52 protein-coding genes and 1 pseudogene (1 of these 53 cut by a window edge) are annotated in these 55,857 nt (G+C 28.2%); 14 read left to right on the forward strand and 39 right to left on the reverse strand.

The genetic code is table 11. The features are described from left to right. Positions 1-1,416: the 3' portion of a ribosomal protection-like ABC-F family protein gene (abc-f, locus tag Q0V24_RS02260; RefSeq protein ID WP_297518344.1), read on the forward strand. It extends 510 nt beyond the left edge of the window; the window shows 1,416 of its 1,926 coding nt (coding positions 511-1,926); its start codon lies beyond the left edge, outside the window; its stop codon occupies positions 1,414-1,416. Positions 1,417-1,482: 66 nt separating this feature from the next. On the opposite strand, the gene Q0V24_RS02265 is transcribed toward abc-f, so the two are convergent. Then, the gene (locus tag Q0V24_RS02265; RefSeq protein ID WP_297518347.1) at positions 1,483-2,022 is read right to left on the reverse strand and encodes a prealbumin-like fold domain-containing protein; all 540 of its coding nucleotides are present in this window, start codon (positions 2,020-2,022) and stop codon (positions 1,483-1,485) included. Positions 2,023-2,109: 87 nt separating this feature from the next. Then, positions 2,110-2,667 (reverse strand): DUF1836 domain-containing protein, encoded by a 558-nt coding sequence (locus Q0V24_RS02270; protein ID WP_297518350.1) that lies wholly within the window; start codon positions 2,665-2,667, stop codon positions 2,110-2,112. 201 nt (positions 2,668-2,868) lie between these two features. On the opposite strand from Q0V24_RS02270, the gene Q0V24_RS02275 reads away from it, so the two are divergent. Continuing rightward, a complete protein-coding gene (locus tag Q0V24_RS02275) occupies positions 2,869-3,525 on the forward strand; it encodes a hemolysin III family protein (RefSeq protein WP_297518352.1) in 657 nt (218 codons plus the stop codon). Positions 3,526-3,556: 31 nt separating this feature from the next. Here Q0V24_RS02275 and Q0V24_RS02280 read toward each other — a convergent pair whose 3' ends face one another. Beyond that, on the reverse strand, positions 3,557-4,417 hold the full coding sequence (locus Q0V24_RS02280) for a LysR substrate-binding domain-containing protein (RefSeq protein ID WP_297518354.1): 861 nt from the start codon (positions 4,415-4,417) through the stop codon (positions 3,557-3,559). A 12-nt stretch (positions 4,418-4,429) separates the two neighbouring features. Beyond that, positions 4,430-4,720 carry a hypothetical protein gene (locus Q0V24_RS02285; protein ID WP_297518356.1) on the reverse strand — a complete coding sequence of 97 codons (291 nt, stop codon included), beginning with the start codon at positions 4,718-4,720 and terminating at the stop codon, positions 4,430-4,432. A gap of 137 nt (positions 4,721-4,857) precedes the next feature. Here Q0V24_RS02285 and Q0V24_RS02290 point away from each other — a divergent pair, with 137 nt between their 5' ends. After that, entirely contained in the window at positions 4,858-5,565 is a 708-nt protein-coding gene (locus Q0V24_RS02290; RefSeq protein WP_297518358.1) for a polysaccharide deacetylase family protein, read from the forward strand. Positions 5,566-5,593: 28 nt separating this feature from the next. Here the strand turns inward: Q0V24_RS02290 and Q0V24_RS02295 are convergent, their stop codons facing one another. From Q0V24_RS02295 to Q0V24_RS02325, 7 genes are all read right to left on the reverse strand, one after another. Next, positions 5,594-6,136 carry a hemerythrin domain-containing protein gene (locus tag Q0V24_RS02295; RefSeq protein WP_297518361.1) on the reverse strand — a complete coding sequence of 181 codons (543 nt, stop codon included), beginning with the start codon at positions 6,134-6,136 and terminating at the stop codon, positions 5,594-5,596. Between the two features lie 60 nt (positions 6,137-6,196). Next, positions 6,197-6,352 carry a hypothetical protein gene (locus Q0V24_RS02300; protein ID WP_297518363.1) on the reverse strand — a complete coding sequence of 52 codons (156 nt, stop codon included), beginning with the start codon at positions 6,350-6,352 and terminating at the stop codon, positions 6,197-6,199. A gap of 33 nt (positions 6,353-6,385) precedes the next feature. Beyond that, positions 6,386-7,342, reverse strand: coding sequence for a carbohydrate kinase family protein (locus Q0V24_RS02305; RefSeq protein ID WP_297518365.1), 957 nt, complete (start codon positions 7,340-7,342; stop codon positions 6,386-6,388). A 30-nt stretch (positions 7,343-7,372) separates the two neighbouring features. Next, a complete protein-coding gene (locus Q0V24_RS02310; RefSeq protein ID WP_297518367.1) occupies positions 7,373-7,561 on the reverse strand; it encodes a DUF4250 domain-containing protein in 189 nt (62 codons plus the stop codon). Between the two features lie 102 nt (positions 7,562-7,663). Beyond that, the gene (locus Q0V24_RS02315) at positions 7,664-8,989 is read right to left on the reverse strand and encodes an MATE family efflux transporter (protein ID WP_297518369.1); all 1,326 of its coding nucleotides are present in this window, start codon (positions 8,987-8,989) and stop codon (positions 7,664-7,666) included. 18 nt (positions 8,990-9,007) lie between these two features. Beyond that, entirely contained in the window at positions 9,008-9,190 is a 183-nt protein-coding gene (locus Q0V24_RS02320; RefSeq protein WP_297518371.1) for a hypothetical protein, read from the reverse strand. Position 9,191: 1 nt separating this feature from the next. Next, the gene (locus Q0V24_RS02325) at positions 9,192-9,392 is read right to left on the reverse strand and encodes a hypothetical protein (protein WP_297518373.1); all 201 of its coding nucleotides are present in this window, start codon (positions 9,390-9,392) and stop codon (positions 9,192-9,194) included. A 98-nt stretch (positions 9,393-9,490) separates the two neighbouring features. Between Q0V24_RS02325 and Q0V24_RS02330 the strand changes: the two genes are divergently transcribed. Next, positions 9,491-10,210, forward strand: a complete 720-nt coding sequence (locus Q0V24_RS02330) for a glycerophosphodiester phosphodiesterase family protein (RefSeq protein WP_297518375.1) — start codon at positions 9,491-9,493, stop codon at positions 10,208-10,210. 36 nt (positions 10,211-10,246) lie between these two features. On the opposite strand, the gene Q0V24_RS02335 is transcribed toward Q0V24_RS02330, so the two are convergent. The 3 genes and pseudogenes from Q0V24_RS02335 to Q0V24_RS02345 form a co-directional block, all read right to left on the reverse strand. Then, positions 10,247-10,747: an NUDIX hydrolase gene (locus Q0V24_RS02335; protein WP_297518377.1), complete on the reverse strand. Its 501-nt coding sequence runs from the start codon at positions 10,745-10,747 to the stop codon at positions 10,247-10,249. A 142-nt stretch (positions 10,748-10,889) separates the two neighbouring features. Further along, the gene (locus tag Q0V24_RS02340) at positions 10,890-11,162 is read right to left on the reverse strand and encodes a hypothetical protein (protein ID WP_297518379.1); all 273 of its coding nucleotides are present in this window, start codon (positions 11,160-11,162) and stop codon (positions 10,890-10,892) included. Positions 11,163-11,444: 282 nt separating this feature from the next. Beyond that, positions 11,445-12,308, reverse strand: a pseudogene (locus tag Q0V24_RS02345) (ATP-binding protein); the annotation flags it as partial. Between the two features lie 175 nt (positions 12,309-12,483). On the opposite strand from Q0V24_RS02345, the gene Q0V24_RS02350 reads away from it, so the two are divergent. Further along, the gene (locus tag Q0V24_RS02350) at positions 12,484-12,753 is read left to right on the forward strand and encodes an ACT domain-containing protein (RefSeq protein WP_297518381.1); all 270 of its coding nucleotides are present in this window, start codon (positions 12,484-12,486) and stop codon (positions 12,751-12,753) included. 9 nt (positions 12,754-12,762) lie between these two features. Further along, positions 12,763-14,115 (forward strand): PFL family protein, encoded by a 1,353-nt coding sequence (locus Q0V24_RS02355; protein ID WP_297518383.1) that lies wholly within the window; start codon positions 12,763-12,765, stop codon positions 14,113-14,115. A gap of 70 nt (positions 14,116-14,185) precedes the next feature. Here the strand turns inward: Q0V24_RS02355 and uraA are convergent, their stop codons facing one another. Continuing rightward, complete coding sequence (uraA, locus tag Q0V24_RS02360) at positions 14,186-15,526, reverse strand: uracil permease (protein ID WP_297518385.1); 1,341 nt, start codon at positions 15,524-15,526, stop codon at positions 14,186-14,188. A gap of 202 nt (positions 15,527-15,728) precedes the next feature. Here uraA and Q0V24_RS02365 point away from each other — a divergent pair, with 202 nt between their 5' ends. Beyond that, on the forward strand, positions 15,729-17,312 hold the full coding sequence (locus tag Q0V24_RS02365) for an ABC-F family ATP-binding cassette domain-containing protein (protein ID WP_297518387.1): 1,584 nt from the start codon (positions 15,729-15,731) through the stop codon (positions 17,310-17,312). Between the two features lie 54 nt (positions 17,313-17,366). Here the strand turns inward: Q0V24_RS02365 and Q0V24_RS02370 are convergent, their stop codons facing one another. Further along, on the reverse strand, positions 17,367-17,507 hold the full coding sequence (locus tag Q0V24_RS02370) for a hypothetical protein (protein ID WP_297518389.1): 141 nt from the start codon (positions 17,505-17,507) through the stop codon (positions 17,367-17,369). 126 nt (positions 17,508-17,633) lie between these two features. Beyond that, on the reverse strand, positions 17,634-19,016 hold the full coding sequence (locus Q0V24_RS02375; RefSeq protein ID WP_297518391.1) for a glycoside hydrolase family 1 protein: 1,383 nt from the start codon (positions 19,014-19,016) through the stop codon (positions 17,634-17,636). Positions 19,017-19,142: 126 nt separating this feature from the next. On the opposite strand from Q0V24_RS02375, the gene Q0V24_RS02380 reads away from it, so the two are divergent. Further along, a complete protein-coding gene (locus tag Q0V24_RS02380) occupies positions 19,143-19,826 on the forward strand; it encodes a GntR family transcriptional regulator (RefSeq protein ID WP_297518394.1) in 684 nt (227 codons plus the stop codon). A 32-nt stretch (positions 19,827-19,858) separates the two neighbouring features. Here Q0V24_RS02380 and Q0V24_RS02385 read toward each other — a convergent pair whose 3' ends face one another. Next, positions 19,859-21,184: an MATE family efflux transporter gene (locus Q0V24_RS02385; RefSeq protein WP_297518396.1), complete on the reverse strand. Its 1,326-nt coding sequence runs from the start codon at positions 21,182-21,184 to the stop codon at positions 19,859-19,861. Positions 21,185-21,470: 286 nt separating this feature from the next. Here Q0V24_RS02385 and Q0V24_RS02390 point away from each other — a divergent pair, with 286 nt between their 5' ends. Further along, positions 21,471-21,878: an Rrf2 family transcriptional regulator gene (locus tag Q0V24_RS02390; RefSeq protein WP_297518398.1), complete on the forward strand. Its 408-nt coding sequence runs from the start codon at positions 21,471-21,473 to the stop codon at positions 21,876-21,878. A 50-nt stretch (positions 21,879-21,928) separates the two neighbouring features. Here the strand turns inward: Q0V24_RS02390 and Q0V24_RS02395 are convergent, their stop codons facing one another. The 5 genes from Q0V24_RS02395 to Q0V24_RS02415 form a co-directional block, all read right to left on the reverse strand. Beyond that, complete coding sequence (locus Q0V24_RS02395; protein ID WP_297518400.1) at positions 21,929-24,100, reverse strand: DNA topoisomerase III; 2,172 nt, start codon at positions 24,098-24,100, stop codon at positions 21,929-21,931. An 11-nt stretch (positions 24,101-24,111) separates the two neighbouring features. Beyond that, on the reverse strand, positions 24,112-25,539 hold the full coding sequence (locus Q0V24_RS02400; protein ID WP_297518402.1) for a PH domain-containing protein: 1,428 nt from the start codon (positions 25,537-25,539) through the stop codon (positions 24,112-24,114). Positions 25,540-25,541: 2 nt separating this feature from the next. Further along, on the reverse strand, positions 25,542-25,991 hold the full coding sequence (locus Q0V24_RS02405) for a PH domain-containing protein (RefSeq protein ID WP_297518405.1): 450 nt from the start codon (positions 25,989-25,991) through the stop codon (positions 25,542-25,544). A 147-nt stretch (positions 25,992-26,138) separates the two neighbouring features. Further along, positions 26,139-26,888, reverse strand: a complete 750-nt coding sequence (locus Q0V24_RS02410; RefSeq protein ID WP_297518407.1) for an FAD-binding oxidoreductase — start codon at positions 26,886-26,888, stop codon at positions 26,139-26,141. A 111-nt stretch (positions 26,889-26,999) separates the two neighbouring features. Beyond that, positions 27,000-28,001, reverse strand: a complete 1,002-nt coding sequence (locus tag Q0V24_RS02415) for a glycosyltransferase family 2 protein (protein WP_297518409.1) — start codon at positions 27,999-28,001, stop codon at positions 27,000-27,002. 151 nt (positions 28,002-28,152) lie between these two features. Here Q0V24_RS02415 and Q0V24_RS02420 point away from each other — a divergent pair, with 151 nt between their 5' ends. Next, positions 28,153-28,716, forward strand: coding sequence for a carbonic anhydrase (locus tag Q0V24_RS02420; protein ID WP_297518411.1), 564 nt, complete (start codon positions 28,153-28,155; stop codon positions 28,714-28,716). Positions 28,717-28,779: 63 nt separating this feature from the next. Here Q0V24_RS02420 and Q0V24_RS02425 read toward each other — a convergent pair whose 3' ends face one another. After that, positions 28,780-29,244, reverse strand: a complete 465-nt coding sequence (locus Q0V24_RS02425; protein WP_297518413.1) for a hypothetical protein — start codon at positions 29,242-29,244, stop codon at positions 28,780-28,782. A gap of 202 nt (positions 29,245-29,446) precedes the next feature. Here Q0V24_RS02425 and Q0V24_RS02430 point away from each other — a divergent pair, with 202 nt between their 5' ends. Both Q0V24_RS02430 and Q0V24_RS02435 read left to right on the forward strand, forming a co-directional pair. After that, complete coding sequence (locus Q0V24_RS02430; protein ID WP_297518415.1) at positions 29,447-31,102, forward strand: FUSC family protein; 1,656 nt, start codon at positions 29,447-29,449, stop codon at positions 31,100-31,102. Between the two features lie 186 nt (positions 31,103-31,288). Then, positions 31,289-32,005: a hypothetical protein gene (locus Q0V24_RS02435; RefSeq protein ID WP_297518417.1), complete on the forward strand. Its 717-nt coding sequence runs from the start codon at positions 31,289-31,291 to the stop codon at positions 32,003-32,005. Positions 32,006-32,043: 38 nt separating this feature from the next. Here the strand turns inward: Q0V24_RS02435 and Q0V24_RS02440 are convergent, their stop codons facing one another. The 10 genes from Q0V24_RS02440 to Q0V24_RS02485 all read right to left on the reverse strand — a co-directional run bounded on the left by Q0V24_RS02440 (position 32,044) and on the right by Q0V24_RS02485 (position 47,018). Further along, positions 32,044-35,307 (reverse strand): two-component regulator propeller domain-containing protein, encoded by a 3,264-nt coding sequence (locus tag Q0V24_RS02440; protein WP_297518419.1) that lies wholly within the window; start codon positions 35,305-35,307, stop codon positions 32,044-32,046. 147 nt (positions 35,308-35,454) lie between these two features. After that, positions 35,455-37,398, reverse strand: a complete 1,944-nt coding sequence (locus tag Q0V24_RS02445) for an LTA synthase family protein (RefSeq protein ID WP_297518421.1) — start codon at positions 37,396-37,398, stop codon at positions 35,455-35,457. A 96-nt stretch (positions 37,399-37,494) separates the two neighbouring features. Then, positions 37,495-38,598, reverse strand: a complete 1,104-nt coding sequence (locus tag Q0V24_RS02450; protein WP_297518423.1) for a DHHW family protein — start codon at positions 38,596-38,598, stop codon at positions 37,495-37,497. A 9-nt stretch (positions 38,599-38,607) separates the two neighbouring features. Continuing rightward, positions 38,608-39,987 (reverse strand): MBOAT family O-acyltransferase, encoded by a 1,380-nt coding sequence (locus Q0V24_RS02455; protein WP_297518425.1) that lies wholly within the window; start codon positions 39,985-39,987, stop codon positions 38,608-38,610. A 71-nt stretch (positions 39,988-40,058) separates the two neighbouring features. Next, positions 40,059-40,568 (reverse strand): DUF4358 domain-containing protein, encoded by a 510-nt coding sequence (locus tag Q0V24_RS02460; RefSeq protein ID WP_297518427.1) that lies wholly within the window; start codon positions 40,566-40,568, stop codon positions 40,059-40,061. Positions 40,569-40,744: 176 nt separating this feature from the next. Beyond that, entirely contained in the window at positions 40,745-42,007 is a 1,263-nt protein-coding gene (locus Q0V24_RS02465) for a DEAD/DEAH box helicase (RefSeq protein WP_297518428.1), read from the reverse strand. Between the two features lie 110 nt (positions 42,008-42,117). Further along, a complete protein-coding gene (locus Q0V24_RS02470) occupies positions 42,118-43,353 on the reverse strand; it encodes an NAD(P)H-dependent oxidoreductase (protein ID WP_297518430.1) in 1,236 nt (411 codons plus the stop codon). A 64-nt stretch (positions 43,354-43,417) separates the two neighbouring features. Then, positions 43,418-43,732: a hypothetical protein gene (locus tag Q0V24_RS02475; protein WP_297518432.1), complete on the reverse strand. Its 315-nt coding sequence runs from the start codon at positions 43,730-43,732 to the stop codon at positions 43,418-43,420. Between the two features lie 121 nt (positions 43,733-43,853). Further along, positions 43,854-45,200 carry an NADP-specific glutamate dehydrogenase gene (gene gdhA, locus Q0V24_RS02480; RefSeq protein WP_297518434.1) on the reverse strand — a complete coding sequence of 449 codons (1,347 nt, stop codon included), beginning with the start codon at positions 45,198-45,200 and terminating at the stop codon, positions 43,854-43,856. 177 nt (positions 45,201-45,377) lie between these two features. Further along, positions 45,378-47,018, reverse strand: a complete 1,641-nt coding sequence (locus tag Q0V24_RS02485; RefSeq protein ID WP_297518436.1) for a SulP family inorganic anion transporter — start codon at positions 47,016-47,018, stop codon at positions 45,378-45,380. A 185-nt stretch (positions 47,019-47,203) separates the two neighbouring features. On the opposite strand from Q0V24_RS02485, the gene Q0V24_RS02490 reads away from it, so the two are divergent. Beyond that, positions 47,204-48,229 carry a branched-chain amino acid aminotransferase gene (locus Q0V24_RS02490; protein WP_297518438.1) on the forward strand — a complete coding sequence of 342 codons (1,026 nt, stop codon included), beginning with the start codon at positions 47,204-47,206 and terminating at the stop codon, positions 48,227-48,229. A gap of 47 nt (positions 48,230-48,276) precedes the next feature. On the opposite strand, the gene Q0V24_RS02495 is transcribed toward Q0V24_RS02490, so the two are convergent. The 5 genes from Q0V24_RS02495 to Q0V24_RS02515 all read right to left on the reverse strand — a co-directional run bounded on the left by Q0V24_RS02495 (position 48,277) and on the right by Q0V24_RS02515 (position 54,213). Beyond that, positions 48,277-48,825: a hypothetical protein gene (locus Q0V24_RS02495; RefSeq protein WP_297518440.1), complete on the reverse strand. Its 549-nt coding sequence runs from the start codon at positions 48,823-48,825 to the stop codon at positions 48,277-48,279. Between the two features lie 98 nt (positions 48,826-48,923). Continuing rightward, positions 48,924-49,988, reverse strand: coding sequence for a hypothetical protein (locus Q0V24_RS02500; protein ID WP_297518442.1), 1,065 nt, complete (start codon positions 49,986-49,988; stop codon positions 48,924-48,926). 130 nt (positions 49,989-50,118) lie between these two features. Further along, entirely contained in the window at positions 50,119-52,083 is a 1,965-nt protein-coding gene (pulA, locus tag Q0V24_RS02505) for a type I pullulanase (protein ID WP_297518444.1), read from the reverse strand. 130 nt (positions 52,084-52,213) lie between these two features. Then, positions 52,214-52,933 carry a Bax inhibitor-1/YccA family protein gene (locus Q0V24_RS02510; protein ID WP_297518446.1) on the reverse strand — a complete coding sequence of 240 codons (720 nt, stop codon included), beginning with the start codon at positions 52,931-52,933 and terminating at the stop codon, positions 52,214-52,216. A 101-nt stretch (positions 52,934-53,034) separates the two neighbouring features. Beyond that, positions 53,035-54,213 (reverse strand): hypothetical protein, encoded by a 1,179-nt coding sequence (locus tag Q0V24_RS02515; protein ID WP_297518448.1) that lies wholly within the window; start codon positions 54,211-54,213, stop codon positions 53,035-53,037. Between the two features lie 204 nt (positions 54,214-54,417). Here Q0V24_RS02515 and Q0V24_RS02520 point away from each other — a divergent pair, with 204 nt between their 5' ends. Further along, the gene (locus Q0V24_RS02520; RefSeq protein WP_297518450.1) at positions 54,418-55,779 is read left to right on the forward strand and encodes a methyl-accepting chemotaxis protein; all 1,362 of its coding nucleotides are present in this window, start codon (positions 54,418-54,420) and stop codon (positions 55,777-55,779) included. Positions 55,780-55,857 lie beyond the last annotated feature (78 nt).

Below are 55,857 nucleotides of genomic sequence, written 5' to 3' on the forward strand. Positions count from 1 at the left end.
CAAAAAACTAGAGTTGCTTTATGTAAACTTCTTTTATCTAAACCAGATATACTTCTACTTGATGAACCTACTAACCATCTTGATTTAAATGCTATAGAATGGCTTGAGGAATACTTAACAAATTATAAAGGAACTATTTTTGTTATATCTCATGATAGATTCTTCCTTGATGCTATTACAAATGCAACATATGAACTTATGAATGGAAAAATAAGTACATATAATGCTAGTTATACTAAATTTTTAGCACTTAGAGAAAAAGATTTAGAAGCTAAAGTAAAAGCTTATAAACTGCAACAAGTAGAAATCAAACGTCAAGAGGATATAATTGAAAAGTTCCGTTCATTTAATAGAGAAAAAAGTATTAAAGCTGCTGAAAGTCGTGAAAAAGTTCTTGATAAAATGGATAGGCTTGACGCTCCAGAGCTTGCAAGACGTGCTACAAGAATAAAATTTGAAACTGAAGTAACAAGTGGAAATGATGTTCTTGCGATAAATGATTTAAAAAAGAGTTTTGGTACTAAACAATTATTTGAAAATATTTCATTTGAAGTTAAGCGTGGCGAACAAGTTGCTCTAATTGGTGAAAATGGTAGAGGTAAAACTACTTTACTTAAAATCTTACTTGGAAAAATCGAACCCGATTCTGGAGTATGTGCTATTGGTAGAAATGTTACTCTTGGTTACTATGATCAAGAACAGTCAGACCTTAACCTTGAAAAAACTATAATTGATGAAATTTGGGATGCCTTCCCCAAAATGACCACAACTGAACTTAGAAATGCACTTGCATCTTTCCTATTTACAGGTGATGATGTCTTTAAAGAAATTTCTCTTTTAAGTGGTGGAGAAAAGTGTAGAATTAATCTTTTAAAGCTAATGTTATCTAAGCCTAATTTTCTGCTTTTAGATGAGCCTACTAACCATCTAGATATAATGTCTAGAGAAGCCCTAGAAGATGCTATTTTAAGCTATAACGGAACTTTAGTAGTTATTTCTCACGATAGATACTTTTTAAACAAAGTTATCACTAAAATTTTAGAGCTTGAGGAAAATTCTATAAATACTTATCTTGGAAATTATAGTTACTATGCTGAGAAGAAAGAAAATCCTAATAGATTTGAAACTTTTGACACATCTGATGGTAATAAAACTAAAACTCAAGTTAAAGATGAAAGAAAAAAGAAAAAAGAACAAGAAAAATTAACAAAAGCTAGTAAAAATAAAATTAAAAATATAGAAAAAGAAATTTCTGATCTTGAGGAAAAGCTTGAACTTTTGCAAGAAGATTTATGTAAAGAAGAAGTTTATTCAAATCCTACTGAAAGTGAAAGAGTTAATAAAGATATCTCTTCTAATGAAGATTTACTTGCATCACTTTATCAGACTTGGGAAGAATTACAAATAGAAGAATAACCAAAAGAAGGTGGGATAATCCCACCTTCTTTTAAAATAAAAAAATTATTATTAATAAATGTTATTTTATCTTCTACAACAATATTTACAAAGAACTTTCTTAACTGCATCTTCTGCTGCCTTATCAATCATTTTCTTTAAACATCTATCCATTTGTCTTAATTTATTTATAACATATACTCTTTGGCATTTTGTGCTATCTGTTATACAAAACTCTCTACCTGGATAATATTCAGGACATTCAAATACACACTCATCTACAACCTGTTGTATTCTGTATAATCCATTTTCTAAACAATTAAATTCAACTTTTCCCTTACAATCAGTTTTTTTGCTTGATACTAACTTCTCACAACCATCCTCAATTAAATATAAGTTAAACGGAACTCCACTTATTGGATCTCCATCAGAACAGTTTAACAAAGAAAAAACCTCAACTCTTCCCATTGATGGTAGTGGTTTATAAGTTGGTCTACAACAGCTCATACAACTTGTATCTATTGTATCTTCTAAACAACAATCTTCCTCTGGTTCGTTATTTGCACATTCACAATTATCAATCCATTCACTAGGATTTTGACAATTCATATATTCTTCAAAGTTCATAACTTTACCTCCTTAGTAAATTTTAAATATTACGACCTTTACTTAATATATATATATGAATGTGACTTACTTAGGGTGATAGTTTTTTTATTTTTCCTTATTATTATCTATAATTTTTTCTGCAAGCCTTCTATACATATTAGCTTTATTAATAAGTGTTGTAACCATTATCACATCTTGCTCTTTTTCATCACTCACAAAATCATTTTTCATCTTATTCTCTATACTTTCGACTTCTTTTTGAAAGTCATATGCATTTTTAGTGTTCATTGCTAAATAGCTATTATAAATTCCATCTAAATTTATCTCTTTATTATCTGCAAAACTCGTAACTACACATTCTACTACGTCTTTAATATCAGAAATCGAAAGCCCTCCTTTTAATTGATAAATTATGCTCATTAAAATTATATGCTCTTTAGTATACTTTTTTTTAGTTACAGGCATCAATAATTTACCCTTCACATAATTATTAATCATTGTTTTTGTTAGTATTTTATCTTCTTGAGTTCTTTTATAATTATCTAATTTAGATTCAAATAATTGTATGACTTGGTCCATATATAAATCTATTTCTGGTATTTCTTTAAGCTCTATATTATCTAGTAAATTTAACTCTTCTATATTTTTTTCTAACATTCTCATTTCAACACCTCTTGATGTAGTTTTTAAAACTATCTTTAGGCTTAATTATATCAGAAAAAATAAATTTTACTTTATCTTTTATAAACTTTTTTAAAATAATATTGACAACAAAGCTTTTTTATCAGATAATCATATTATAACGACATGTAGTTTTGAAAACTACATGTCGAAATCTAGGTATTTATAAAAGGGGATGTTTTTGTGAATAATAATCATTTTAGAGAACCAATAAATGGATTTACTCATTTAATTGGTGCCATTTTTTCTTTAATAGCTCTTATAGCTATGCTTATAAAAGTTACTACTTTAAATTTAAATATAGGTCTAGCACTTACTTCTGCTGCTATTTTTGGAATAAGTCTTATTTTACTTTATAGCGCATCTGCTACCTATCATTTAGTAATGGCAAAAGATTCTACTATAGCCTTCCTTAGACGACTAGACCATTCAATGATATTTATCTTGATAGGTGGAACTTATATTCCTTTTTGCCTTTTAGTCTTACAAGGTACTACTAGAATTGTTTTTACAACCATAATCATAGTTTTAACAGTAGCTGGTATCTTATTTAAAATGGTTTGGTTTAGTTGCCCTAGATGGTTATCAACAGGTATCTATATTGGAATGGGATGGTTTGCTGTTTTCTTAATATCTCCTTTATATCATGAAATTTCATTAGCAGGTGTATTATGGCTTGTATCTGGTGGTATAGCTTATACTATTGGTGGGGTTATCTATGCTGTTAAACCTAAATTTCTTGAATTTAAATACCTTGGATTCCATGAGATTTTCCACTTGTTTATAATGGCTGGAAGTTTATTTCACTTTATATGTGTTTACTTCTACGTTTTTAGATAAAAAAAGATGCATTCAATTTGAATGCATCTTTTTATTTATAAGCTTTTACTTCATCAATAAAAGCTTTCATAGTATTAGATAAAAATTTATCTTGATGATATACAAACTTAAAATCTCTTTTAATTTTATCCATCCCCTCTATTACTACTTCTTCTAATACTCCACTCTCTATTTTCTTTTGTGCACATATGTATGGAACACAAGCTATTCCAAGACCAACTTCTACTACTTTTAAAATAGCTTCAGTACTACCAAGTTCCATCAATATATTATAATCAACTTGATTTGTTCTAAGATTGCTTTCAACAACGGTTCTTGTCCCACTACCTTCTTCTCTCATAATCAATGATAATTTTTTATCTCTATCTGCAATATGCTCTTTAGACTTTATAAAAATCAATTTATCTTTAATTATATTCTCTTCTATGAGCTCTAAGCATTTAACATCACCTTCTACAAAGGCTATATCAACTTCATTATCTATTATCATTTTTTCTATTGATGTAGTATTTTCAATTACAATTGAAATTTCCACATTAGCATTCTTAGTTAAAAAATGTTTAACTATCTTTGGAAGGATATATACTCCGATAGTAGTACTAGCCCCCACTCTAACTCTTCCGCTAATATTATTTTTTGTATTTTCTAAAGTAACTTTTACTTCATCATATAAGTTTAAAATTCTTTTAACATATTTCAAGTAAACTTCCCCCTCATAAGTTAAATGAATTCTTTTACCAATCCTATCAAATAAACTTACTCCGAGTTCTCTTTCCATTTCTTTTATAGCTTGACTAACTGATGGCTGACTTATATATAATTTTTTTCCAACCACTGTCATATTCAATGAATTTGCGGTTTCATAAAATATATTTAATTTTCTAAAATTCATAAAATTTACCCTCTAATCTTTTTTTATATCCTCAAAATCAACATCTATAACAGTTCCATTAAAGTTGTCCTCTTCATTGATTTCTTCTTCTTTTGTTTTTGTTTCTTCTTTCTCACCTGTACTAAACTTCGTACCTGCATCATTATCTTCTTTATACTGCTTTATTATCTTTTTCATTTTATATCTTGAATAAAACCAAATCCCTGCGATTAATATAATTATCACTGGCAATATTTTGAAAAATAATTTAGCCGCAACAACAATGACTATTATTGATATTATTATTTTTAATATACTCTTCATAACATCCCTTCACTTTCAGATATTTTTATTAATTATATCATAGTAAAAAGATTTTTAAAAATCTTAAAATTTTATTTATAATATTTAGACTTTATGTAAAAAATAATTATATAACTTTCAAGAAAAGAGGAATTAAAATGTTAAAAAAATTTATTTTTTGTTTTATATCACTAATAGTATTTTTAGGTTTTTCCAATAGTTTAGTATTCGCAGAGGAAACTACTAATGAAAAACTTATATATCTAACCTTTGATGATGGGTTATCCCCTCATATGACAGATACCTTTATAGAAATTTTAAATGAAGAAGGTGTTAAAGCTACCTTTTTTGTTATAGGAAATACTTTAGAGGACAATCAGCTTACCTTAAAAAAGTTAGTTGATTCTGGTCACGCACTAGGGCTTCATACATATTCGCATAAAGGTGATTTAATTTATAAATCTCGTAGTGCCTTTTTAGATGAGATGCTCAAAACTCAATCTATCATAAAAGATTTAACGGGTCTTACTGTAAATATAATTCGTTTTCCTTTTGGTAGTATAAATCATTATTTTAAGTTAAACCAAGAATGGATTGATATGTTACATGATAATAATATGAAAATTTATGATTGGAATGTTGACACTCATGATGGCGACCATTATGGAAATTCACCTTATAATATTTTCAAAGCCACAGTTGATACAAAAGATACTATAATCCTCCTTATGCACTGTACAGAACTTAATAAGAACTCTGCTAGTGCTTTAAAAGAAACCATTAAATATTATAAAGAACATGGCTATACATTTAAAGTAATAGATGATTCTACACCTGAAATGTATTCCTTTAAAAACAAAAAATAAGCTTTGGTTTCCAAAGCTTATTTCCCTTTTATAAATATTCTTTTTCTAACTTCTCTAATTTTTCTATATAAACTTGTGACCCTTCATTTTCAACAATAACACTAAATTTACTATTTAAACTATCTTTACTTTCTTTTGATAAATGTTTATCTGCAAATTCAAATACCACTTTGTCTTCTTTATGTATATGTCTTTCTAAAAGCCCTACATAACCCATAGCATTTGATATTATATCAAGCCTTGCTATATCATTTCCTAAATTAAAATCGTTTAGGCCAAGCTCTAAGTTTGTTACTAAAAGTCTTCCTTGGTCATGTTCAACTAACATTCCATATTGTATTGTTTTTCTTATAGCTTCTGGTAATTCTTTAATCATCATATCAAATAAATAATCTTCTTCTTTTTTATGATGAATTTTATCAGCATAATTTCTTATGCAATCTATAACAACATAAAAATCATCATAATTTTGTATATCATTTTGTAAAACTTGATAACTCATAGCCTTAATAACTTTTAATAATCTTTCTACATTTCTATGCTCACTTTTCAAAAATTCTATTGCATTCATAAAATACACCTCTTTTTGTCTATTTTTCTTCAAAAAATAAGAAGTAGCAAAAGCTACTCCTTATTTAACAATAAAAGTATTTTCACTTTCATCCTCTTCATTTTCATTATTGTTTTCATCTAAACTCTTTTTATATTTTTTGTCATAAACCAAAGATGCTATTAAAGCTGCACTAGCAACTGCTAGTAAAGTAGCTTTTCCTTTTTTTAACTTCATAATAATTCACCACCTCTTTTTATAACATATATATTAATCTTGGTTTAGTTTATTCACATTCCAATTAGTACTTGCAACTATTTCATTAATTTTTCCAAGACACATCTCAGGGTGTATTGTTTGCTCATGTGCTATTGTTAATACTGACATAGCAATTGCGAATTTAACAGTATCTTGTGTTGTTAAATTATTTAAATATCCATATCCCATTCCTGAAACAAATGAATCTCCCGCTCCTGTAACATTTATAACTTCTACTTTACCAGAGCTTATTTTTCCATATTCAATTCCATCATTATAGAATATTCCATCTGCATCAAGGCTTATAAATACTTTTTCAACACCAAGTGCTCTAAAGTTATTACTAGCCCTGATTAAATCTTCATCATCTATTATTGGGAACCCAGCTAATATTTCAGCTTCATGTCTATTAGGTTTTATTGTATGGAAATACTTAATAAGATGTTTTACACCATTAGCCTTCTCTGCTGATACAGGGTCTAAAATAAACTTTGTATCAAAGTTAGTTAAAAGGTACTCCATGATAACAGGGTTATCTGAATCTAAAACTACATACTCTGCATTTTCAATTATCTCCCTCTTAGTTTCTATGAACTCTGGGCTCATTCTATCTATACTCTTAACATCAACTACAGCTGAAACCATTTCTCCATATTCATCTAAAATAGCTAAATATGTTGGTGTAGTCATACCATCTAAAACTAATGAATCTGACATATCATATCCAAATTCTTCACCATGTCTCATCATTGCTTTTCCATTAGCATCATCACCTAAAATTGATATAAACTTTACATTAGCTTCAACTCTTGCCATGTTCTCAGCTATATTTCTACAAACACCACCAAATGACATCTTAACTTCTCCTGGTGTTGAATTATATGGTCGGTACTTAGCCTTACTAAATCCAAACACATCTACTATTGATACTCCAAATACTAAAATATATGGCTCTTTTCCTATGTTCATTAAAAAATTCCTCCTAGTTGCTATCCCATTCTACTTAAATTGATTAACTGACTCTATATATTCAAAGTCTTTTTCTTTTAATGTTTTTTCTAATTCTACTTTATCTATATTTAAATCATCACAAAGAGAATCTAAACTCGTGTAAAAATCTCTTAATTTCAAATTTACTATGCTTAATAACATATATGGATCCATTGTTTTATAATTATTTATCTCCATTTATATCTCCTCCATTCTAGCGTGACTTTATAATCATTATATACGACTTTCCTCTCTTCTACAAATGTTTAATACATAAAATATCCACAATTTTTATATATATTATTTCTGCTTTTTATTTTTTTGTTTTAAAATTAAAAATGCAGCAAATGTTATAAGTTCTACAATTGGAATTGTCATCCATACCCCTGTTAGTCCAAATAGTTTTGATAATATAATTACTAAAACAATTGTTAATATAAGTCCTCTAAAAGTTGATAGTATGAATGAACTTTTATTTTTTTGCATTGCTTGAAGATATGCAATACCTACTATATTTGCTCCCATTAAGATAAATGATATAAAGTATATTCTCATTCCATTAACTGTTATATTAACAAATTCACCAGTTTGACTTGTAAATATAGCAATTATTTGATTAGGTAGTAGAACTCCTATTAAACAAAATACTACTCCTATTATTAGTGATATTCTAAAACTTATTCTAAATAATGTATTTACTCTTTGACTCTCACCTGCACCATGATTTATACTTACAAGAGGCTGCATTCCTTGAGATATACCATTAAAGACTGCTAAGAATATAAGTGCTACATTAGCTATTATGCCATATGCAGATACTGCAACATTCCCTCCTATTGATAAAATTATATTATTGAAAATAATAATAACAAACCCCGCTGAAAGTTCTGTTACAAAACTTGGCATTCCATTTGAAATTATTTCTATTATTTTTTTTGCCTTTACAGCTTTAAATTCTATATGTAATGAATTGTTCTCACCAAAGAAATGGATAAACAATACTAAAACTCCTATTCCCTGAGCTATTGTTGTTGCAAGTGCTGCTCCTTCCATTCCCATATTAAGAGGATAGATAAATAAATAATCTAACATAATATTAGCTATATTTGTTACTATTATTGACATCATTGATAATTTAGGCGCTTTATCACTTCTAACAAATACATTTAAAATGTTAGATATTATAAATATAGCATTCCAATTTAAAATTACTTTTATATAATCTTTAACATATGGAAATGTTTCTGCACTAGCCCCAAGTAAATAACATATATTATCTATAAAGAAATAACCCACTATATTTAATATAATTATTACTGCTAGCGCTCCTATTAAAGAACTTGTAAAAATAGCATTTATTTTATGTTTTTTCTTCTGCCCTATCGCTATCGACAGAGCTGTAGCACCTCCAACGCCAAATGTCATTGCAACTGCATAATATAAATTAAACAATGGCACTGCTATGTTTAATGATGCAAGTCCTATTTCACCAAGTCGCCTGCCTATAAACATAGTATCAAAAAATATGCATACAGATAATCCAAGCATTCCACCAACCGAAGGTATCATATACTTCCACAAAAGAGCTGACTCTTTGTCCTTTAGTAAATCTAATTTAGCACTCATATTTTACCCCCTATATATTTAGTTTTCTTGAATTTTAGTTATCATTGCAACCTCTATAAGCTCTGATTTTGAAAAACCTTTTTTAAAATACCTAACCTGTTTATACTTTACATTATCCATCTCAAAATCTAAGACATCAATCCTATCCCCTTTATATATTAAAGGTTCTTTTTTCCCTTTTAAATAAATTTTCACTTCCATTTTATTCTTCATCTCCAAACTTTTTAAACTTTTTAATTTTTTTAAATCCTTCATTTTTTATATACCTTCTATAAACTAATACTACAGCTAAAAATATTGCTACTGATAGCACTGCATTCTGTTCATAAAACATATAGCTTGTTATCGCCAAAACAAAACCTATTAAACCAGCTACCAAATCCCTTTTCTTTAAACTGTTCATCGTGCGTACTCTCCCTTACTTAATAATTTACTATTCCATTATGCCATTAAACTTGATATAGTTAAACCTAATGATAAAATTTTTTTGGAGGTTATGATATGACTTTAAATATAGCACATAGAGGTTTTTCAGCATTATATCCTGAAAATACGATGCTTGCATTTGAAAAAGCTAAAATAGAAGGGTTTTGTGATGGTATTGAACTTGATGTGCAACTTACGAAAGATAATATTCCAGTTATAATACATGATGAAGAACTTGAAAGAACAACTGGTATTAAGGGACTTGTTAAAGATATTACTTATTCTGAAATCAGAAAACTTAATGCAGGTTTAAATCAAAAAATTCCAAGTCTTGAAGAATACTTAGAATTTGCAAAAGAAAAGAAAATATTTACTAATCTTGAACTTAAAAATAGTATTTTAGAATACAAAGGTCTTGAAGATATTTCATTAAACCTAATTCATAAACTTGGGCTTGAAAAAGATATCATCTTATCATCTTTTAATCATGAATCAATGATTAAAGTAAAGGAACTTGATGAAAATATGAAGACAGGTCTTCTTTACGATTGTCTTTTATTTAATCCACAAAAGTATTGTAAATCCTGTGGTGCTGATGCTATGCATCCTAACTTCCGTTCATTACTACTTAGCAAAAAAAGTCTAAAAAATATGCTAGATAGTGGAATAGATGTTAATAGCTATACTATAAATAAAGAAAAGCATATGATTAAATTTATAAATGAGGGTATCTCAGCAATAATAACTAATCATCCTGATAAATTGCATGAAATACTTAAATCAAATTTAAAATAAATAAAATGAGCACACCTAGTTCGGTGTGCTCATTTCTTATATTAAAGATTCTTCTATAAAACTTAAATCTCTATTTACAATAAACTTTCCATGATAACTGCTTGGACTTTCATTTTTCATAGTCCTAATTGCTTCCTCATATGTAAACCATTCTAATTTAATACCTTGATTTATTTCATTTTCAGAAAGTGATATCTGTGTTTTTTCAATTATCTTGCCTTTATAAGCAAATGATAACTGCATTAAATTTGTGTCATCAGAATATTCTATTATAAGCCCAATATCTTCTTTTAGCTCTATTTTATATCCTGTTTCTTCTTCAACTTCTCTCTTTGCTGCTTCTTCTTTACTTTCGCCCTTTTCGATAGCCCCACCAGGAAGTTTATGGTACCCTTCATTGCTTACATTTAATAATGCTATTTCATTTTGCTCATTAACCAAAACTACTCTTGCAGTTCTTCTTAAATTATAAACCCTATCTTTTTTATTACTAACAAATCCCAAATCTTTATTAAATATCTCTTTTATAAGCTTCATGTTCTATCTCCCTTTGAACAAATTTCTAGATAATTATATCTTATTTATTTCATTAAGTGTATAAAAAAAATATTAACTTTCTACATATTTTGTATATTTTTTTAGTACTACTTTTAATATCTACCTATATTTTCATTATTTTTTATAAATAACTCATATTATTATAACTCTCTAAAATACTTTGTATGACTCTTGGATCTTCTATAATAAAATTGCTATTCTCAACAACTTCATAAGCAACACCACAATATAAAAGTGCTGAGATTGGTATTATTTTAAACGGCACCGCATTAATACAAACTATTACTATTCCTCCTAATATCAGTGCATACATCCCAGCTCTTTCTCTTGTGTAAAATTTCTTTATCTTCCTTTTAATTATTCTTGGTGTCGGAAGTTCTATAACGGCTATCATACATACCCCTCTTTATTTAATTAATTATAACTAAATATATTTATTGAAAATATATTTTATGTATAAAAAAACTTGCCATAAAATATGACAAGCTTTTTATTAATATATTTCTTTAGTTCTTTTTAACTTTTCTACAATTTTTAACTCTAGCCCAACTTTTTTAGCTATTGTTTCAACATCTAAAACATCTAAAAGTTCAGTAGCTATTTTAACTTTTTCACTTTTAGCACTATCAGATGCTGCTTTTTTAATTATTTGATTCTCTAGTTCATTCTCTAAAGATTCATTTTCATAAGTATCTAGATATGAATGATACTCCGAACCAATTTTATATCCTGTAATACCATCCATGCTAACATTATCTGCAGAATTAAATATTGATTTATCAACATCTTTAAATTTAGTTTTCATATCTGCTATCATATCTTTTATTTCAGTTCTTTTATTACCAATTTTTTTAGCAGCAACCATACAAGCACAATTAAGTGGCCATATGCCGGCATTTTGTATCCAACTTTTGATAGATTCCTCTTCTATATAGTACATAGGTCTAATAAGTTCTATCCCCTCAAAATTAGCTGCTTTAAGTTTTGGAAGCATTGTTTTAAAATTACCACCATATAGTATATTAAGCATTGTTGTTTCTATTGCATCATTAAAATGATGCCCTAATGCAAGCTTATTACACCCTAATTCTTTAGCCTTTGTATATAAAGAACCTCTTCTCATTCTTGCACACATATAGCAAGGATAATCCTTTGCTATTTTATCAACTACTTCAAATATACCAGAGTCATATACTGTAAGTGGTATATCTAAATACTCACAATTATCTTCTAATAATTCTCTAATGTTTTTATGATAACCTGGATCCATTGCAATAAATTCTAAATCAAAATTAACTTTACCATGTTTTTTAAGTTCTTGAAATAGTTTTGCCATTATAAGAGAGTCTTTTCCCCCTGATATAGCAACACCTATTTTATCACCTTCTTGAACAAGATTATAATCCTTTATAGCTTTTATAAACTTTGTCCAAACTTTTTTTCTATATGTTTTAATTAAACTTCTTTCTATTTCAGCAAGTGGTTTCCTTTCATTGAAAGGTATTAAAATATCACATCCTGCTCCAGCTAAATCGCTCATACTCTTCACCTCTTTGTTCTAAAAATCCATATATAATTATATCTCATATAGTTTTTTTTTAATAGCTATAATTTTCAAAATAAAAAACTACTTAAATATAATTCACTTTTTATTTTTACTTAAACTTACATTTTTGGTATAATAAGTAAAGAATTGTGAAGAGGGGTGTTTTTTAATGAAAGCTGTTATTACAGTAGTAGGAAAAGATAGAGTTGGAATTATTGCCGAAGTAGCCAACTTATTATCAGAAAACAATATAAATATATTAGATATAAGTCAAACAATTATGGAAGACTATTTTACAATGATGATGATTACTAGTTTTTCAAACTCAACTAAAGATTTTGGAGCTATGAGAAAAGTACTTACTGACTACTCAAAAACTGCTGCAGTTGATATATCTGTTCAACATGAAGATATATTTAACTCAATGCATAAAATATAGGAGGTTTTTATGATAACTCAAAATGAAGTCATAGAAACGCTTTCTATGATAAACGAACAAAACCTTGATGTTAGAACAACTACACTAGGGCTTTCGCTACTTGACTGCGCTAGTGATAATATTGATAGAGTTTGTGAAAAAGTATATGATAAAATAACTACAAATGCTAAAAACTTAGTTAAAGTAGGTGAAGATATAGAAAAGGAATATGGTATTCCTATAATAAATAAAAGAATATCTGTAACACCAATATCTTTAATAGCTGCAAGTACAGGTGCAGAAAGTTATGTTCCTATAGCAAAAGCTATGGATAGAGCTGCTAAAGAAGTCGGTGTTAATTTTATAGGTGGTTTCTCTGCATTAGTTCACAAAGGATTTACTAATAGTGATTTAACTCTTATAAACTCAATACCAGAAGCACTAAAAGAAACTGATATTGTTTGTTCTTCTGTCAACATAGGTTCTACTAGATATGGTATAAATATGGATGCTGTAAAACTTATGGGTGAAATAACAAAGAAAACTGCTAATATTACACCTGATGGTTTTGGTTGTGCAAAGCTTGTTATATTTTGTAATGCTGTTGAAGATAACCCATTTATGGCTGGTGCTTTCCATGGAACTGGTGAAGCTGAAAAAATTATAAATGTAGGGGTAAGTGGACCTGGCGTTATTAAAAGAGCTCTTGAAAATATTCGTGGTCAGAATTTCCAAGAAGTTGCTGAAACTATCAAAAAGACTGCATTCAAAATTACAAGAATTGGCCAACTTGTTGCAAATGAAGCATCTAGAAGGCTGGATATTCCTTTTGGAATTGTTGATTTATCACTAGCACCAACACCTGCTGTTGGGGATTCTGTTGGAAGAATCCTTGAAGAGATGGGTCTTTCAAACTGTGGAACTCATGGGACAACAGCTGCCCTTGCTATGCTTAATGATGCTGTAAAAAAAGGCGGACTTATGGCTTCATCATCTGTAGGAGGTCTAAGTGGTGCTTTTATACCTGTATCCGAGGATGAATGTATGATTGAACAAGTTGCAAATGGATTCTTAAATATAGAAAAATTAGAAGCTATGACTTGTGTTTGTTCTGTTGGACTTGATATGCTTGCTTTACCTGGAAAAACATCAGCAGCTACTATTTCAGGAATAATTGCTGATGAAGCTGCAATTGGTATGATTAACAATAAAACAACTGCTGTTAGATTAATACCAGTCCCTGGGAAAGATGTTGGGGACATAGTTGAATTTGGTGGTCTTCTTGGGACCGCACCAATAATGAGAACATCACCTGGAAATTGTGATTTATTTATTGAAAGAGGCGGTAGAATTCCTGCACCACTTCACTCATTAAAAAATTAATATAAAAAATAGCGTTACAAATTTAAAATTTGTAACGCTATTTTTTTAAACTATATGAAATTAAGTATTTTTAGATATCTGGTGTTTCATTATATATATTTTCTAATGAATCTGGTTTTTCATTCATTATGCCAAGTTTATCAAATATTATAAAAGATCCACTTAGAATAACAGCAACTATAGTTGCAAGTCCCATACCACTAAGATCTACTGATCCAATGTTTACAGACATTCCACTTATACCCACAATGAATACAACTGATGTTAAAACTAAATTTCTAGCTTTTGAATAATCAACTTTAGCTTCTACGAATGTTCTTATTCCAGATGCTGCTATACTACCAAAAAGTAATATACTAACTCCTCCAATTACTGGCTGAGGTATACTTTTGATTAACATTGCAAGCGTACCTGAGAAAGCAAGTATAATTGAAAGAACACCAGCTCCTGCTATTATATACACACTATAAACTTTACTTATAGCCATAACTCCTATGTTCTCTCCATAAGTAGTTGTTGGTACTGATCCAAAGAATCCTGAAATAACTGTTGAAATCCCATCTCCAAGAAGTGATCTATGAAGACCTGGTTCTTTTGCTAAATCCTTCCCTACAACACTACTAGTAACCGCTAAATGTCCAATATTTTCTGCAATTACAACAAGTGTAACAGGAATAATTGTTAATATGGCATCCATATTAAATTTAACTATTTGCATGTGTGGAATTGCTAGAAAACTTGCTGATTTAACCTCAGTAAGATCTACTATCCCAAATGCCATTGATACTAGATATCCAACAATTATACCAATTAATATTGGTATAATTTTTAAGAATCCTTTGCAAAGAACTGTTGTTAAAATTATAGTTACAAGCGTAATCATAGCAATTAATATATGAAGTGGATTAGCTGCACTTCCATTCATTGAAAATCCTGAATCTTTAGCTGCATTTCCAGCCATACTAAGACCAATTATAACAATGATAGCTCCCATTGAAGCAGGTGGGAAAATTTTATTTATCCAGCCTGTCCCAGTAAATGCTACTATAAGACCAACTCCAGCAAAAATTAAACCTGATACTACAAATCCACTCTGTATTTCTGCAAATGAAAATCCATTTTTTTGAAGCATTAATACTGGTGCAATAAATGCAAAACTCGATCCTAAAAAAGCTGGAATCTTACGTTTTGTAAGTATTGCATAGATTATAGTACCTATACCATTAAATAAAAATACTGTTGCAGGATCAATATTGAATAATATAGGAACAAGGACTGATGCCCCAAACATTGCAAATAAATGTTGTATGCTTAAAGGCAATCCTCTTTTAAATGGCACCTTATCCTCAATTCCTATAAAATCCTTCTTTGCTGCTTGTTGAGACTGTGTCTCTACCTTTTGACTTTTCATATATGCCCCCTTCTTAGCCTCTCTGGACTAAATTAAAAGTTTTCCTTCAAAGAATATCATACTAATGGTATCAATACAATAGGCTTTTCATTTTAATTATGCTATAATAAGCAATTGAGATAAGAATTTTTTAACTTTTTACTATGTAAACACATTAACTTTTTAGTTAATTAATAAATGTAAATTCGAAAGGAAGTATAGAATGATTACTGTTACTAATGTAAGCTTAAGATTTGGGGAAAGAAAACTTTTTGAAGATGTTAATTTAAAGTTTAACCCAGGAAATTGTTATGGAGTTATTGGTGCTAATGGTGCTGGTAAATCTACATTTCTAAAAATATTATCAGGAGAAATAGAGCCTAATACAGGAGATATTACTCTTGCACCACACTCAAGAATGTCTGTTCTTAGTCAGAACCACAATGAATTCAATGATATTGAAGTTCTTAAAACTGTTATGATGGGAAATAAAAGATTATTTGAAATCATGGAAGAAAAAGATACTTTATATGCTAAAGAAGACTTTTCAGATGAAGATGGAATAAAAGCTTCAGAACTTGAGGGTGAATTTGCTGAAATGAATGGTTGGGAAGCTGAATCAGATGCTTCTGCATTACTTCAAGGACTTGGAATTGCTCCCGATTCACACTTCAAAAATGTTGGAGAATTAAAAGGGGACGAGAAAGTTAAAGTTCTTTTAGCACAAGCTTTATTTGGTAAGCCAGATTTACTTATTCTAGATGAGCCTACTAACCACTTAGACCTTAAAGCTGTTGAATGGCTTGAAACATTTATCGCTGGTTTTGAAGGTACTGTTATAGTTGTATCTCACGATAGACACTTCTTAAACATGGTATGTACACAAGTATGTGACGTAGACTTTGGAAAAATCAAATTATTCGTAGGTAACTATGATTTTTGGTATGAATCAAGTCAACTTGCTCTTCAAATGTCTAAAGACCAAAATAAGAAAAAGGAAGAGAAAATTAAAGATTTACAAAACTTTATTGCTAGATTTAGCGCTAACGCTTCTAAATCAACACAAGCTACATCAAGAAAGAAACTTTTAGATAAGATTACACTTGATGATATCCAACCTTCAAGCAGAAGATATCCATTCGTTGGATTTAAACCTGAAAGAGAAGTTGGAAATGATGTTTTAACAGTTTCTGGATTAACAAAAACTGTTGATGGTATTAAAGTTTTAGATGATGCTAGCTTTATTCTTGGTAAAAATGAGAAAATTGCATTTGTCGGTGATGAAATCGCTGTATCAATATTATTTAAAATACTTGCTGGTGAACTTGAGCCAGATGCTGGAACAGTTAAATGGGGTGTAACAACTTCAAGAGAATACTTCCCTAAAGATAACTCAAAATACTTTGATGGTTTCGAGTATTCACTTGTTGAATGGTTACGTCAGTATTCAGAAGAAAAATCTGAAAGTTATTTAAGAGGATTCCTTGGAAGAATGTTATTCTCTGGAGAAGAAGCTCTTAAAAATGCTGATGTATTATCAGGTGGAGAAAAAGTTAGATGTATGTTATCAAAAATGATGCTTAGCCCAGCTAATATCTTAATTCTTGATCAACCTACTAACCACTTAGACCTTGAGTCAATCACAGCACTTAACAATGGACTTATGGATTATAAAAGTATCTTATTATTCGCATGTCATGACCACCAATTTGTTGAAACAATAGCTACAAAAGTCATTGAAATCAATGATGGTGCTGTTAAGTTTAACAAAGAATGTTCATATGATGAATATTTAAGCCAAAAATAATTAATAGAATAAAAAAACAGCTAGGAAATATTTCCTAGCTGTTTTTTTATTCTATTAATTATTTTCTTTATTCATCTCATTATATTCTTCACATTCACAAATTTTCTTATCAATAAGTCGCATTAGTTCAACTTTTCTTCTAATCCTTCTTTTCTTTTTCATACTAGAATTTCTTTTTAGTGCTTTTCTTCTCATTTAAATGTGCTCCTAAGATGTAAATTTATTATTTGTAACTGCTAAACTTTACCCATCTTTTCACACATATTAATAATACTACACTAACATAATAACATCTTTTTGAAAGAATTACACAAAAAATTATTAATTAAATGAATTCTCTTCTGCTACTTTCTTTATCCAATGACCAGATTTTTTTACCTTTTTTTCTAAAGTTTTTAAATCAAGAGAAATAAACCCATACCTATTCTTATATGAATTACACCATGACCAACAATCTATTGGTGTCCATAAGTGATATCCAAAACAATTCGTCCCGTCTTCTATAGCTTTATGAAGGAATATAAGATGTTCTTTTATAAATTCAATTCTATATTCATCATCTATAGTTCCATCTTCACCTTTAAACTTCTCTTCCCCTTCAACCCCCATACCATTTTCTGCTATATACCATTTAATATTCCCATAATTTTCTTTAATATTTATAGCAATATCATAAATAGCCTTAGGATATATCTCCCAACCTCTATGCTCATTTATTCTTCTACCAGGCATTAAATAGTTTTCAAAATACTTATCTGGCATCCATGTACTTTCTGTATATTCTGTTTCTCTAGCCATTACTCGTCTTGGTTGATAATAATTTATTCCAAGGAAGTCTACTATACCCTCATGGAATATTTGACTATCCCCTTCTTCTGTTTCCCACAAAACATTATCCCTCTTTAATATATTAACTAACTTTTCTGGGAACTCTCCATTTACTGCCGGGTCTAAGAACATTCTATTAAAGTATAAATCAGCTATATCAGATGCTTCTAAATCTTCTACTGAATTAGTTTTTGGATATGATGGTGTTAAATTAAGTATTATCCCTATTTCTCCACCATAATTACCTTTTTTATAGGCTGCAATAGCCTTTGCTGATGCAAGTGCTATATGATAAGCTGTTTGATTAGCTTTTCTACCATCAACTACGCATGGATAATGGAATTTGTATAGATACTGTCCTTCAACAACAACTATCGGTTCATTAAATGTAGCCCAATGTTTTACTCTATCACCAAATAACTCAAAACATTTTTCTGCAAATTGAACAAATAAATCAACTACTTTTCTTGATTCCCATCCACTAAATTTCTCATAAAGTTCTACTGGTAAATCAAAATGATGTAAGTTCATAACTACTTCTAAGCCATTTTCAATTGACTCATCTATTACATCATTATAGAATCTTACTCCATCCTCACAAACTTCACCTGTTTCTAAATTTTTTATAAGTCTTGACCACTGAATTGATGTTCTATATGAATTCAGACCTATTCCTTTTAACATTTTTATATCTTCTTTATAACTATTATAAAAGTTTGAAGCTATGCATGGTCCTACACCATTATGGAAAGTTTCCTTTGATACCTCAAACCAATGATCAAATATATTTTTGTTAGCTTTATTAAAAGTCCCTTCTGATTGTGGTCCTGATGTTGCAGCTCCCCACCAAAAGTTCTCTGGAAATACCTTTTTCATATTAAATTCCCCCTACAAAAATCTTTTATACTCTTATAATAAAAAAATTTAACAATAAAATCATCCACTGTATAGACAATTTTCTTATTTTAAATTTATAATTAACTTAATAAGGGGTGACTAAATTTGAATTGTAAAGATATAACTAAAGATTTAATACAACAAATAATTACCGGTGAGTTAAAAGAATTATCAAAAATTGATTCTGAAAATAAACTTGCCCAAAAGTACGATTGTAATAGGCATACTGTTCGAGCTGCTATAAAAGATTTAATAGATAAAGGTTATATTATAAAACCTCATAACGGTTCGAGCTATGTTAATAATCTTCCTGAAAACCATATACTCAACCTTTCTTCAATGTGTGAATTGCATGTGCCTGAAAAACTTAGCACAAAAGTTCTAAGCTTTAAACAAAAAGAAGTTTCAACTGCAATTTCTGAAAAATTAGAAATTCTAAAAGGTAAAAAAGTTTGGAAAATAATTAGAGCTAGATATGTAAATGATAAATTTAAGCATATTGAATATATCTATATGCCAGTTAGCTTGTTTCCTGATTTAACGCTAGATATATGTAAAGAAAGTGTTTTAACTTATATAGATTCTAAAGAAGAATTTAATATTTCTCACTCATATAAAACAATCGAAGCTTGTTTTTTCTCTACTAAAGAGTGCGAATTATTAGACCTACCTATAAATTCACTTGCACTCAAAATTGAGAACTTAGCATTTTTAAGCAATGGCCGTCCTTATGAATATTCAATAAATAAACATTTCAATCAAAAAATTGATTTCTTTGCTAAAAGATAAAGGTGCTGCATTTATACATGCAACACCTTTCCTTATATCTTCATAGCAAATAAATCTTTTTTAACCTTTAATTTATATATTAAGAAGGATATTACCCCTTTAAACATACTTGATACAGCTATACTAATCCATATTCCATTAACTCCCCATATTTTTATAAATACTAGTGCCATTGGAATTCTGAGTGCAGTAAATACCATACTGACTATAGATGGTATCTTAGGCTTTCCAAGACCTGTATATAAACCATTTGAAATAACCTCTACTGCTGAGAAAATTTGTGCAAGTCCAACTATTCTTAAATAATCAGCTGCAATTTCAATTGTTTCTTTCTGTCTTACAAATAAACATACTATTTGTTTTGGAATTGCTAAGAATATTATAGTTGTTATAATTGCATAAATCATCCCAACTATAAGTGCTTTATCATACCCTTTATCAACTCTATCATATTTTTTCGCGCCAAAATTTTGCCCTATATAAGCACCAACAGCACCATTTAGTCCACCTATAACCATATATGTTATAGATTCAACTTGTAGCCCTATTTTTTGTGCTGCTATAGCATCTGTACCAAAACTTGAAACTACTCTTGCAAGAACTATATTAACAAGTGTAAATAAACTTCTTTGCATTGCCATAGGAACTCCAAGTTTAAATACTAACTTTAATTTTCCACCTGAGATTTTAGTATTAAAATCATATTTAAATGGTGAACTCTTAACAAATGTAAATAATAAAAACATAATTATTTGCGCTATTAAAGTTGCAATAGCTGCACCTGTTACCCCTATCTTAAAAACATAAATAAATATAGGGTCTAATATTATATTTAATACTATACCTGTTGTACTAATTTTAAGTGCTAATTTATTATTTCCAAAACTATTTAATACCCTTGAATACATCATATTAAAACATGAAAAAATTAAAACTATTGCACTTACTGCTAAATATTTAGTTGCTTCAACTGAAACATAGCTATTATGTAAATCAAAAAAGCCTATAAGATATTTTCTAAATACAATTAAAAATATTGCATATATAATTGCTACTATAGCCATTGAGAAAATACCTATATTTATATATTCTTTAATTTCATGGCTATCATTTTTACCTATAGCATGTGCTATTTTTATTCCAACACCAATTACTACCATTGATGATATTGAATACCCTAAAGATATAAAAAAGCTTGAAGTTCCTATTGCCGCAACAGCATCACTTCCAAGCCCTCCAACCCATAGCATATCTATTAAATTATACGCAAATTGCAAAAATGAACTACCCATTATAGGTATTGCAAGCGTTACTATAACTTTAAAAACATTTCCTTTTGTTAAATCTACTTTCTTCAAATATACTCTCCTTATTCTAATTTTAATATATGTCTTTTTTTCAATTCTTATGAATTATACCATATATACATAGAAATTTTTCAAAAAACCCACTATTATATTAACAAAATAATATTTGTTTCCTATGTGCAATGTTTAATCTCTATAGTATGTTAATTCGTTTACAGTTTCTTCTTATAAACCCTTTTTTTATTAAATTTATTTTAATTTAATTAAACCATGCTTGTTTTTATCTAAAAATATATTAAAATGTAATTACTAGAATATATGAAAAAGGCGGTATAATATGTACTTATCAAAATTCACAGATTACTCTTTTAGAGCTTTAATATATCTTGCTAATAATACTGATAGACTTTGCACTGTTGAAGAATTATCAACAAACCTTGATATATCAGAACATCACTTAAAAAAAATAATTCAAAAACTTGCTAAAACAGACTATGTAGTATCATTAAAGGGCAGGTCTGGTGGCTTAAAACTTGGTCTTGAGCCAAGTGAAATAGTTCTTAGTGAAGTTCTAAAGTTAACAGAAGAAAACTTAAACATTGCTGGTTGCTTCTCAAATCGTGGAGATTGTCCTATGATATCAAATGGTTGCAAGCTTAAATGTATAATGAATAACGCATTAAATTCTTTTATTCAAGAATTTTCACAACACACATTAGCAGATGTATTAACTGATAAAAAGTAATATTAAAATAAAAAGGAAGTATATCAAATTTTTGATATACTTCCTTCATTTTATTTAAAACCTTTAAGCAACTCTGCAAATGGATTATTAATATCAATATCCGCTTCTTGCTTCATTTTTTTCATCAATGTACTAACTTCTTTTTTGCTTACCTTTGATTTTTTGTCTGTAAATCTCTTTTTAAAGCCTTCTTCTTTCTCTTTAAAGCCACATCCCATACATACATATGCTCTAGAACCCTTTTTGCCTCTTAATTCGAGCTTTTTCTTGCACTCTGGACACCTAGCATTAGTTATCATTGAAAGACTCTCTCTATGTCCACAATCTCTATCTTGGCATACAAGCATCTTACCTTTCTTACCATTAACCTCTAAAAGGAACTTTCCACATTCAGGACATTTACTTCTTGTCATATTATCATGTACAAATTTGCTATCTGCACCTTTAATTTCTGAAACAACTTTTTGTGAGTATTCTCTCATCTCTGTAAGGAAAGTTTTTTGATTAAGTTTTCCTTTTTCTATCATAGATAATTTTTGCTCCCACTGTGCTGTTAAACTTGGTGTTTTAAGTCCCTCTGGTACAAGACCTAAAAGTTGTCTTCCTTTAGATGTTATAGTTATCTCTTTTCCATTTTTCTCTATCAAGAAACTATTGAAAAGTTTTTCCATTATATCTGCTCTAGTTGCAACTGTACCAAGACCACCAGTTTCTCCTATAGTCTTTTTAAGTTCACTACTATCCTCTGACATATACTTAACTGGATTTTCCATGGCTGATAAAAGTGTAGCCTCTGTAAATCTTGCTGGTGCCTTAGTTTTACCTGTTGTTACACTTACTGACTTAACTGATATATTTTTACCTTGTTCCATTAATGGCATCATTTGCTCTTTAACATCATCTGAATCTGAGTTTGAACCTTGTACTTCTTTCCATCCTAAAGATTTTATTGTTTTACCTTTAGCTTTAAAAGTTTCGCCTTCAATATTTAAAGTAACTGAAACTTCTTCATACTCACAAGGTGGTAGTAGTACTGATAAGAATCTTTTTGAAACTAAATCATATACTTTTCTCTCTTTATCACCCATAACACTAAAATCTGGTTTTTCTTCTGTAGGAATAATAGCATGATGGTCGCTTACTCTTGCATTATCTATAAATGACTTACTTGCTTTTATTTCTTTTCCAAGTATTTTAACTGAAAACTTACTAAGGTCTCCAACTGCACAAGCCTTAACTCTATCCTTTAAAGTTCCAACCATATCACTTGTTAAATATCTTGAATCTGTTCTTGGGTATGTTAAAACTTTATAACTCTCATAAAGTCTTTGAACTAAATTAAGCGTATCTTTTGGAGAATATCCATATCTGTTATTACACTCTCTTTGAAGTTCTGTTAAATCGTAAAGACTTGGTGCAAAATTCTTTTTATTAGTCTTTTTAACTTCTTTAACTAAAGCATTACTTTTATTTGTTTTACTTAAAACTTCTTGTGCTTTATCTTTTGCAAATGTTCTCACATTATTATTGTGATCTGCCCATGTAAATTTGACACCTTCGACATTTGCTTCAACACCATAAAATTCTTGTGGCTTAAAACTTCTTATTTCATCTTCTCTTGTAGCTATCATTCCAACTGTTGGAGTTTGAACTCTACCACAAGATAATTGTGCATTATGCTTGCAAGTTAATGCTCTAGTAGCATTTATACCTACAATCCAGTCAGCCTCTGCTCTTGCTTCTGCTGCTCTATATAAATTAATATATGCATTTCCATCTTTTAAATTTTTAAATCCATCTTTTATAGCTTTATCTGTAACTGATGAAATCCATAATCTTTTTATAGGTTTTTTAACCCCTACTTTTTCAAGTAACCATCTTGCAACAAGCTCACCCTCACGGCCTGCATCTGTTGCTATAATTATTTCAGTTACATCTTTTCTAGTTAAAAGGCCTTTAACTGTGCTATACTGCTTTCCTGTTTTAGGTAAAACCATTAACTTCATAAACTTTGGTAACATAGGTAGAGTATCTATCTTCCAATCTTTCCACTCTTTATTATAATCCTCTGGTGCTGCAAGACTTACTAAGTGACCCATAGCCCAAGTTACTACATATTTATCGCCTTCTAAAAATCCATTTCCACCTTTTCTACAATTAAGAACTCTTGCTATATCCTTACCAACAGATGGTTTTTCTGCTATTACTATTATCTTACTCATAAAAATCCCTCCTAAATACGTTTATTTTTCATCTTATTTTTTATATTATCATATAAAAAATCATCCATATTCTTAGTCCTTATCCACTCAAATTTTCTTTGATTATAAAACCTTATTCTATAATCACATATTTTTTTTCTTCTTTGAAACAGATTCACTACCCTACAACATTCTACCATACTACTATTTCTAATAAATGTTATTCTTCGAAGAAAAGAACCTGAACTAAAGACTAATATATCATCTTTTACGCCAACACCTGAATTTTCTTTGATTAAATATCTCCATAAAATCATAATTGGAATTGCAACTATACCTAGTAAATTTCTATTAAATATAAAATAAACTAAAATTGCAAATACTACTGAATAACTAGTCCATGAAATATAAAAATTATTAAATGATTTTTTAGGTGGTATACTTATCTCACCTTCAAATCTAAATTCTGGAACCATTTTTTTTATTATATTTCTAAAATCCACCTCAGTGCATAGAGGGAATATAACTTCATCTTCTCTCATTTCATTTCCATATCCTACAACAGATGCCTTTATTGTATAAAGATTAAGAATTTGATTAACAAAGTTCTGTTCTACTTTTATTGCATGTATATTATCAATCTTTATAGAATAACGTCTACGTACTATAAGCCCATAATTAATATATAAATGATTGTTCTTTCTATCAAGTTTAAATTTATAATATTTAGATATTATCCCCACAATAGAAAATGAAAGCACTATAGCTATACTAACCACCATTAATATAAGTATATATACAATAATACCAATTGTATTATATGTAGTCTTAAATCCATACTGTACATTGTAAATTATATACCCCTTTAGATCTTCCCCTATATGTTTATCAATTTCATTAACAAGATGTATTATTGAATAAATCATACCAATTCCAAGTAATATATTACTTCTAAGAGTAGATAAAATTAAAAGGTGTTTTGCTGAAATTTTATAAGATTTTTTACTATCTATCTCAAAATTCCCTTCATTTGATTCTTCGAGTGAAGTCATCACTTGCTGAAACTCTTTAACCTTATCTTTTTTAAGAACTAATATAATTGAAAAGCTTCTATCTTTTGGAGATATACTTTCTATCTTTATTCTACTAAGCCCAAGCATAATATGAATTATATTCCTATTAAACTCAATAAGCGATATGCTTGTAAGTGGTATTTTTATTTGTTCTGTCCTTAATATTCCTCTTTTATAAAACATATCTTCTTCATCAATTACTATAAATTCATTAAGCCATCTTAATACGCAAAAGGCAAATATTGATATAAAAATAATTAGTGTTCCAATCATCCCATAAGACAGACTTGGAATTGCCACAAAAATTATTATAGCCCAAAACCTTTTAACAATCTTATAAAAGTTAATAAAAATACTATACCAATGATTTTTATTATAATAAATCATAATTAATTTTCTCCATCAACTTTCATTATATTCCACAATTCAGACATCTTCTCATTACCTAATGCCTTTATCACACTATGCCCTGCTGTTGTATAAATCTTTAGGCTACTAATTCTTAAAATTCTATCTAAAGGGTCTTTTACCGATATTATGTATTTTATATTTTCTCTTGGTATATATACTGATTTTCTGAATAAAATTCCATATCTAATCTCTATCGCATCATCATCTATAAAATATTTATATGCTAAAAATTCTATAAATGGCATTGCTATACTTATAATTACTCCTATTACATTTATACTATAAACTAGTATTGCTACATAAATTATAAATTTTTCTGGTAAATATTCTTTAAATAACCTATATGAAATATTTAAAATACTAATTATTATAAGCCTACTCACCATAATTTTTAAAATATATCTTTTATTTAATCTATATTCCTTCATAAATACCTCTTTATCTTAAAGTCTATTTAATTATACAGTATATCCTGCATAATTGTTTAATATCTCTAAAATTCATTCAAAAAAAGACTAAATTTTAGTAGTCTTTAAACTCTAAATTTAGTCTTTTTAATATTATTAATTTATATCTTAGAAAGATTCATAATTAATATCTTCTTCTGCTACACCTAATTCTTTTAGTGACTCTTCTGTAGAAAGTAAGAAAGGCTTTGGCCCACAGAAGTAATATTCACCATCTTTTGGTAAATTTTCCATTATCCATTCTTTTGTTAAATATCCTGATAAATCATAATCTTTACCTTGAATATTTTCTTCCATTGGTCTTGTATAAACAACTGTATTATCAACTAATCCATTTTTTATATACTCTTCTATCTCTTCATGAAGTACTTGATACTCTGAATTTCTAAATATTTCTATATATTTAATATTTTTTCTTTTCCCAACAGCTTCGTGAAGCATTGAAAGAACAGGTGTTATTCCAATACCAGCACCTAGTAAAACTAATGGTTTTTCTAAATCTGCATTACCATCTAAGAAAAACTTTCCAGCTGGTGGTCTAACACCTATTATATCACCCTCTTGAACTATATCAGTTAAATAAACACTAGCTCTTCCATCTTCAACTTTTCTTATTGTTACTTTATAAAATTCAGTATTTGGTTTGTTTGATAAACTGTATGCTCTGACTACATCATATCTTTCATTACCTGAATTAATTTTTAAAGGTACAAACTGTCCTGCTTTTGGTAAAACAACCTTTTGTCCATCTACTGGTTTTAAATATAAAGATGATATATCTGCATTTTCCATTACTTTTTTATCTACAACAAAATCTTTAAACCCTTTCCACACTTGTACGTCATTTAAATTTTCCATAAGAAAATCCTCCTTTATGTCCATCTAAAAATTTTTTATTAATTTAAATTAAAACTTTGTATTTTATCATACGTTAAATATATAAAAAAATTATGTGTATTCTATAAAGATTTATTTACCTGTTTTTTTCAAGTATAAAAATACAAATAATTTTGGCATATATGCAGCAAGTTTACTCCAAATATATAAACTGCTTCCATATCTATTTGTCTTTTTTATTCCTTCACTTAAATATTCTTTTACTCTTTTTTCCTCTAAAATTTTAAGTATCAATTCTTTATTATCTTTATTTAAACTTGTTAAAATTTGATACATAATATGTTCAACTGCGAATTCTCTTGAAATAACTCTTTCAAAATCTATCCCTAGAACTTTTTTTCTTGATACAGAAACTAAATCATCAATTGCTTCTAATATACTGATATTTTTTTCTATATCAGCTATGCTAGTTAATGAGTCTTTTCTTTGATAATAATAAGCTAATGTATCATCAATTGTTTTCACCTTTACAGAACTCCATAATGATTTAAATATAAAGTTTAAATCTTCCATCGCATGTACATTTTCAATATAAGTTAAATTATTTTTTTCTATAAAATCACTTCTATATATAAGCGATGATGTCCAAAGTCTTAATTTATTGTTTTTATATGCTTCAAAAATTTCCATACCAGGAGATATACTATTAAAAAATGCAAATTCCTGTTTTGAGCTATTTCTAAGTGTATAATCTTCATTTACTCGTTCGTAGTCAAAAACTACTATTTCAGGATTGCTTCTTCTTGCTGCCTCTTTAACTACTTCGATTAATTTTTCATTTACATAATCATCTGAATCTAAAAATAATATGTATTCTGAAGAAACCTTACTAAGTCCTAAATTCCTAGCTGCACTCTGTCCTTTATTATCTGTTTTGTATATATCATATTTAAGTTCCGCATTCTCTAAATAGCTTTTTGCAACTTCATAAGAATCATCAGTTGACCCATCATCAACTAAAATAAGTTTTATGTCTTTGTCAGTCTGATTATTTAAAGAATCTAAGGCTTTCACTATAGTTTGCGTAGAATTAAACATTGGCATAACTATACTTAAAAATACCTTGTTATCCATTGCATAATCTCCTTTCTTTTCCTTTAATTTATCTTTATATTTATAATTACATAAAATCCTTGTTTAGTAAAGTCTTTTAAATGTAATAACCCTTATATTATATATATGTTATAATTTGAATAATTTACTATATAACCCGCAGGAGGATATTATGAAAAACACATTAGAAAATATCATGGAATTTAACGAAAAGTTTGTTGCTAATAAAGACTATACTAAATATATAGCATCTAAAATACCAAATAAGCAGGCTGTTGTAGTTTCTTGCATGGATACTCGTCTTACTGAACTATTACCTAAAGCCATGAATATAAAAAATGGTGATGTTAAAATAGTTAAAAATGCTGGTGCTACTGTAGTTCATCCATTTGGAAGTGCTCTTAGAAGTATTATTGTAGCTGTTTATGAATTTGATGCAAAGGATATTTTTGTAGTTGGCCACCATGGGTGTGGTATGAGTAATATTGAACCACTTCAAATGATAGAGAAAATGAAAGCTAAAGGTATAGCAGAGAGTACACTTAAAACACTTGAATACTCTGGAATAGATTTAACAAAATGGTTAAAAGGTTTTACCTGTGTTAAAGAATCAGTTACAGAAAGTGTTAATACAATAAAAAATCATCCACTTATGCCTATTGATGTAAATATTCATGGATTAATAATTGATTCTGAAACTGGAAAATTAGACTTAATAATAGATGGAACTAAATAAATCTAAACTAAAAAAACTATAATCCCTTTATCTTATGTAAAGGAATTATAGTTTTGATATTAATTAATATCTTTTATTGCAGCAATTGCATTTACAACAACACTTGTTACAACATTCATTTTTATAGCACTCAATTGTTCTATAAATCATATGGTAAGTTTTTTCTCTAAGGTCAGCTGCTTCTTCTTCTACTGCATCAGCCTCACATAATAACTCACTTGCTTTACATTGAGCTTCCATAGCTTTAGCTAATAATATCTCAACTTGCTCTTGATATTCTCTTGCTTTATCAATTTTTTTATTTGAATGATCTTCAAGTCTTAATAGACACTCTAACATTTCTTTCATTTCAGTTTCTAAGCATTTACATTCTTCACAGCTATCACATGCTTGTGCAGGTTTTGAACATCCACTATATTTTGAACAGCTTGATCCTTTTGAACAACTTGACCCTTTTGAATAACCTCCTGTACTTGCACAATTAGTAAATTTCATAGTATTTCCTGAGCACTTATAATAATTTCCCATAATAAAATAATCTCCTTTTATCTCTGTTATTAATCTTTTAGGTATAATACAATATATGATATTTCCTCTTTTATGGTACATAATTTTGGTTATTTTTTTTTTTTTTTGAAATACTATACTTTTTAAGCAAAAAAGGAATTTAAATATTATGAAAAACATTGTAACTAATTTAATTGTAAAAACTGGATTAAACACTACTAAAATGTTTAGATATGGTTCTATTGCTTGTTTCTCTTTATTTGCAATAATTTTCTTTTTTGGTGAAGATAATGTAATGTTAGCCTTTCCTATAGCACTAACTTCGATTGCATTATCTTTTGAAAACATAAGAATTAAAACGTTCAAAAAGATATTCAAGCTACTATCACTAGACTGTTCTCTTGTTATTTTATCTTATCTTGCAACTAAAAATCTTTATATTGGAATTTTTATAAATTCTATAACTATTTTTTTTATAGCATATTTTTTCACTTTTAGTTTTAACCCTAAAATTTATAAACCTTTTTTAATGTTATTTATTTTCACTAGTTTTTCTCACGATAACATTAATGGTTTACTAAATAAATTACTTGCTATTATTTTTGGTTGTCTTTTAGTTATTTTACTTAACTACATTTTTGATAAAAATAATAAAAATGATTTAATCTCTGATTTTCAAAGTATATTTAGCCTTCTTTCTCTCCAAATTGAAAATATTCTAAATTCTAACTTTGATTTAGAAATTTATAATAATATTAATAGAAACTTACGTAATATTAGTTATTCTATACATATTAGTAAATCATCTAAATATTTAACAACTTTAAATGGAAAGTTTAAACTTGAAATGTATTTACATATTTCTCTACTTAATAACCTTCTTTATAAAGAATTTCATATTGAGCCAAACACTAAACAAAGTTCTTTAGATATTTTAAATTATATTGCTTCCTATATTAAGAAATTAGAAATTAAAAATATCTATAGTATTGATAGCCTCTATTTTTTTAGTAATGAACTATATAAATTATTGTTTGAAAAAAAATTAGTAGATTCAAAAAACTTAGTATTTTTAATTAAAAATATTTCAATGACTTTATATAACTATAAAAATTCAACTACTAAAGAATTAAAAAGTCATTTCAAACCTTGGATTAGAAGTTCTTTACTAGGAAAGAACTCTTTGTTTAAACAAAATATTTTCAAAGGCTCTACTCGCCTATATTTTTCGCTTCGGTTATCTATAACTTTAACTAGTTGTCTATTCTTTTCTCATTTATTTGAAACATCAAAAATTATTTGGATAGCTATAACCATTATGTCTGTTATGCAAATTTATTATGAGGAAACTATTAGCAAAAGTAAGGATAGAATTAAAGGAAACTTTATAGGACTTTCTCTTTTTATTATTTTAAGTTTTTTACACATAAAAGAATTAGCTTGGATAGTTTTATTTTTATCTTTATTCTTAACTTATGGTTTTAAAGAATATTATAAGTTATCAATTTTCACTACTCTAGCCTCACTATCTGTTACCTCTATCTTCCTTCATATAAATGAAGTTGCACTTGTTCGTGCTAGTTTAGTCTTGCTAGGTCTTTTAATAGTATTTTTAGCTAATAAATTTTTATTTCCAACAAAAATTGAAAGAGGGATTCAGATATTAATTTCCAGATTACTTTTTTATAATTCCAAATTTATAGAATCTATAAATACTAATCATATTGAGGATCTTGCCTCCATTTTAATTTTAATTTCATTAACGAATGAAAAACTTTATACTAGAAATTTAATTCTTAAAAATACTGAAATAAATAATCTTATCAAACTAAATAATCTTACTATAATTGAAATAGCTTATTTTGAATTAATAAAATAATACTGTTACTTTTCACTTTAAACTTTCATTAATTTAGGATTGATATATACTATCTAAAGTGCTATAATACTTTAAAATCAGCTTTGTTAATTTTTTGTTAATAGAATTGATTTTTAATAAACAAAAGCATAAACAATAAAGAGTTTGTATTTTTAAAATTACTCTTTTAAAGTGGAGGTTATCACTATGGGATTTTTTGATGAACTAATTGGAGACGTTATCGGTGGTGCTGTTGAAGGTACTATTGAAGGTAAAATGCTAAATAGACAAATGAATAACAATAATAATAATATGTACAATGAAAATAGAATGTATAATGATGAAAGAATGATGCAGGATAGAATGCAACAAGATGATTTTGCTATGCAAAGAATGCAGCAAGATAGAATGCAACAAGATAGAATGGCTGAAGAACAAAAATTAAGCAACGAAAGAATGTTACATGAAAAAATAATGATGTATGAAAGAAAAATTGGTCGTCCTTTATCTTTAGAGGAAAGACATTCTATTCAGCAAAAATATTATGATAAACAACGAAGTGAACAAAATAGATTAATGCAAGACAGAATGCAACAAGATAGAATGATGCAAGACAGAATGCAGCAGGATAGAATATATGAAAACAGAATGCAAAATGATATGATGTATGAAAATAGATCACATCAAAATGATATGTACAATAACAACAATAACCGTAGCTCTGGTGGTGGTATGTTTGGTGGTAATAATAACGGTGGTGGCATTGGTATCGGTAGCCTTATAGCTGCTAATGTTGTCGGTGATGTTGTTGGCGATGTTGCTGAAAACTTTATTGATGATATATTTGGTGGAAATGATAGAGATAATAGAGATGATTATAATAACAATGATTATGATAATAACGATGATGATGGTTGGTTCTAATATCAAAATAAAAAGTGCCTGAAATTTCAGGCACTTTTTTAATCTATTTTTACCGGAAGCTTAATTGTAAATTCACTTCCCTTTCCTATTTCACTAACTATACTAATAGTTCCTTTGTGTAACCCAACTAAATCTTTAACTAAGTTAAGTCCTATTCCACTACTACAATGTTTACTTGAAATTCCATCTTCAATTTGTGTAAATCTATCAAAAATAATACTTTGATCTTCTTTAGAAATCCCTTTTCCACTATCTCTAACAACAATTTCAACATAACTTTCAAAATCTCTTATAGTAATATAAATCTCACCTTGTTCTGTAAACTTAACTGCATTCGATATAAGATTTGTTACACATCTTTCTATCTCTTTTTTTGAACAATCTATTATTTTCTCCTCAATTTCAGGATCTATTATAAGTTCTAGCCCCTCATTTTCCACAAAGCTTTTGAGTCCTAGTGCAACTTCTTCTACAATATAAACTATATCATTCTTATCAAAGTTCATATTATATGCCCCTGACTTAATTTTCGAACTATCAATAAGATCATTTATAACTTCTAATAACTCTTTAGAATTTGATTTTATGATATTCATATATTTATCTAATTTACTTCTTTCAACCCCTTTATCATCTTTGTTAAGACTAGATATTAATTGTTGACTAGATAATATTACATTTAAAGGCGTTCTTAACTCATGTGATAAATTCACTAAATATGTATTCCTAAACTTCTCATATCTAAGTAATTCTTTAAATAGTTTTTCCTTCTCCTTATGTAATTCATCCTTTGCTAAAATTTCAGAATTTAATTCAAACGTTTTTTGCTTTACTAAACTATCTAAAATTTTCACATAATTTATAGAGAGAACAACAATTACCACTAATATCCCTAAATATATTCCTATTGCAACATTAGAAAAATACCAAGGTTTTGCAATAAACACTACAAAACTTGTTTCTTCACTTAATTCTCCACCTTTTAATCTTGCCCTTACTTTAAACGTATATTTCCCTGATGATATATTAGTATATATTGCATCTCGTCTTGCTCCTGCATTAACCCAATTATCATCAAACCCATCTAACATGTATTCATACTTTATACTATTAGAATCCCCATAATCTGGCAATATAAAATTAACTGTAAAATTATTCTCATCAGAATCTAAACTAATATTATCAGCATATTTTCTCTCTTGATTATTATAAACATAAAAATCACTTATAACCACCGGCATAATAACTGTCTGTTTTTTATTGATATCTCTAGGCTTAAAACTACTTACACCATTCACTCCACCAAAAAACATAGTTCCACTCTTGCTTTTAAAATCTGATGTAACATTAAACTCATTGCTTTGAAGTCCATCAACATAAGTATAATTTTCAAACTTATCTGTTTTTGTATCAAGCTTTGATATTCCACCGTTTGTGCTTACCCACACAGCTCCAAATTCATCTATTAAAACTCCATAAACATATCCATTACCAAGTCCATCTTTTTCCTTATAAACTTTTATTTGCCCTGTTTCACTATCTATCTTATTTAACCCATTAGTTGTTGCTACCCACATATCACCATTGAGCCCTTCGTTAATAGACATAACAACATTATCGCTTAGGCAGCTTACTTTACCAATCTCATGAGTAAACCTTTCAACTTTATTTCCCTTTACACTTACTTTTACAAGCCCACTATTCCAACCAACAGCTAACCAATAATCTCCTTTTGAATCTTGAAATACTCTTCTAACAAAAAGTTCCTCTATTCCATTATTAACTAAAATATTATTTAAACTCGTAAATTTCTCTGTTTTAGGATCTAACACACATAATCCATTTCTTGTCCCTATCCATATAAACCCTTTATCATCTATGAATATTTCTCTTACATCATTATTAACTAATGAATTTTCATTTCCAGTTTCTTTTGTATACCTCTTAACTTTATTTGTTGCTGTGTCTATTTTACAAAGACCTTCTTTTGTAGCAACCCAAACAGTCCCCTTTCCATCTCCCGTAACCTGCCAAATATTATTGCTTGGAATTGTATTTAAATTATTTTCACTATGATTATAATGTATATATTTATTATCTTTTCTCTCAATTTTATTAAGTCCTGTTGTATTAGTCCCTATCCATAAGTCCCCAAATTCATCTTCATAAATACCCGATATAGATTTTCCACTCAAAGTATTTTCTTCTCCAAATCTTTTTTGATAATTTATAAATTCTTGTTTTGGATTAACTTTACTTATACCGTTTATAGTTCCTATCCACATAAGACCAGATTTATCCCTAAAAATATCAAGAACTGTATTATTTACCAATGTTTTTATATCATAGGCCTTATTCTCATACTTTACTAAGCCATTATCATATTCTGAATATTTAAATAAACCATCATTAGTTCCAAACCACATATCACCATTAGCATCTTCATTTATAATTCTAATAAATGTATTATTTTCACCATAAATATTGGAAATCTCTTTATCTTTAACAAAAGAATTAGTGCTTTTATTAAATCTATATAATCCTTTACCTAGTGTACTAAGCCAAATCTCCCCCTTTGAACTATTATATATATCTGTTATCTTTGTATCTAAAAATAAATTTTCATTATTTTCATTATATGCAACTAATAAACCTTTTTTTTCATCTACTTCTCTAATCCCTTGATTTGTTGCAATAAGTATTTCACCGTTATTATCTTCTTCTATCTTTATAATATTTAATTGGTTCTTATCTTTAACTTCACTATCTTTTGCCAAATACTTTTTAAACTCGCCTGTTAAATAATCATATTTATTTAAACCATCTTCTGTCCCTATCCAAATATCATCATTTGAATCCGTATATATATCCCAAATATTATGATTAGATATTTTACTCATATCAGCTTTATCTACATAAAACCTAGTTACCTTAAAAGTTTTTTTATCAATTTTAGCAAGCCCACCACTTGTCCCAACCCATAAAGCTCCAAATTTATCCTCTACTATACAACTAACAAGTCCTGGCCATATAGTATTTACATCATTACTATCACCCTTAAAAACCTTAAAATCATAACCATCATATCTATTTAATCCATCATTTGTAGCAAACCACATATATCCCTCACTATCCTGAAATATATCATCAACACTACCTTGTGATAATCCCTCATTTATAGTTATATTATTAAAATTCAAATAATTATCATTTATATCAGCTTTAACTTCTACTTCTCTAAAAAACAAACACATTGAAATAATATTTAGTCCCCAAAAGATTTTTCTTGAAATTTTTTTCATTATTATCCCCTAACGTTTAATCACACTTTAATTTCATTGTCACATAGTCATTTATCATTGTCAATTATCTTCATAAAATGTAAAATTTATTTATTTTTTGTCAATATTTGAAAAAGGAATTATCAACAATTGTTGATAATTCCTTCATTATTTCATATTTATAATATTACTTTCACTCAAAAATTTTCCATTCATACCCTTTTGTATTACTTTATAAGTCCCACTTTTTAATGTAGTGTTTTCAACCACAATTTCTTTATCATTATTATATTTAATATTATGCTCTTCTTTAGCTATAATAACTCTACTTGAACTAGTGAAATTTTCACCTTTAATTAAAATGTCATCACCACTTTGTATTATCTCTTTGATAATAACATCATTCAATCCAAGTTTTAAATCACTACTTTTATAATTACTTTTAAAATAATTATCACCATATAATTGATCATATTGTAAATACTTAAACTTATCCATATAGTCATTTGATATTTTGTTTTCTCTATGGAACCTTGGTATTATTCCACCTTCTATATCTGCTATATCTAAAAGCTTAGTAGACATTTCATAAGATTCTAAGTCTTCATTCTCTAATTTTTTTGTTTCATAATTAGTCCAAACAAAATACTCTGTACTATACTTTTCATCCTCACTAACTAATTTGTTTTGATTAAATACACTAACCGACGGTAGATGATCACTATAAAATACTATCATTGTATCCTCATCAACATCATTAATATATTTAACTAATTTCCCAACATAAAAATCTAACTTATTAATTCTATTTAAAAGATTATCAAATTCTAACACTTCACTCTCTGATAATTCACTATCTTTTAAATAACTTTTTTGTCCTTCAACTGCTTTATATGGACCATGACTTTCTACTGATACATTAAATATAAATTGTTTTTCATCTCTTTTAATAAGTTCATCAATAATTGGCATATTGCAAATATCCTCTGGATATTTTTCATTATACTTAAGCATACTCATATACTCTTTTGATACAAAAGTATCAAATCCATAATTTGCATATACCATATCTCTATGATAAAAATTCCCTACATAATTATGTATCATAGTTGATTCATAACCTTCTAACCTAAGTATCTGTGCAAGGCTTTCAACCGCTTTCATTTTTAATATGCTATTATTAGGAACTTCTCCTGTTCCCATAAAATCTATATTATAGCCTGTTAAAACTTCAAACTCTGTTCTAACAGTTCCAGCCCCATATGTTGGAACACCAAGTTTTCCACTAGCAATACTTTGTTCTTTTACCTTTGTAATTGCTGGTATAGGGTTTTCTTTAAGGTCAATCCCCTCTATATTATAAGGATCTACAAAAGATTCTAACTGTATCAAAATTATATTTTCCGGACTTTTGCTATTCCCCCCCAACACAGCTACATCACCATTTTTTATTTCATCTATAACTTTTTTATTGTAACCAACTGGCTTTTTCATTTTTAAAGATGTAAATGAATCTACAAAAGAAAACAAAAATCCATTTCTTTTATAAGAATAATTTATATTCCATAACTGATTACTAATTGCCTTAGCTTTTACATTACTAGCATAAACTCCCACTAATGTAATAATTGCTAAACAAGCTATAATAGCTTTTTGCCAATTTTTAAATATACTTTTGGGTTTTTCTTTTATACATAAATATATATATCCTACTACTAACGCTATGCCTCCTAATACAGATACAATTAATACTCCTTTACTAAAATATTTAAATACCATATCTATTCCATACTCTATCGAATAAATATCTGCCCCTGTAAAAGGCACCCCTCTTTTATCATTTAGTATTTTCCCTGCTAGTGCAAAGCCTAAAAGTATAACTATTGGTATAATCATTGCACTAATTGTCTTCCTAAAAATTATCATTGGTAACATCAAAACTAATACCATTGCATAATTTAGTAAAAACAAAGGTAACCTAGTTGCTAAAAACTCTTTAAAACTCTCAATGTTCTCCCTTGTCATTAACTCGACTATAACTGTCATAATAAGCGATATTAGTAACCAACTTACTATATAAAACATTTTTTTACTCTTAATTTTTCCCCACATATATATCCCCTTAAACTTGATTAAATATTAAAGTTTTATTTTAACATTTAATTCCAACTCTATAATGAACGTTATTTTAATAAAATAAAAACTTAACTAAAAATTAATTCTAGCTACAGTTCTATCTTTGCTAAAATTAATTAAACTATAAAGACATAAAACATTATCAAATTTATTTTCTTTCATATATTCACTTAATTTATAAGTATAATGTCTTAAATCAATTATATGAACCTCTTCATAGTTACTAGCTATAAATGGTACAAATGAATTAGCAAATGAATCTTTAAGTAATAATAACTTCTTACCATTTTTATTTTCAGAATTTTTAATTATAGTTTTCGAGTGATTACCATCTAAAAAAACTGAATACTTATCCCTTTTTTTAAGATTCTCCACTTTGTATATGCCCTCCCACTCACCATCACCTATCTTCATCTTAAGATTTGGCATATCATAATATGATAAGGTATCTTTATCAGCATTATATAATTTAGACTTTGAATAAAATGTTCCTAAAAAACCTTCAATTTTATTCTCATTTAAACTTTTTATATCAACCTTATCCTCAATTTTATTTTTCTCACAAAATTCTACATATGCCAAATAAGCTCCATAACTAGTCCAGTGATGGTCAGTTTTATAATATATATAATCTTCTTTATTATCTAAAAGACTTTCTAAAATACCCACAGAATTCTTTGTGCCTATATACTCATTAATCTTCTCTATGACTGAAATTTCATTTATAAGACCTAAATTATCGGGATAATAATCTCTAAGTATACTAGCCCCGTATGGAACTAACATTAAATCAATATTCTCCCCATTATTTTCTTTAAAATTTTTAACTGCTTCAACGTTACTTATTAATATCTCCTTGTTAATCTGAGTAAACTTTTCAGACATGTAACCATGTTTTCCATAGACTATACTATTATTCTCTAATTTAAGCTGTAGACTCTCTGAAATAGATTTTAAATTTATAAAATAATCTCTTCCAATAAAATTATCATTTATATATTCTTCATAAGACTTTGCATACTCACCACTTAAAACTTTATCTGACGTAATGCTTGGTTTCGTTTCTAAATATCTATTTTCAATCTCTGAAAACACTTTCTCTTTATTTAAAACATCAAAAAAAGATAATGCACCTATACTTATAAAAAACAAATATACTAAAGATTTATTTTTCATAATTCCCTCCTAAAATCTAAAATATAAAAATGGATTATAACTAGCATCAACTAAATAAGCAATACTTACAAAAAATAAACCCATTAAAACAATATTTTGAGCTAGATTACTTTTTAATATATGCTTTTCAAAAAATCCCCCCGTACAAGGAATACTAAAAGCTACCCCAATTACTAAAATTACAATATAATTTCTCAAATAATATATAACTTCACTATCTAGTGTTAAAGTAAACATTTTTCTAAAATATACCAAAAGACTATTTAAATCTGTTATTGAAAAAATCACAAAACTTATTAATACAACAAAAATAAGATATACGTGTGATAAGATACTACTTTTTTCTAGATATTTTCCAAGTATAAACTTCTCTATTATAAGAAATATAAAGAAATAAATTCCCCATAAAATAAAATTATACTCAGCCCCATGCCAAAAACCTGTTAACGCCCATACTACAAGTAAATTCAATATAAGTCTTCCCTTGTTAACTCTATTTCCACCAAGAGGGATATAAAGATATTCTTTAAAGAAATTCCCAAGTGTCATGTGCCACCTTCTCCAAAACTCAGAAATGCTTTTTGATATAAATGGATAATTAAAATTCTGTGGAAAAGTAAAGCCAAGCATTGCACCAAGACCTCTAGCCATTAATGAATATCCACTAAAATCAAAATAAACTTGCATAGTAAAAGCTATAGCACCAAGCCAAGCCATTCCCGTTCCTATATTTTCAAAACCTATAGCTTGTACTTCATTCCACAATAATCCTATATTATTTGCAATCAAAACTTTCCTTGCAAGGCCGAGTATAAATAACTTTATCCCTAAAGATATTTTATCCATATCTATTACCCTATCTTTAAGCTCTGATGCTATATCTGTATACCTTACTATAGGACCTGCTATAAGTTGTGGAAACAATGCTACATATACACCAAAACTTATAATATTTTTTTCAGATTTAACCTTGCCTCTATAAATATCTATACTATATGTCATTGTTTGAAAAGTATAAAAACTTATCCCAAGAGGTAATGTTAAATTTAATTTTTTAATATCAGTAGCTAATAAAATATTAATATTATCAATAAAAAAATTAGAATACTTAAAGAAAATTAATATCCCTAAATTAAAAATTATTGAAATAGCTAAAAAACCTCTCATATGATTTTTAGATTTCCTATTCCTTTCTATTCCTCTTCCAACATAATAATCAACTAAAATAGATGCTATCATTATTCCAAAGTACTTAGGCTCTCCCCATGAATAAAAAAATAAACTTAAAACTAAAATCACAAAGTTTTTATATTTAAAAGGAACAATATAATATAATAACAACGCTATTGGTAAAAATCTAAATATAAATAAAATGCTACTAAAAACCATACAAACTACTCCCTTATTGCTTATAAAAAAGCACCCTTACAAAAAGGGTGCTTTTTTAATTTATTTATATCTTACTTTGTAAACATTGCATTAAAATCTTTTTCTATATCTGCAACTGGATTAGCACCTTCTTCTTCACCTTGAACTAAAAATATTCCAACATAGTTTCCATTGCTTACTATCTTAGCATTATCTAAAGCTTCCATCTCTTGTGGTAAGTAAGCTGCTTGTTTTTTACTTTCTAATATCTTTGCAAGGTCTGTCTTAACATCCTCAACATTTCCATCTTTAGCTTCAAATATCCCCATTACATCTATCCCTGGTGTCATCCCACACTGTTTCATTGAGTATGAAGCTATATTGTCCATATTCAATCCATAAACCTCTTTTAAATCTTCTTCTGAAGCATCCATTGGCATTCTTATTGGAAACTTCTCTGAAAGCCCTGTAACTTTCTCTACTACATCTATTTTAACTGCTTGGTCTGCTGATGTTTCTGTTCCAGTTTTATCTGATCCACAACCTGCAAAAGCACCTCCAACTGTTATTGCTACTAAAGCACCTATCACTAACTTTTTCATAATTTATTTCCCCCTGATTTTTCTTTAATTATAATTAATGTCTACCCCTTTTGTAAGCGTTAACTATAAGTTATTATATAAATTATATAGTATATAATATACCTCTCTCAAGTGAACAATTTTTAAACTAAAAAAACATTCACCTACATTTATGTAAGTGAATGTTCTTTAATTTCTTATCTTCTTCTTGATAATGCCTTTGCTACTGTACTATTCTTTGACTTAGCCTTCGCACTAACAACTCTTTTAACTCTTTCATCAACTTCTTTTTTCTCTTTTTTAGGTGTTCTATCTGCTCTTTCTTCTTTTGTTAATATTTCACCTTCATAAGTAACTCTTTCAGGTATTTCAATACCAAAAGCTGCTTTATATCTTTCAATAACACGTTCTTCTGATTTATCAACAATTGAATAAGCAATACCTTTTTCTCCAGCTCTTCCAACTCTTCCAACTCTATGTAAGTAGTTTTTAGGGTCCTCTGGTATATCTAGGTTTATAATATGTGTTAACCCTTTAATATCAAGTCCTCTAGCAGCAACATCTGAAGCCATTAAAACTTGTATTTTTCCACTTCTAAAATCTTCTAAAGCTTTTTTTCTTCTTTCTTTATTGTTTTCACCATGAAGTGAATCAACCTCTATTTTATTATATCTAAGTTTTTCTAAAGTTCTTGTTAAGTCATAATTTCTATTTATGAAAACTAATATTTTAGATGCGTTTGAAGCATGTATTATTCTTCTTAGAGCGTCATCTTTATCTCTTGACTGAACAAAGAAATATCCATGTTCTATATCTACATTAACTTCATTTTTCTCTTTAATTTTTATAACTTCATAATTATCCATAATTTTATCAACAACAGATAATGTCTCTTCTGTTAATGTTGCAGAGAATAATAATTTTTGAGTATCTCTCATTAATGACTTTCTTATATTATTAACTTCTTCAATACTTTTAAAGTGTAAAAGTTTATCTCCCTCATCCATTACTAATATTTTAACAGTATGAGCTGCTATTTTCTTCTTTAAGATAAGTTCTAAAACTCTACCACTTGAACCAACAATTATTTGTGGTTTTTTCTTTAAAGCTTCCATTTGTCTTTTAATATTTCCACTACCAACTATCATAGTTGATGAAACCTTATTTTCCAAATCAGCACTTAGTGCAACTATTGTACTATTTATTTGAGCTGCAAGCTCATGTGTTGGTGCAAGTATTATTGCTTGATTCTCATTTTTCGTAGCATCTATTCTCTCTATAATAGGTAAAAGATACGCAAGTGTTTTTCCTGTTCCTGTTTCTGATTGTGCAACAATATTTAAACCTTCAACTGCTTTTGGTATCGCTAATATTTGTATTTCTGTTGGTTTATTTATCCCCTGCTTTTCTAAAACCTTTACTAGCTCTTCGCTTATATTTAATTCTTTAAATTCGTTCATTTATTTCTCCTTATTTTGAAACTTTTAATTCAGAAAAAAAGCTTACTAAGAAAACTTAGCAAGCTTTATACTATCTTATATTGTACCATAATAACATTTATATTTACATATTATTTGATAAGAGATTTTGCAATATGCGCAACATCCTTTATAGCCTCGCAAATTGCATCTTCTTTCTCATTAGCTGTATAGCCTGTTCCATCAACTAATAATTCTGTGAATTTTGATATTCCAAGAAACTTAGAAATATCTTTTAAATATGCTGCGCTATGATCTAATTTGTACTTAAGTAAAATAGGTAATTCTCCACCAACTGATTGAACAAATACCATCTTTCTTTCTTTATCATCTAATAAACCTTTGCAAACTTTATCATTTATTTTAGTTGTTACTCCATTTAAAATTACACAATCTAAATATTGTTTTAAAGGTGCTGGGAATAATAAACTCCACATAGGTGCCGCTATTATATAAATATCAGCCTCTTTAAACTGAATTGCAAGTTCTTTAATTCTTGCCATATCTTTTCTTTGAACATGTGTTAATTCTTCATAACAAGGTCCTGGTCCATCAACTAATGTATTTCTACAAGAATAAAACTCATGTGTTAATAACGGAATATAATCTTTATATAAATCTATCTCTTCTACAATAAAATCATTACATTCTTCCCAATCTTCTGTATCATGGCAGTGATGTTCCTCATCATAAGCACAATATCCGTGCATGTGGTCATGCTTCTCATCACAACACTCATGATGATGGTGATGTCCATTATTACTTTCACAACACTCACTTTCATGATTGTCATTATGATGATGATGTTTTGTTTTATCACAATCCTCTTCATTCATTCCATTATATACATCTTGAGAACAATCTTTTATGAATTCATTTATATCATCACAACAAACTTTTGATTTGTGTTTTTCTTTAATTTCTGTTGTTTCAACATTATATTCCTCAACTGTTTCATCTTTATCATCTTCTTCTACGTCTAACTTATCTATCTCATACTTATTTTCTTTTAAATCACACACTTTTCCATGCTCTTCTTCATTTTTTTCATCATGAACTTCAATTCCTTCATCAAAACATACAAGTTCATGATTCGTTTCACAACAAACCTCTTTTTCATTTTCACAACACTCACTACTTTTTTTATAATTGCTTGCCTGACCTAAATCATCATCATACCCATCAAACACATAGATATTTTCATTGCATTTTGGAACTTTATATCTACACTGGCAAAGCACCTCATCTATAAGCTTTCTAGCAACTGTCTTACTTGCTGAATCACTTTCACTTTTTGAATTTACTGAAATATATAATATTTTTTTCATAAAAATAAACCTCCTTATTGAAAACTTTATATAACTATTGTTTTCATAAGAAGGTTTATTTATTCTATAATTTTAACTTATTAGTTTTTATAACTTTTTCAAAAGACTCTTTAAGTAGGGGTGCTTCCACTCCCATTTTTTCTAAATCTTCAAATTTTTCTTTTATTCTTTTACTTGTATCCATTGTTGTAAATCTATCTCTAGCCTTAATTGCTGTCACTAGATAATCCATTAAATAATCTAAATTTGCAACAATTTTAGCTTCTTTTACTTTATCTTCATTCACAAGGTCTGCTATGAAATTATATAATTTAGATGAAGCTATTGAATTTTTACAAGCAAATAAAAAGTCATCATTTCTACTTGTTCTCTTTGCCATATGTACATTCCTCTTTCTTTACTTTAAATTAATTTTTTAAAAATCAACTATATTATAACATAAAAGAAGCAACTTTTTAAAATTGCTTCTTTATATTATATACTATCTAGATTAATTTCACTTATATTATTCCTTGTGCAAGCATTGCCTGTGCAACTTTTATAAATCCTGCAATATTAGCTCCTGCAACTATATTACCATCTACTCCATACTCTTTTGCTGCATTTTTTGAATTATGGTATATCTCTTTCATTATTCCTTTAAGTTTTTCATCAACCTCTTCAAAAGTCCATGACATTCTTAAACTATTTTGACTCATTTCAAGTGCTGATGTAGCAACACCACCTGCATTTGCAGCTTTAGCTGGTCCAAAGAATATTTTATTATCTAGGAATACCTTTTGAGCATCAAGTGTTGAAGGCATATTAGCACCCTCACCAACTGCAATAACACCACTCGCTACTAATAACTTAGCTTCATCTTCATTTATTTCATTTTGAGTTGCACATGGAAATGCTATATCAGCTTTAACTGTCCATATTCCTCTACACCCTTCTGTATAAATAGCGTTTGGTCTGTAGTTTAAATATTCTTTAATTCTAGCTCTCTTAACCTCCTTAATTTCTTTAATTGCATCTAAATCTATTCCATCTGCATCGTATATATATCCAGCCGAATCTGATAAAGCAACTACTTTAGCACCAAGTTCCGTAGCTTTTTGTGTTGCATATATAGCAACATTTCCAGATCCAGATATAACAACAGTTTTATCTCTCATTGTAATCGCATTATCATTTAACATTTCATTCATAAAGTAAACTAATCCATAACCTGTAGCTTCCTTTCTAGCAAGACTTCCACCATAAGTTAATCCCTTACCAGTTAAAACTCCATTTTCAAAAGTATTTCTAATTTTTTTATATTGGCCAAACATATAACCTATTTCTCTTCCACCAACACCAATATCTCCCGCTGGAACATCTATATTAGGTCCTATATGTCTATAAAGTTCTGTCATAAAGCTTTGGCAGAATCTCATTATTTCTCTATCTGATTTTCCTTTTGGATCAAAATTACATCCACCTTTTCCGCCTCCAATTGGAAGTGTTGTAAGTGAATTTTTAAATATTTGCTCAAATCCAAGGAATTTTATAATACTTAAATTTACTGACGGATGGAATCTAAGCCCACCTTTATAAGGTCCTATAGCACTATTAAATTGAACTCTGTAACCTCTATTAACTTGTACCTTATTACTATCATCTACCCAAGGTACTCTAAACATTATAACTCTCTCTGGTTCTATAAGTCTTTCTAAGATTCCCTCTTCAATATAAATTGGATTTGCTTCAATAACCGGTATTAAAGAAACTAAAACCTCATATGCTGCTGCATGGAATTCCTCTTCCCCTGGATTGTTCTTCTTTAAATCATTAATTAAATTTTCTATATACTTTTTTGCATTCATTTAGAAACCTCCCCCTCTTGTATTAATATACATTCATTATACCACCTAATTAAATCTCTTTAAATATATTTTATTTTCCGCCTATTTCTTTGTTAATTTATCAATATAAAGCAATTTTATTTAATAAATCAATAAAATTAAAGAGATGTTTTTTTATAAAACATCTCTAATTAATCATCATCCTTTTAAATTTAATATTCTATTTGCTTCTTCTATACCTTCTTCTATATTGGCAAACATAGTAATATCCTCACCCTTTAACTTCTCTATTACTTTTGCATTACTTTGATTTAATCCTGTTAATATAAATTTAACTTTATAAAGTTCACAAGCTACATTTAAACTATCTAACATTTTTATAGCCGTTATATCTAAATCATTTATATTTCTCATTCTAAATATAAGGACATCTACATTTTCATACTCTATTCTTCTCATAGAATCTTTAAATACACTTGCTGTTCCAAAGAAAAGCGCACCTTTTAATTCTTTTATTCTAATTCTCCCGCCAACTAAATCCATATTTATTGCTCTATCAAGTTCAATATTTTCTTTTTCTAACTCTTCAATCTCTAAAGTATCTGACATTTTTATCATAAATCCAAGTGCTGCTATTGCCATACCAACTTCGACCGCAACTACCACATTGAACACTACAGTTAAAATAAATGTCACTGCTAATAATAGTAAATCTGATTTAGGCCCTTTTGAAATAGCATACATTGTCTTCCACTTTGTCATTTTATATGCTACAACAAGAAGGATTGCTCCAAGAGTTGTAAGTGGAATAAATTTTGCAAGAGGCATTAATACTAACATTATTATAAGTAATAAAACTGCATTAACAATTCCTGCTATTGGAGTTCTTCCCCCACCTCTTATATTAGCTGTAGTCCTTGCAACTACACCGGCTGATGGAATACCACCAAATAAAGCTGATACAATATTTGAAACTCCTTGAGCTATAAGTTCTGTATTTGAATTATGCTTCTGTCCTAAAGTTTCATCTGAAACCACTGCTGATAAAAGAGAAGAAATTGCTGATAATAAAGCTATTGTAATTGCTGGCCCTATTAACTCTTTTATAAGCTCTAGATTCATTGTAGGTATTTTGGGCATTGGTATACTTGCTGGTATATTCCCAAATGTAGACCCAATAGTTTCTACATGCAGTCCTAATAACTTAACAATAATTGTTGCAGCAATAAGCGCTACTAATGATCCTGGGATAGATTTATTTACCCTTGGCCAAAAAACAATTATAAGTATTGATCCTACTCCTACTAAAACGGTTACGTAATTCATTGTATTCATATGTGTTATGTAAGCTATCCATTTGCTAAAGAAACCACCCGTAACTTTGCCCATATGTAATCCGAAAAAATCTTTTATTTCAGTCGTTGCAAGTATAGCTGCAACCCCAGCTGTAAAACCTACAGTTATTGGATATGGTATAAATTTAATTAACGACCCAAGCCTTAAAACTCCAAGTAAAATTAAAATTATTCCACCCATAAAGGTTGAAATTATAAGACCTTCTATTCCATACTTTTGAACTATTCCAAAGACGACCACAACAAACGCCCCTGTAGGCCCCCCAATTTGAACTGGGCTCCCTCCAAGTAGTGCAGTAATAAGACCTGCTACCACCGCTGTGATAAGACCTTCTTGTGGTGTGACTCCTGAGGATATCCCAAGTGCAATTGATAATGGTAGTGATATTATAGCAACTCCAACACCAGCTCTAAAGTCCCTAAAAAATTGTTCCTTTGTTATTTCTTTTTTTCTAATCATAGAAAAAAATTCTGGTTTTCTCATGTATACATTCTCCTTAAATATTTTTTCATTAGTTTAATTTTTAACAATTATTAATTATACTCTTTTTATTATTAAAAACAACTTTTAATATTTATTTCGTTATATACATACAATGTAAAATTATGGAAATTATTCTCTTGTTATGTTATAATTTTAATCAAATCATTTAGAAAGGGGCTATTTGTATGAATGAAACAGTAAATATTGACTGGGGCAATCTTGGTTTCGATTATATAAAAACAGATTTTCGTTATATCTCTACTTGGAAAAATGGAAATTGGGATGAAGGTATCTTATCAAAAGAAAATAAATTAACTATAAGCGAGGGTTCACCTTGTCTTCATTATGGACAGCAATGTTTTGAAGGATTAAAAGCTTATAGAACTGCAAATGGAGATATTCAACTTTTTAGAGTTAATGAAAATGCTAAAAGAATTAATGAGAGCGCAAGTAAGCTTTTGATGCCTGAGATACCTGTGCAAAAATTTATAGATGCTTGTATAAAAGTTGTTAAAGCTAATGAAAAATTTGTTCCACCTTATGGAACTGATGCAACTCTTTACCTTAGACCGTTTCTTATTGGAACTGGGGATAATATAGGTGTTCATCCAGCTAAAGAATACATCTTCTGTGTGTTTTGTATGCCTGTTGGTGCCTACTTTAAAGACGGCTTATCTCCAGCTAACTTTATGATAGCTGATTATGATAGAGCTGCACCTCTTGGGACTGGTGGTAATAAAGTTGGTGGTAACTATGCTGCAAGCCTTGCACCTCACTTAATTGCAACACAGCGTGGTTTTGCTGATTGTATTTATCTTGATCCTGCAACTCATACTAAAATTGAAGAGGTTGGCGCTGCAAACTTTTTTGGTATAACAAAAAATAATGAATTTATAACACCTAAATCTCCATCTATTTTACCAAGTATAACAAAATATTCTTTAATGTATATTGCAAATAAGTATTTAAACTTACCAATTTATGAAAGAGATGTTTTTATAGATAACTTAGATGAATTTAAAGAAGCTGGTGCTTGTGGTACTGCAGCCGTTATAACACCTATTGGTGGTATAGAATATAAGAATTCACTTCATGTCTTTCATAGTGAAACAGAAGTTGGTCCTATAGTAAAAAAACTTTATAATACTCTTCATAAAATTCAATTTGGTGAAATGGACCCACCTGATAACTGGATTTTTAAAGTTAAATAAAAAATGGGAAAGCTCACTTCATGAGTTTTCCCATTCTTCATTATTAATTACTTTACTAAAAGATTATTTTCATTTGCTATATTTTCATATAATAAAATTAATTTTTCTTCTTTATAAAAAATCGGAAACTTTCTATTATAGTTTCCCCATAAGGTTACTTCATAATCTAACATATAAAAACTAATAAAGAAAATTTCTCTTACACTCAGTTTTATAAAAAGGGTTAATATTTCTTTTTTTAATACCTTGAAATATGTACCTGCATAATTATTTTCCTCTAAGAATGCTTCTAATATAACAATCTCATTTATATCTAAAAATGATTTCATCTTTTCTAATGCTTCTTCATCTAATCTATCCATATAGAAATCAACTATAATGCCTTTTTTATTATTTAAATCAAAACATTTATCGATAAACTCAATATATTTCATTTCTATATTATAAATTTCTAACTTGTTTAAGTTACTATTATCTAAATTAGAATTATCTTCTAAACTTTTACTTTGATAAATCTCAAATGCTAAATTTATGTTTTTAACCTTTATATTTACATCTAAGATAAAATCTATATTACTTATTTTTTCAGTATACATTCTCGTTATTCCTCTTATTCTATAATTTAAAATCTTATTCAACTATATTATAACTTACTTAACCTAAAAAAGGGATTGATTACAACCCCCTAGACTAACTAAATAATTATAAGTTTTAAGTTTATTAAACTATTAGCTTTTATTTCATCCAGTGCATTAGTATAAATCTCATCATACCTAACTTTATATTTTTTAGCTTCTTTTAAAAATATAATTGCTTCTTGTTTATATTTTTTATAGTCCTTATCAACTATTTTTATTTCATTTTTATATATTTTATCTACATCCTCAGTACAAAATTCCTTATAAGTATCTATAACTTCATCTCTATCTCTACTTGGGAAATACTCATGTGGTGCTGTACTATCAAAAATAGCAAAATCTAGTTCTCTAACTACTACCATATCTAAACTTTTAGGGTCAAATCCACAATGGTAAATTTCAACATCAAACCCTTTTGCTTCTGCTTTTCTAGCTATTTTTTTTAGTAAAGTTGATTTTCCTGTTCCTGCTCTCCCCTTTAATAAATACCTTTTTACACCTTCTGTTATATTAGGTACAAAATCAATTGCCCCAATTGGACTAGCTGCTCCTAAGTATCTATGAGAAACTCTTCCTTGTGATGTTTTGCTCCTATATATTAATTTATCCATAAGTTTTTCAGTAAGATTATTTGCTTTATCAAAATCCATATATTTATAATAATACCCTTCTAGAATATCATGTATCTTAAGTGATTTTTCAAAACTTTTATATGATAAATTAATATTTTCAAAAATTTTTTCTTTAATACTTAGCAATTCTTCTTTTTGGTCTTTTAAGTACTCTGTATCCATAGCATCTGCTAAATCTATCTCTGTAATATTAGTATTCCCAAATACAATATTACTCCCATGTATTAAATCCCCATTTATAATTGCAATTTCTAATTCCGGAATTTTTATAGCTTCAATTTCTAACTCATCTATTCCACTATTAATTATTTCTACATCATATAAAATCACATATTGTGAGCTAAGTTTCTCTAATATCTTAGTCTTATAAGTATTTGAACCCCCTTTTAAACTATAAGCTTCTTTTGTATCTTGAAATATACTTTCATAAAATGGTGTAAAACCTCTCGCTGTATTTCCCCCACCAAAATAATGTATAGCTTTCCCCATATTATATACCTTCTTATTTGATTTCTTAGTTTTATCCTATGCTTGATATTTTAGTATTGATAATCATTTTAATAATTTCTATACTTAAAAAATGCATCATAAGCTTTTAACTTATTATGCATCTCCTTATTCAATATTTTATTGCTATCAATGCCGATAATGCTTTTACACTCAAAATATTCCCATCTATATATTCAATCCCAGTCTCTCTAATATGCTCACCATCTAAGATAATATCCCACCCCTCTTCTTTTAAATTAATCTCTTTGTTAACCCTTGAACCATTAAATGCAATTAAAACTTTTTTGTAATCATCCCCAAGCTTTAATCCATCAATAATATAGGCTACTATGTTCTCACTACTGCTAAACTCTGATTTATCTATAAAACTTATACATTCATTTATTTTCTTCGAATTATTTATATTAAACACTTTATGCTTCTTTCTGATATTTATCAGTTCTTTATAATAGTTAACTACATCTTTATATTTATCTTTTCTTTCCCAATCTATCTTATTTACATAATCTCCAGAGTTGTAACTATTAGACTCGAAATTTCCATCCTTATTAACTTTTGTTCTTAGAAACTCTTCACCTGAATTGATAAAACAATTTCCTTGTGATGTTAAAAGAATTGCTGCTGTTAATAAATTCATCTTTATAATTTCTTCTTCTGCTACTCCATAATTTGCAAGCATTAACTTATCAAATAAAGTATGGTTATCATGACAAGAATCATAATTTATACTCTGATAGCTTTCATTTAAGAAATTTACTTTATTTATTTTTCTATAATCTATACCTTTATGTTTTATACTTCCTACAATACAATGCTTTAATTTTTCTTCTAAGCCATATTCGCCACTTACAAAACCTTTGCTTGTAAAATCAAATACGCTGCCTTTAGTACAATCTCTAAATATATCATTAAAGCACCCTATTTCTTCACTCTCAAGTTTATACATATTTTTACTAACCATTGAGATTTCGTCTAGTAGAGCACTTTCTCCACCTTTCCAAGGTTCTCCATAAAGAAGTATATCTCTATTAATTTCATCTAATTCTTTTCTTATCTCTTGTATCGTTTCAATATCATAAAGTCCCATAAGATCTAGTCTAAATCCATCAATCTTATATTCTTCAGCCCAATAAGCCATTGAATCTACAATAAATTTCCTAGCCATATTTCGCTCCGTTGCAAATTCATTTCCACAACCTGACCCATTTGAAAAATTACCATATTCATTAGATCTAAAATAATACTTTGGTACTATTTTATTAAAATTAGAATTTTCAGCATCTGTATGATGATTATAAACAACATCCATAATTACCTTAATTCCATTTACATGAAAATTCATAATCATTTCTTTTAATTCTACTATCTTAGATAATACATTTTCTCCCGTTGAATAAGTCTTTTCTGGAACATTGTAATTTTTAGGATTATAACCCCAATTATAGAAATTATTCTCCTCACCTGATGTAAAATCATAAATAGGCATAAGTTGAACATGCGTTACTCCTAGTGATACAAGATGTTCTATCCCAACTTTCTTGAAATTATTTTTATAAGATCTAAGTCCCTTATACTTTCCTCTATCTGATTCTTTAACTAACCTCGTTTCATCTATTGTAAAATCTCTTATACTCATTTCATATATAATATTTGACTTAGGATTTTTAAGGATTTTTATATTATCCCAATGTTTTGGGTTTGTTTTTTTCATATTTACAACTAAAGATTTAGTACCATCATTACTTATATTTTTACAATATGGATCTGTAGTTTCAAAAACCCCATCTAAATGTTCCACTAAATAAGTATATTCTACACCGTTTAAATTTCCTTTAATTTTTATACTCCATACTCCATCTAGTTCTTTCTTCATTATATATTCTTTTTTTTCACCTTTATATAAAATAAGTTTTATACCTGTTGCTACAGGCGACCATACTTTAAATACAGTTTTCTTTTTATCACATATTGATCCTAATATCCCCCTATAATTAAAAACACCTTCTATAATTGCTAGATCTCTATCTATATCAAGCGGAATTACTTTCTCACCCAAAAAAATTTCCTCTATCATTTTAAATATACCTCCATTAAAGCTTATATTACATTATATTTATCATATTCATAAATATATAACTCTATTTTTAAATAGAAAAAGAAAACCTAACGTAAAGGAAACCATACGCTAGGTTTTACTAAATATATTAATCTCTTGATGAAAGTTTGCTAAGTAAACTTAAAATCTGTGTATATAACCATATAAGCGTTACTGTTAAGCCAAAGGCACAGTACCACTCCATATATTTAGGCGCACCATAATTTGCTGCTTGAGTTATATTATCAAAGTCAGTCATAAGTGACATTGCTGCAAGCACAATTGCAACTAAACTAAATATTATTCCTATCGGACCATTTCCATAGAAAGGTAATGATATTCCTATAAATGAAAATACAATTGACAGTAAACTTATAACAAGCATTGATATAAGACCTATATATACTGTTTTTCTAACTTTTTGAGCAAGTGTTGGAACACTTCTATAAACTAATAATGTAATCATAGCTACAACTATTGTCATAAGTATCGCTTGAGTTGCTATTCCTTGATACCTCACATTAAATACATTCGTAACTGCTCCAAGTAAAAAGCCTTGTAACGCTGCATAAATTATAGCAGTGAATTTTGCAATCTTAGGTACAAAAACAGTAATAATAGCAACTATAAAACTTGCTAACCCTATAATTTGCAGTGCTGAGTGTCCATTAGTTATTACCCCTGAAAAACTATACACAAATGATACCGCAACTATTAACATAAGTAAAAATGATTTTGTAACAGCACCACGTACTGTCATTACCCCATCACTCACTTCATCTCTAGTTGCATTAATTCCCTTTAAAAGAACTGGATTTCCTTTTCTCAATCTCTTTTTCCTCCCTTAAACCTAACGCTAACTCTTAACGCACTCGCTAGTATATAGGCTTAATTATAACATTCATTTATTAAGCTTTTCATTAATATTTCTTAATATAAAATTACATAATTACTAAAACATCTTATTTGACCATCATATTGATATTCTTTATTCGCAATTATATCTTTTATAACCGCATAATCAGAACTATCATCATCTTCCTCTGTATAGTATGTAATCAAATATCTATTTTCAACAAAGTCCTCAAAATCCCCGATTTTTTTATTATAAATAATATCACAATCTCTATTAAAAATCCCAACAAGTTTATTATAATCATCTAAATCCTCTTCGTAAAAAATAATACTTTTATCAGAGTCATAATAAAATTCTCCCATCCAGTTATTATGGTCAATCTTGCAAACTTCAATCATTTTAGTTGTATTTTTTTCAAATGAATATATAAATTCTTTTCCATTTTCAAAAAATTTTTTTCTATAATAAATAACAGCCTTTGTTTCCCCAAGATATCTTACTGTTCCTTTTTTATCAATACTATCAATTATATTAAACATTAATCTATTTTCCCCAGCCTTTATACTGTCGATAAATTTTGAGAATTTAATATAATTTATGCTATTTTCTTGTTTTATTTTTTTCTCACTATCAAAAAGGCCTTTAAAATAATAAAACTCCTTTTCCCAAGCTTCTCTATAAGCCTCCTCAAAAAATATTGTTTCTTCTCCATCTATCTCTTCTATTTGTATATAATCCCTAGCTCCTAGTGTGAATTTTGTATCTTTTATAAAGAAACTTTCTACAGCTTCTAAATCTACTAAATATGAGAATTTATATCTAAAACTCTTGCTGCTTCTATACTTTAAAAATTGATTGCTTAAAAAATCTTGTTTTTCTATAAAAACCACAAAATATTGTTGATTTAGTATATTTATATGTTTAATCTCTCCTTCTAAATAAATATTAAATAAATACTCTTCTGAATCACCTAGTGGATTTGCTATTTTAGACACATTAAGAATATTTTTTTTTTTGTGCAATATAAATAAACTATTATCCTTAAAGAAAACTTTATAGTCATAATATGATTTTCCATCAATTTCAAAGGTTTTTATAACATATTCAAAATCATTTTTTATATCATAACTACAGACATAAAAAACATCTCTTTTGTCTACTTTTCTTTTTGTTGTATAGACCAATTTTTCATCATTACTATATATAAAGTTGAAAAAATTATTAGAATACTGTTTTAAATTTAAAAATTTCATCCGACAAACCACCTAAATAAATTTCTCCACAATACAGTTTATTACTTTTTTTATCGTTAAATGTATAATAATATAATAATTTTTAACATAAAATTTTATTATTTACTCTTTGTTAATATTACTTTTATAGGAAATTATTGAATTTAATAGAAAAACATATTAAACTTTTACTATACACAAATTTTAGTAAGGGGGATGAGAATTATGAGCGTAAATTTTGATTTTGATGCAAGGAAAAGTCTTAAGACCGATATTACTTCAAAAATAGCTATAATTTTAACTATCGTGCTTTTAATAAACTCTTTAGCAGTTTATTTTCTTAGCAAAAATTCAATCCAAAAACTTATAGTCGGGGATTTAGCAACAGCGCCCGAAGTATCTTTAAAAATAGCTCTTTATTATTTTATTTTTTCTTTAATATTAACACTTGGAAGTTTAGTATTAATTTGGAAACTACTTGGAAAACTTGCTACTCTTTTAAATAACTTTAGAATTCACTTTGAATTTTTAAAGGAAGGAGACTTCTTCTATCATATAAGACCTAGACATTTTCTTAGAAAAGATGAACTTGGTGCTATTGCAAGTGCTACTGAAGGCATGCAAAATTCAATAGAGGGTATGGTAACTAATATTAAAACTACAACACACCTTATGGAAATTCAATCAACTAACTTAACAGATGTTTCAAAAGGTTTAAGAGATTCTAGTTCTAATATAGTTGATTCAATTAATGAAATCTCTAATGAAATTGTTGATGAAACTTCTGCTATAACAGATATTGTTAATAGCATATCAGTATTTAATAATACATTGACATCTAATGTATCTGAAATTAATACTATATCAACTATGACAAGTAATGTTAGTAAAAAAGCTAATGAGAGTTTCAATGAAATGGCTAAATTAGATGATTCATTTAACAACTTTAATGAGATATTCTTAGATTTTTCTTCTACGTTATCAACTATGAAAGCTAATATCGAAAAAGTTAATGATATAACTGACCTTATTAATAACATAGCTGAACAAACTAACCTGCTTGCTTTAAATGCAGCAATAGAAGCTGCAAGAGCTGGAGAAGCTGGTAAAGGATTCTCTGTTGTTGCTTCTGAAATCAGAAAATTATCAGAACAAACAAAAGAATCTTCGTACAAAATCAATAATCTTATTGGAGATGCACTCGATAGTTCAACTAACCTTGTAAGTAAAAGTAGTAACATGAAAGAAACTTTAAACATTCAAAAAAATACAGTATCAAATGCTATTGATTCATTTAATACTATTTCTAATTCAGTTTCTGAAATTGCACCTAAAATTGATAAGGTTAACATAAGATCTAATGAAATACTAAATAGTAATATAAATATACTTTCAACTATGAAAGATATTCATACTACTTCACTTGAAGTTTCTTCATTATCAGAAAATATAAATGTTTCTGCACAAACAATGAAAGTTTCTAGTGAATCTGTTCTTGAGTCTGCACAAGAGTTATCAAAAATTGTTGATACAAACCTTGGTACATTCTCTCAATTCAGATTTGTTGATCCAAATAAAAAGGATTAAAAAAAGCTCCATCGTTTGATGGAGCTTTCAGGACGTCGACAAACTACAATGTCGATGTCCTTTTTTTTGTTTTTCGAT

Origin of the sequence: uncultured Clostridium sp., from assembly GCF_947039605.1 — a bacterium.
Classification (GTDB): domain Bacteria; phylum Bacillota; class Clostridia; order Clostridiales; family Clostridiaceae; genus Sarcina.

Coding starts and splice junctions, on each gene's coding strand:
- Q0V24_RS02300 (WP_297518363.1), bottom strand. CDS start 6,352: ATGAAGTTAAAAAAAGGAAAAGCTACTTTACTAGCAGTTGCTAGTGCA.
- Q0V24_RS02330 (WP_297518375.1), top strand. CDS start 9,491: ATGACTTTAAATATAGCACATAGAGGTTTTTCAGCATTATATCCTGAA.
- Q0V24_RS02270 (WP_297518350.1), bottom strand. CDS start 2,667: ATGAGAATGTTAGAAAAAAATATAGAAGAGTTAAATTTACTAGATAAT.
- Q0V24_RS02390 (WP_297518398.1), top strand. CDS start 21,471: ATGTACTTATCAAAATTCACAGATTACTCTTTTAGAGCTTTAATATAT.
- uraA (WP_297518385.1), bottom strand. CDS start 15,526: ATGAAAAGTCAAAAGGTAGAGACACAGTCTCAACAAGCAGCAAAGAAG.
- Q0V24_RS02355 (WP_297518383.1), top strand. CDS start 12,763: ATGATAACTCAAAATGAAGTCATAGAAACGCTTTCTATGATAAACGAA.
- Q0V24_RS02460 (WP_297518427.1), bottom strand. CDS start 40,568: ATGAAAAAGTTAGTGATAGGTGCTTTAGTAGCAATAACAGTTGGAGGT.
- Q0V24_RS02310 (WP_297518367.1), bottom strand. CDS start 7,561: ATGGAGATAAATAATTATAAAACAATGGATCCATATATGTTATTAAGC.
- Q0V24_RS02485 (WP_297518436.1), bottom strand. CDS start 47,018: ATGAGAAAACCAGAATTTTTTTCTATGATTAGAAAAAAAGAAATAACA.
- Q0V24_RS02375 (WP_297518391.1), bottom strand. CDS start 19,016: ATGAAAAAGGTATTTCCAGAGAACTTTTGGTGGGGAGCTGCAACATCA.
- Q0V24_RS02475 (WP_297518432.1), bottom strand. CDS start 43,732: ATGGCAAAGAGAACAAGTAGAAATGATGACTTTTTATTTGCTTGTAAA.
- Q0V24_RS02405 (WP_297518405.1), bottom strand. CDS start 25,991: ATGAAGGAATATAGATTAAATAAAAGATATATTTTAAAAATTATGGTG.
- Q0V24_RS02295 (WP_297518361.1), bottom strand. CDS start 6,136: ATGAATGCAATAGAATTTTTGAAAAGTGAGCATAGAAATGTAGAAAGA.
- Q0V24_RS02280 (WP_297518354.1), bottom strand. CDS start 4,417: ATGAATTTTAGAAAATTAAATATATTTTATGAAACCGCAAATTCATTG.
- Q0V24_RS02495 (WP_297518440.1), bottom strand. CDS start 48,825: ATGTATACTGAAAAAATAAGTAATATAGATTTTATCTTAGATGTAAAT.
- Q0V24_RS02290 (WP_297518358.1), top strand. CDS start 4,858: ATGTTAAAAAAATTTATTTTTTGTTTTATATCACTAATAGTATTTTTA.
- Q0V24_RS02490 (WP_297518438.1), top strand. CDS start 47,204: ATGAATGAAACAGTAAATATTGACTGGGGCAATCTTGGTTTCGATTAT.
- Q0V24_RS02415 (WP_297518409.1), bottom strand. CDS start 28,001: ATGGATAACAAGGTATTTTTAAGTATAGTTATGCCAATGTTTAATTCT.
- Q0V24_RS02395 (WP_297518400.1), bottom strand. CDS start 24,100: ATGAGTAAGATAATAGTAATAGCAGAAAAACCATCTGTTGGTAAGGAT.
- Q0V24_RS02350 (WP_297518381.1), top strand. CDS start 12,484: ATGAAAGCTGTTATTACAGTAGTAGGAAAAGATAGAGTTGGAATTATT.
- Q0V24_RS02305 (WP_297518365.1), bottom strand. CDS start 7,342: ATGAACATAGGAAAAGAGCCATATATTTTAGTATTTGGAGTATCAATA.
- Q0V24_RS02445 (WP_297518421.1), bottom strand. CDS start 37,398: ATGTGGGGAAAAATTAAGAGTAAAAAAATGTTTTATATAGTAAGTTGG.
- Q0V24_RS02520 (WP_297518450.1), top strand. CDS start 54,418: ATGAGCGTAAATTTTGATTTTGATGCAAGGAAAAGTCTTAAGACCGAT.
- Q0V24_RS02425 (WP_297518413.1), bottom strand. CDS start 29,244: ATGGGAAATTATTATAAGTGCTCAGGAAATACTATGAAATTTACTAAT.
- Q0V24_RS02335 (WP_297518377.1), bottom strand. CDS start 10,747: ATGAAGCTTATAAAAGAGATATTTAATAAAGATTTGGGATTTGTTAGT.
- Q0V24_RS02500 (WP_297518442.1), bottom strand. CDS start 49,988: ATGGGGAAAGCTATACATTATTTTGGTGGGGGAAATACAGCGAGAGGT.
- Q0V24_RS02315 (WP_297518369.1), bottom strand. CDS start 8,989: ATGAGTGCTAAATTAGATTTACTAAAGGACAAAGAGTCAGCTCTTTTG.
- Q0V24_RS02410 (WP_297518407.1), bottom strand. CDS start 26,888: ATGGAAAATTTAAATGACGTACAAGTGTGGAAAGGGTTTAAAGATTTT.
- Q0V24_RS02340 (WP_297518379.1), bottom strand. CDS start 11,162: ATGATAGCCGTTATAGAACTTCCGACACCAAGAATAATTAAAAGGAAG.
- Q0V24_RS02455 (WP_297518425.1), bottom strand. CDS start 39,987: ATGGTTTTTAGTAGCATTTTATTTATATTTAGATTTTTACCAATAGCG.
- gdhA (WP_297518434.1), bottom strand. CDS start 45,200: ATGAATGCAAAAAAGTATATAGAAAATTTAATTAATGATTTAAAGAAG.
- Q0V24_RS02450 (WP_297518423.1), bottom strand. CDS start 38,598: ATGAAAAATAAATCTTTAGTATATTTGTTTTTTATAAGTATAGGTGCA.
- Q0V24_RS02465 (WP_297518428.1), bottom strand. CDS start 42,007: ATGAACGAATTTAAAGAATTAAATATAAGCGAAGAGCTAGTAAAGGTT.
- Q0V24_RS02440 (WP_297518419.1), bottom strand. CDS start 35,307: ATGAAAAAAATTTCAAGAAAAATCTTTTGGGGACTAAATATTATTTCA.
- Q0V24_RS02435 (WP_297518417.1), top strand. CDS start 31,289: ATGGGATTTTTTGATGAACTAATTGGAGACGTTATCGGTGGTGCTGTT.
- Q0V24_RS02370 (WP_297518389.1), bottom strand. CDS start 17,507: ATGAGAAGAAAAGCACTAAAAAGAAATTCTAGTATGAAAAAGAAAAGA.
- Q0V24_RS02470 (WP_297518430.1), bottom strand. CDS start 43,353: ATGAAAAAAATATTATATATTTCAGTAAATTCAAAAAGTGAAAGTGAT.
- Q0V24_RS02325 (WP_297518373.1), bottom strand. CDS start 9,392: ATGAACAGTTTAAAGAAAAGGGATTTGGTAGCTGGTTTAATAGGTTTT.
- Q0V24_RS02515 (WP_297518448.1), bottom strand. CDS start 54,213: ATGAAATTTTTAAATTTAAAACAGTATTCTAATAATTTTTTCAACTTT.
- Q0V24_RS02285 (WP_297518356.1), bottom strand. CDS start 4,720: ATGAAGAGTATATTAAAAATAATAATATCAATAATAGTCATTGTTGTT.
- pulA (WP_297518444.1), bottom strand. CDS start 52,083: ATGATAGAGGAAATTTTTTTGGGTGAGAAAGTAATTCCGCTTGATATA.
- Q0V24_RS02430 (WP_297518415.1), top strand. CDS start 29,447: ATGTTTAGATATGGTTCTATTGCTTGTTTCTCTTTATTTGCAATAATT.
- Q0V24_RS02365 (WP_297518387.1), top strand. CDS start 15,729: ATGATTACTGTTACTAATGTAAGCTTAAGATTTGGGGAAAGAAAACTT.
- Q0V24_RS02320 (WP_297518371.1), bottom strand. CDS start 9,190: ATGGAAGTGAAAATTTATTTAAAAGGGAAAAAAGAACCTTTAATATAT.
- Q0V24_RS02400 (WP_297518402.1), bottom strand. CDS start 25,539: ATGATTTATTATAATAAAAATCATTGGTATAGTATTTTTATTAACTTT.
- Q0V24_RS02265 (WP_297518347.1), bottom strand. CDS start 2,022: ATGAACTTTGAAGAATATATGAATTGTCAAAATCCTAGTGAATGGATT.
- Q0V24_RS02420 (WP_297518411.1), top strand. CDS start 28,153: ATGAAAAACACATTAGAAAATATCATGGAATTTAACGAAAAGTTTGTT.